The sequence below is a fragment of the Neobacillus niacini genome, assembly GCF_031457145.1.
Classification (GTDB): Bacteria; Bacillota; Bacilli; order Bacillales; family Cytobacillaceae; genus Neobacillus; species Neobacillus niacini_J.
The window spans coordinates 1-57281 of record NZ_JAVDVZ010000016.1 but is presented as its reverse complement, the minus strand read 5'-3'; the positions used below and the strand labels follow the sequence as shown (position 1 = coordinate 57281).

The following is a 57281-nucleotide window of genomic DNA, read 5'->3' as shown; positions in this document are numbered from 1 at the left end:
GTAGGGATATCTATTTTCTCAACATTACTTAAGTGAGAAGGAAGATTATTAATCGGACCTAGCTCTTTGATTTTTCCATTTTCAATAAAAATATAGATAGATTCTGCTACTTCATTTTCTAGAATAGCCTTGCCATGTACCATTAAAAGTAGGCTCAAAATCTTCATCTCCATTTCAAATAAAATACCTCTTTGATTTCATTATAGTCCCCAGTGGAATAGTTGTCTATACCAGCTAGAAGTTGTATTCTTATTTATTTTCCCATTAAATAAAGATTGTAGTATTCGAATAACTTACAAGTTGGTATGGAATATAAATAGTGCTAAAATAAGAAGAAATTGAAACAAACTTTAGATTGATAACTGTTTAGCTGTTAGCGCCTAAGTCGCTTACGCTGTTCAATAAGGAGGAAATCATTTGCCAAAGGTACGCACAAAGGATTTTTATGAGAGATTTCATCTGGAATTAATTAGCGGTGAGGAAGGAATTAATCGTCCGATTACTACAAGTGATATCTCGAGACCGGGAATTGAAATCGCTGGATATTTCAAATATTATCCTGCTGAACGAATCCAGCTATTAGGAAAAACGGAGCTGTCCTTCTTTGCGGAATTGTCCGACCATGAACGTATGTCAAGAATGGAACGGTTATGCACCGACATCACGCCTGCCATTATCATTACAAGGGGATTAGAAGTACCAGAAGAGCTGATTGAAGCCGCAGAGCGTGAATCTGTCCCAGTACTGCGTACGAATATGAAAACCACTCGTTTTTCTAGTCGGCTTACGAACTTTTTAGAGAGTAAGTTAGCCCCAACAACGGCCGTACATGGAGTTTTAGTGGATATTTACGGGATTGGCGTATTAATTACTGGAAAAAGTGGTGTGGGTAAAAGTGAAACAGCTTTGGAGCTTGTAAAACGCGGGCACCGTCTTGTGGCAGATGATTGTGTAGAGATTCGCCAGGAAGACGAAGACACGCTTGTTGGAACTTCTCCAGATTTAATTGAGCATTTATTAGAAATTCGCGGACTAGGCATTATTAATGTCATGACTCTTTTTGGTGCTGGAGCAGTGCGCAGTAATAAACGAATTACCATGGTAATTAACCTAGAAAATTGGGATTCCACCAAGCAATATGACCGTCTTGGTTTAGATGAAGAAAAGATGAAAATCATTGATACGGAAGTTACCAAGATCACAGTTCCAGTCCGTCCAGGACGAAACCTGTCTGTCATCATTGAGGTGGCTGCAATGAACTATCGATTGAAAAAAATGGGTGTTAACGCTGCACAGCAATTTACAGATCGTCTATCTGATGTCATTGAAGAAGGAGACCATGAGGATTAAATAAATACCTACATACATGTGGAAGGAGAAATGGTATGAATTCATCGATACAACCGCTTGATCCAATCGCTTTTGCCTTAGGTCCTATTCAAGTCCACTGGTATGGACTAATTATTGGTTCTGGTTTAGCACTTGCGTTATTTCTAGCTATTAGAGAAGGGGATAAGAGGGGGCTTCCAAAGGATACATTTGCAGATTTAATGCTTTGGGCGATCCCGATTGCGATTCTTTCAGCACGATTATATTATGTTATCTTTGAGTGGGGCTATTATGCTGAGCACCCAGGGCAAATCATTCAAATTTGGAATGGCGGTATTGCCATCCACGGTGCCTTAATTGGTTCGGTCGTAACCGCCTATGTTTTTGCAAAAAAACGTGGAATCTCTTTCTGGAAGATTGCTGATATTGCAGCACCAAGTATTATTTTGGGTCAAGCTATCGGACGCTGGGGAAATTTTATGAATCAGGAGGCTCATGGCGGCGAAGTTACTAGGTCGTTCCTCGAAAACATGCAGCTGCCTGAGTTTATTATTAATCAAATGTATATAAATGGTGCCTACTATCATCCAACCTTTCTGTACGAATCAATCTGGAATATCGTTGGATTTATTCTGTTAATTTTACTGCGCCGTGTAAATTTACGTCGTGGAGAGTTATTCCTGTCCTATGTCATTTGGTATTCAGTAGGACGTTTCTTCATTGAAGGTCTAAGAACGGATAGTTTAATGATCGGCGGTCTACGGATGGCACAAACGATCTCAATCGTTTTGATTATTGGTGCTGTTCTGATTCTGATTTACCGTAGAAAGAAAAACCTTGCGAAAGAACGATACCTAGACAAAAATAATCAAGCATTTACGAATTAATAAAGGAGATCTTGGAGAAATGATTAACTCAATAAAAAAGGGCTTACAGGTGGGGATAAGAACAACATGGACCTTAGGGAAAATTATTTTTCCGGTAACCCTTATTGTGGCTTTGCTCCAGTATACACCCATCTTACCTTGGGTGATTGAGAAAATTGCACCCATGATGAAGCTGATTGGTTTATCTGGAGACGCAGCCATTCCACTCGTCATAGGGAATTTCCTCAATCTTTATGCTGCGATTGGCGCCATTTTAACACTTGATTTTACGGTAAAAGAAGTTTTTATCTTAGCTGTTATGCTCTCATTTTCTCATAATTTAATTGTAGAGTCGGGCGTTGCTATGAAAGTTGGAATTAAGCTTTGGGTTGTCCTCGTTACCCGGCTGGGACTTGCGTTTGCCTCTGCGATTATCATTAATCTTGTTTGGCATGGAGGCGGCGAGAAAGCTCAATATGGTTTGATACAGGCGGGAAGTGAAGAGCAAGTATCAGGAATAGGTGCCATTTTACTCACAGCGCTTGAAAAAGCCGGACTGGGTATCCTGCAGTTAGCAATGATTGTCATCCCGCTGATGATTGTCATCCAAATTTTAAAGGACCTGCAATGGTTAAATAAATTTTCGCAGGGAATGTCTCCTGTTACTAGGAGCCTAGGAATGAATGAAAATACTTCTACCACGATGGCTGCGGGCTTGTTATTTGGTCTTGCCTATGGTGCGGGAGTTGTGATCCAGGCAGTGGAAGAAGATGGAGTAAGCAAAAGGGATATAACCCTGGCTTTTCTTTTTCTAATGTCCTGCCATGCGGTAGTAGAAGATACGCTAATCTTTATTCCGCTTGGAATACCAGTCTGGCCGCTCTTTTTGATCCGGTTGGGAGTCGCCATCGCCGTAACCTTGATTGTCGGATTCTTCTGGAGGCGGTCAGGTATCATGAGTAGAAAAGGAGCAGAACCAAATTATGAAAAGTAATATTAATACAATTTTATTTGATTTAGATGGAACGTTGATTGATACGAATGAGTTAATTATTTCAACCTATTTACACACACTTGAAAAATACTATCCAGGCAATTATGCACGAGAAGATGTCCTGCCATTCTTAGGTCCAACCCTTCATGAGGTTTTTGGTAACATGGATCCCGACCGAGTGGAGGAAATGGTACTAGAATATCGCGCCTACAACATCGCAAACCATGATTTGATGGTGAAGGAATTTGCAGGGGTCGTTGAAACTCTACAAATTCTTAAGGAAAAAGGCTACAAGCTAGGTATTGTTACGACCAAGCGTCACGATGTTGCGCTTAAAGGTATACATTTAATGAAGCTTGATACGTTTTTTGATGTAGTAGTGGCTTACGATCATGTGAAAAACGTAAAGCCAGATCCGGAACCAATTTATTTTGCACTGGAACAGTTAAATTCAAAGCCTGAAGAGGCCATGATGGTAGGAGATAATTACCATGATGTGCTTGCTGGTAAAAATGCAGGGACGAAAACGGCAGGTGTAGCCTGGACCATCAAGGGCAGGGAATATCTTGCAAAATATGAACCAGATTACATGTTAGAGAACATGTCCGACCTATTAACGATTCTTGGAGAGAAATAAGGATGAGGAATACCAGCCGCTACCCTGTTGAAGGCGCAAACTCCTTGTGGCATGTTTACAAAACTGTCCCTTTTTGGAAAGTTGTTAAAAACTTTATTGTCATTCAACTTGCAAGGTACACTCCATTCCTCGGAATGAAAAATTGGCTCTACCGCACTTTCCTAGGACTTAAGGTCGGCGAGCAAACATCCTTTGCCTTAATGGTCATGCCGGATGTGATGTTCCCTGAGAAAATCAGTGTAGGACGTAATACGGTTATTGGCTACAATACAACGCTGCTTGCTCATGAATATTTGATAAAAGAATATCGTCTCGGTCCTGTGAATATTGGAAGTGAAGTGATGATTGGTGCAAATTCAACCGTCCTTCCAGGGGTAACGATTGGTGACGGAGCTATTGTTTCCGCTGGAACACTAGTACATAAAGACGTCCCGGCTGGTGCATTTGTCGGCGGCAACCCAATGCGGATTATCTATACAAAAGAAGAAATGGAAAAACGATGGGCTGAAGATCCGATTTATGGCAGGCAGTTTTCGTAATGATTGTTGTTAAAATCTTAAAGCCGATTTTAACGTGGAAATAGTTATTTGGCGCTTTAGAATTTAGTTTGCAGGCTCTTTTCTTATTAAATTTATTCTATTTTCCTGCGGAAACTTAGCACAATCCTTAAATTTTGTTCCAAAATCAACAAAGTTTAAGAAAAGAGCCTCATGGCAATACAATTAAAAATTAAATGGAAGCCTGGTTTTCGAACCGGGCCTTTTTTTACATAAGTAATGATATTACGGTTGACGAATATTCCGCGAAAAGGTAAACTTTAATTTATTAGCGCATTAGCGAACTAAAGGATTCTGAAAATAAAGGATGATTTGGATGAGCCGTTTATTTATGTTTGAAAAGCCTTTAGGCATGAGAGATACGCTTCCGGAGTTATATGAAAAAAAGCATCGCGTCCGGACCTTGATGGAGGAAGCCATCAAACAGTGGGGATATCAATTTATTGATACACCTACCCTAGAATACTATGAAACAGTGGGAACCGCCTCTGCTATCCTTGATGCGGAGCTTTTCAAATTACTTGATAAAGATGGTCATACCCTCGTGCTTCGTCCGGATATGACTGCGCCGATTGCCAGGGTAGCAGCTTCACGGCTTTTAGAAAATGATCTTCCACTGCGATTGGCGTATTCCGGTAACGTATACCGCGCACAACAGCGGGAGGGAGGACGACCTGCAGAGTTTGAGCAAATCGGTGTGGAGTATATAAATGATGATACTGTTTCAAGTGACGGCGAGGTAATCGCATTGCTTGCATCTTCGTTAAAACAAGCTGGGCTGAGTCAATTTCAAGTATCTGTTGGCCATATCGGCTTCGCACAGGAATTATTTATGCAAATCTTAGGAACCAATGGACGTGCAACCGCACTAAGACGGTTTTTATATGAAAAGAATTATGTTGGCTATCGTGAGCAAGTAAACTCCTATTCTCTATCTTCCATTGATAAACAGCGGCTGCTTCAGCTTTTAGAGTTAAGAGGCGGCGAAGAAATCATTGGGAAAGCACTCGATATCATTGAAAATGGCTATGGAAAAGAATCGCTTATCCAGCTTAAGGAATTGTGGGAGGTTATTACCGACTATGGTCTTAAGGATTATGTGAAATTTGATTTTACGATTATGAGCCATATGAGTTATTACTCAGGAATTTTATTTGAGGCCTATGCAGGGAATGTTGGCTTTCCGATTGGAAATGGCGGCCGTTATGGATTGATAGAAAAATTCGGAAAAAATGCGAGTGCCACTGGTTTTGCTGTTAGGCTCGATAGACTTCTAGAGGCAATGGGCACACAAGAGGTTACCACGCCAGTGGAGTGTATTTTTTTCAGTCAAGAAAGACGCAAGGAAGCCTTTCAATTGGCCGAAACAATGAAAGCCGAGGGAAAAAAGATTGTCCTTCAGGATATTAACGGCGTTAAGAATCTTGATGCCTTTACGAAGAAATTTGCCAATACCACCTTTTTAATTGGGGGGGCTTAATGATGAGTACGAAATTAACGATTGCGATGCCAAAAGGCAGAATTTTTGAAGAGGCTTTAGTTTTACTGCGGAATGCAGGCTACAACCTTCCACCCGAGTTCGATGATTCACGGAAATTAATTCTCGATGTTGAAGAGGAAAACATGCGTTTTATCCTTTCAAAACCAATGGACGTCGCTACTTATGTCGAGCATGGCGTTGCGGATGTCGGGATCGCAGGTAAGGATGTATTACTTGAGGAAGAACGAGATGTATACGAACTCCTGGATTTACAAATCAGTTCCTGTTATTTGGCAGTTGCTGGGCTCCCAGGTACAGCTATGAATGATGTTGCTCCAAAAGTAGCCACCAAATACCCGAATGTTGCTGCAGCCTATTTTCGTGAACAGGGTGAACAAGTAGAAATTATCAAATTAAATGGTTCCATCGAGCTGGCACCATTAATTGGATTAGCTGACCGGATTGTTGACATTGTTTCGACCGGAAGAACACTTGTCGAAAATGGACTTGTTGAATATGAAAGAATTAAAGATGTCACATCAAGGCTGATTGTCAACCCTGTAAGTTACCGAATGAAAGACCAGCGAATTAACGATATGGTTACTAGATTAAGCGGTGTTGTTTCCTTGGAGGGAAAGTAAATGAAAATAGTTAAAGTGAGTGACCTAATTTCAATCAAACGGTCAATTGAATCTGGTACAGCTGAACAGTTAGCCGTTGTTAAAAATATCATTTCGGATATTCGCACTAATGGTGACAAAGCGTTACGAGAGTATACGGAAAAATTTGACCGAGTGAAACTAGAGACTTTCGCGGTAACAGAAAGTGAAATTGAGGAAGCATATGAGAATGTTGATTCTGAGTTTATTTCAATTGTTCAAGAAGCAGCTGGAAATATCAGAAGATTCCATGAAAAACAACTACGCCCTTCGTGGATGACGACCGAAGAAAATGGCAGTATCCTTGGTCAAAAAATAACTCCCCTTGATTCTGTTGGTGTCTATGTCCCGGGGGGGACAGCAGCCTATCCTTCCTCTGTGCTTATGAATGTTATTCCTGCAAAGGTGGCAGGGGTGAAAAGAATCGTAATGGTATCACCGCCAAGTAATGATGGGAAACTTCCAGCAGCCGTGCTTGTTGCAGCGAAAGAAGCAGGTGTGAAAGAAATTTATAAAGTTGGCGGAGCTCAGGCCATTGCTGCACTTGCCTATGGAACAGAGTCGATTGCCCCTGTTGATAAAATTACCGGTCCAGGCAATATCTATGTCGCGTTGGCGAAGCGTGAGGTTTTCGGAGATGTTGATATCGATATGATTGCTGGTCCTAGCGAAATCGCGATTATTGCCGATGATTCCGCACGAGCCGATGAGGTTGCTGCTGATTTGTTATCTCAAGCAGAACACGACCCGCGTGCTTGCAGTGTCCTTATTACTCCTTCAAATTTATTAGCCGAAGCAGTAGCTGTCGAAGTGGAGATACAATTGGCAGAATTGCCACGTAAGGATATTGCCTCTAAATCGATTGCAGATTTTGGTGTCATCTATGTGACTTCATCCATAGAGGAAGCAGTTGAAACGGTTAATCAGCTGGCACCAGAACACCTTGAAATCTTGACTGAAAATGGGATAGAGCTGCTTGGGAAAATCCGTCATGCGGGCGCCATTTTTATCGGCCGGTATAGTTCCGAGCCGGTGGGAGACTATTTTGCTGGACCAAACCATGTCCTGCCAACCAATGGCACGGCTAGATTTTCAAGTCCACTGAATGTCGACGATTTTCAAAAGAAATCAAGTGTAATTATATATAGTGAAAAAGCTTTAAAAGATAATGGAGAAAAAATCGCAAAGTTTGCCCGCATGGAAGGCCTTGAAGCCCATGCGCGTGCAGTCGAATTGAGACTTAAGAATCAATAATTTATATTGCTGGGGGGTCCCTTTTATGGAAAGATACGCAAGCATTGAACGTAAAACAAATGAAACTCAAATCAGTTTGTCATTAGATATTGATGGCGAAGGAAAGTCTGAACTGGAAACAGGAGTTCCATTCATGAGCCATATGCTCGATTTATTCGCGAAACATGGACAATTTAACCTTACCGTGGATGCAAAAGGGGATATTGAGGTAGACGACCATCATACTACAGAGGATATCGGAATTGTTTTAGGACAGGCATTGCGCGAAGCCCTCGGTGATAAAAGAGGGATTAAACGCTATGGGAATGCTTTTGTACCAATGGATGAATCATTAGCACAGGTTGTTGTAGATCTCAGTAATCGACCACACCTTGAAATGAGGGCGGAGTTCCCAAATGCTAAAGTGGGTACCTTCGATACGGAGCTCGTTCATGAATTTTTGTGGAAGCTTGCCCTAGAGGCTCGCATGAACCTTCATGTCATTGTTCATTACGGACAAAATACTCATCACATGATTGAAGCTGTTTTTAAAGCACTTGGTCGAGCGCTTGACGAAGCGACAACAATAGACCCCCGCATCAAAGGAGTTCCGTCAACGAAAGGGATGTTATAAATGATTGGCATTGTCGATTATGGGATGGGCAATCTGTTTAGCGTCAGTAAGGCACTAGAGCGGTTGAATGCAGAATATTTTATCTCAGGGAACAAAGAAGAACTCATGAGTGCTGATGCGTTATTGCTTCCAGGGGTTGGCTCTTTCCGAGACGCGATGAAGGTATTACAAGTAGATACTATTAAGGAGTTTGCAGCAAGTGGGAAACCTCTGCTTGGCATTTGCCTAGGCATGCAGCTTTTGTTTGAAGATAGTGATGAGAATGGTCTGACGAAAGGGCTCGGATTATTACCCGGCAAAGTCCGCCGCTTTCCTGGTAAGACGGCGGTAGGGGAAACATATAAGGTTCCTCATATGGGCTGGAATAAGCTTGAATTTGTAAATGAGTCCCCCTTATTAAAAGGGTTAGAAGAAGACTATGTGTATTTCGTTCATTCTTATTATGTAAGTGTGGAAAATTCCGAAGTACTGCTGGCAAAGGCAGATTATCATGAAGAAGTGTCTGCCGTTGTGGGCAAGGATAATATTTTTGGAATGCAATTCCACCCTGAAAAAAGCAGTAAGTTAGGGATGGCCTTGTTGAATAATTTTCTAAAATTAGTTGAAGAAAGGAAGGCGGTACGATGACACTCACCATTTATCCAGCAATTGATATGCGCGGCGGGAATTGCGTCCGCCTCCTCCAGGGAGATTATGATAAGGAAACCATTTATGGTGACTCTCCTTTTGATATGGCTAAGCGATTTGCGGCTGACGGTGCGGAATGGATTCATATGGTTGACCTTGATGGTGCTAAGGATGGAAAACGGGTGAATGATTCCTTTGTGATTGAAGCCGCCAAGCAGCTAAAGGTAAAAGTCCAAATTGGCGGAGGGATTCGTTCTGAAGCAGATATCCTTCATTATTTGGAAAATGGCATTACTCGAGTGATTATTGGAAGTATTGCTGTTTCGAATCCGCAGTTTGCGATTGAGATGATTCAAAAATATCGGGAGAAAATTGTCGTAGGTATTGACGCGAAAAATGGTTATGTAGCCACCCATGGCTGGCTTACCACTTCAGAAGTAAGAGCAGTAGACCTGAGCAAGCGCTTTGCGGATGCTGGTGCCGATACGTTTATTTTCACGGATATTGCCACTGATGGGACACTTGCTGGTCCTAATATTGCTGCTGTATGCGAAATGGCTGAAGTAACAGGGAAAAATGTCATTGCCTCCGGCGGTGTAAGCAGTTTAGCCGATTTGCGTGCACTTAATGCTGAGGGTGTGAAAGGCGCAATTGTTGGCAAAGCCCTTTATGAGAATCGATTTACATTGAAGGAAGCTCTTGCAATTGGTGAGGTGAGCAAATGACACTGACAAAACGAATCATTCCATGTCTTGATGTAAAAGAAGGAAGAGTAGTGAAGGGTATTCAATTTGTTCAGCTTCGGGATGCCGGAGACCCAGTTGAATTAGCCAGGTTTTATGATGAGCAAGGAGCAGATGAGCTTGTCTTCCTTGATATTTCTGCCTCCGTGGAAGGACGAAAAACAATGGTCGAAGTGGTAAAGGCTGTCGCTTCGGAGCTAGCGATTCCTTTTACGGTTGGAGGCGGCATTAATTCGTTGGAGGATATGAAACGCATTCTCCGTGCGGGTGCGGATAAGGTGTCCTTAAATACGGCTGCTGTTTTGAACCCTGGATTAATTTCTGAGGGAGCTGACTTCTTTGGAACACAATGCATTGTCGTCGCCATTGACGCAAAGTATGACGAAGAACTTGGGACATGGCGTGTTTATACACATGGCGGCCGGACACCAACGGATCGTAAGGTAATTGAATGGGCAAAAGAAGCTGCTGAATTAGGTGCAGGTGAAATTTTGCTGACAAGTATGGATTGTGATGGCGAGAAAAACGGCTTTGATCTCAAGTTGACAAAAGCGGTAAGTGAAGTTGTGACCATTCCGGTGATTGCTTCAGGCGGTGCTGGAAATGCCGGTCATTTTGAAGATGCTTTTGTAAACGGAAAAGCGGATGCCGCTCTAGCAGCTTCTATTTTTCACTATAAAGAAACATCCGTACATGAGGTGAAGAGCTATTTGCAAGAGAAGGGAGTGAGTGTCCGATGAATATTCGTTTTGATGAAAAAGGTCTTGTACCTGCGATCGTTCAGGATGCCGAAACGAAAGAAGTATTAACATTAGCGTATATGAATCAGGAATCTTTGACAAAAACACTTGAAACCGGGGAAACATGGTTTTTCAGCCGCTCACGACAGGAGTTGTGGCATAAAGGTGCTACCAGCGGGAACACTCAGTCTGTCGTAAGTGTGAAATATGACTGTGATCAGGATGCTGTACTTGTGCTCGTAGAGCCAAAAGGTCCAGCTTGCCATACAGGAGCAGTAAGTTGCTTCTCAGAGGGCATTACAGAAAGAAGCTCAAGTCTGGCAGACTATCAAATCTTACAATCCTTAGAGAAGCTTATTATTGAGCGAGAAAAAGAACGTCCAGAAGGGGCCTATACCACCTATCTTTTCGAAAAAGGCGTCGACAAAATCTTGAAAAAGGTCGGTGAAGAGGCCGCGGAAGTCATTATCGCAGCCAAAAACCGCGACAAAGAAGAACTAAAATGGGAAGCCGCCGACCTCCTCTACCACCTGCAGGTATTACTAGTCGAGCAGGGGCTACCGTTAAAAGAAGTCTTGAAAACTTTAGAAGAGAGACATAAACGGTGACAGGCACCATTTATACAAAAAAACGCTGTTATGCAGCGTTTTTTGTATGTCCATTATTTCCATTTCACTCCATACGGTTGATTTTCTTCTCCTACAGGTTGGGATTGTGGTATACTACATAAGTTAGTTTATTGTAAAGATGGAGGTCTCCATGGTTAAAGACGCGAAAGCAAGAATTCAAAAGGGAAAGATTTTGTCCTTTGTCCCGACTGGGGAATATTATTTCACGAAGGGTATTAAGGCATACCATCGCCGTGATTTTAAAAAAGCTAAAAAATATCTTCAACGGGCGATGCAGCTGGAGCCGGGTGAACCGATGATAACCTGTCAGCTTGCCATAGTTTCAACGGAACTTGGTGAGTTTGAAAATTCTAATCGTCTCTTGCATTTAATCCTTGAAGATCTTGATGAAGAAATGGCTGAATGCCATTATTTTTTAGCAAATAATTATGCTCATATGGGTTTGTTTAAAGATTCCTATCATCATGCAAATATGTATTTAGAATTGGAGCCAAACGGTGATTTTATTGAAGATACAGAAGACCTTCTAGAGCTTCTTTCGTTTGAGGCGGAGGGATTAGAAGATGAGCTTTATGAACAGGATGATCTGATCATTAAGCAGGAGCAGGCTCGTGATTTATTGGAATCTGGCTATTTTCCGAAAGCCATTGAGCTGTTAAAGGATGTTGTGGAAGAATACCCTGAATATTGGTCTGCCTATAACAACTTAGCTCTCGCTTATTTTTATTTGGGTAAAGCAAAAAAAGCAGAATCGATTCTCGATGATGTATTAGACAGAAATCCAGGAAATCTACATGCATTGTGTAATCGGTTAGTTTTTGCTCATTACCAGGGCAAAACGAACGCTGTATCACGTTTAATGGATACCTTAAAGAAAATTCAGCCAATGCTCATCGACCACCAATTTAAATTAGGGGCAACCTTTGCTTTAGTTGGTGAATATGATTCTGCATACTTTTGGTTGAAAAAACTATATAAAAATGGATTTGATGGTGACGGTCCATATTATTATTGGCTTTCCTATTCGGCTTATCATACCAAGCATGAAAGCTTTGCGAAAACGATTTGGAAAACAGTACTTGCGCATAACCCTGATAAAGAGGGGTTCGAACCTTGGAATTTGGAAAAACCTATTGCAAATGGATTTGAAGATCACTCTGGTTCAATTTTTCAAAAATTAGAAAGTGATTATATCGAAGAACGTTTATTTGCCATATTCCTGGCATCTGTTTCAGGAAAAGTAGAGGAGATCTTTACTTCTAAACGTTTTTATCAGAATCAAAAGCTTTCGACAATGGAAAAGAATTATGTGTCTCTCCTAAAATCGGGAACTCCTTCAGTAATAAAAGATGCACAGGAAATTGCTGAGGTACTTTATGAAATCCATCAGCCAATCGGAACCGTTGAATCAGGATTATATTTAATGTGGTTTTCGGTATTTGTAGAAATATCCAAGTCTGAGCTGGACTTGAGTAACAAGCGTGCTTGGGCTGGGGCAATGGAATATGTCTGGAATAAGACTAGCAATGAAAAAGTATCACAGCAAGAAATAGCCAATCGCTATGGACTTTCCCCCTCAACATTAGGGAAATATGTAAAACTAGTGAAAAAGTATCTGAAATAAGCAGATAAATGGACTTCAATACAATTGTTTTATACGATTAAGTAGGTAATACTACACTTAATCGTATTTTTTTATATATAGGGAGTGACAAATATGTCTGAGGAAAAAATTTATGATGTGATTATCGCAGGTGCTGGTCCTGCTGGGATGACAGCTGCTGTTTATACTTCTCGTGCCAATCTTTCTACACTTATGATTGAACGAGGAATGCCTGGAGGCCAAATGGCCAACACAGAGGATGTTGAAAACTATCCTGGATTTGAAAGTATCCTAGGTCCGGACTTATCCACAAAAATGTTTGAGCATGCGAAAAAGTTTGGTGCCGAATATGCCTATGGTGATATCAAAGAAATTATCGATAATGGTGAGACTAAAACCGTTGTCGCAGGATCAAAGCAGTATAAAGCCTATTCTGTTATTATTTCGGCTGGAGCTGAATATAAGAAGGTAGGAGTACCGGGCGAAAAGGAACTTAGCGGCCGCGGTGTTTCTTATTGTGCCGTATGTGATGGCGCATTTTTTAAACAAAAGGAATTGTATGTTATCGGTGGCGGAGACTCAGCAGTTGAAGAAGGAGTTTACTTAACTCGTTTCGCATCTAAAGTGACAATCGTTCATCGACGTGAAGAGCTTCGTGCCCAGAAAATTCTTCAAGACCGCGCATTTGCCAATGAAAAAATTGATTTTATTTGGAATCATACCATTAAGTCAATTAATGACAAAGATGGAAAGGTTGGCAGCGTCACTCTAGTTTCAACACAAAATGGAGAAGAACAGGAACTACCAGCAGACGGTGTGTTTATCTATATCGGGATGATTCCCCTTTCTAAACCATTTAGTAACCTTGGAATCACTAATGAAAATGGCTATATTGAAACAAACGAGCGAATGGAAACAAAGGTACCGGGAATATTTGCTGCTGGTGATATACGTGAGAAAACCCTAAGACAAATCGTAACCGCTACCGGTGATGGAAGCATCGCTGCTCAAAGTGCACAACACTTTGTAGAAGAACTAAAAGAAGAATTGAAAATTAAACAGTAGGTTTACAAAATCTTCATAAACGTAATTCTGTTTTAACTTTCCTGTAACAGTGGTGAAATAATAATAAGGTAGAATAAAAATTAAGAATTGACCCCCTTTAAAATATTCACTTGGTGCACAGGCTCAGGGAGCCTGTGCTATTTTTTGTCTAGCACAAGCGGCCCAGCGCCTAGTGTACTTCGCCAACCTTCCTAGGATAAGTCACATCGAATCGCTACGCTTTTTGATTTTACATATTTTTAACATGTTTGTTTCATTGTGACCGCTTACTAAAAGGAGTATAATAAAAAGAATAAATATACGCTATTTTACCATTACATAGCTTGTTATATAGAGGGTGAATGTTGTGCAGCGAGTCACCAATTGTGTATTAATTAGAGATAATCAAGTATTAATGCTAAAGAAACCGCGTCGTGGCTGGTGGGTAGCACCAGGCGGCAAAATGGAGCCTGGTGAATCTGTTAGAGATTCCTGTATCCGTGAGTTCCGGGAAGAAACAGGAATCTATTTAAAAAACCCAAAATTAAAGGGTATTTTTACCTTTATTATGAAAGAAAATGATCAAGTCTTATCCGAATGGATGATGTTTACCTTTTTTGCAACGGATTCTGATGGTATGGGGTTAGACGAATCAGAAGAGGGTAAGCTTGAATGGCAGCAGCTAGATCAAGTCAAAAATCTGCCAATGGCGGCGGGTGACTATCATATTATCGATTATATGATTCATGGAAAAGGAATCATTTACGGTACTTTTACGTATACGAAAGATTTTCAACTAATTAGTTATCGATTAGATCCAAGTTAACTTGAGGGGGAATAATTATGAGTATCGGATCAACGAGTGAAACTCAGATGGTCATTATTACAGGAATGTCTGGAGCTGGAAAAACTGTTGCCATCCAAAGTTTAGAGGATTTAGGTTTTTTCTGCGTGGATAATCTACCTCCAACTTTGCTTCCAAAATTCCTTGAACTTATGAAGGAATCTGGGAATAAGATGAATAAAGTGGCATTGGTAATGGATTTAAGGGGAAGAGAGTTCTTTGACCATTTATTTAAGGCACTTGATGAACTTGCAGAAACTTCATGGGTTAATCCACAAATCTTGTTCTTAGATGCTGATGATGCTACGTTAGTTCGAAGATATAAGGAAACAAGGAGGTTTCATCCTCTTGCACAATCTGGTTTGCCATTAGAAGGAATCAAGCTGGAGAGGGAGCTTCTTGATGAATTAAAAGGTAGAGCTCAGCTTATATATAACACTTCGCAAATGAAGCCACGTGATTTACGTGAAAAAATCATAACTGAATTTACCACTAATAAAAAATCAATTTTTACTGTCAATGTCATGTCATTTGGATTTAAATATGGAATTCCCATTGATGCCGATCTTGTTTTTGATGTACGCTTCCTGCCAAATCCCCATTATATTGATCATATGAGGCCTAAGACAGGTTTAGATGAAGAAGTTTCCAGCTATGTTTTGAAATGGAATGAAACGCATAAATTCTTAGAGAAGGTTACCGATTTGCTTAGCTTTATGCTTCCGCATTACAAGCGGGAAGGAAAAGCTCAGCTTGTCATCGCCATTGGTTGTACCGGAGGGCAGCATCGCTCCGTTACTCTGGCAGAATATCTTGCTAAATTCTTTGATAATGATTACAAGACACTTGTTTCGCACCGTGACATTGAGAGGAGAAAGGATCAGACGATATGAGCGAGTTAGGACAGCCTAGAATCGTCATCATTGGCGGAGGAACAGGATTGCCGGTTTTATTGCGGGGGTTAAAACAATATCCAGTCGATATTACCGCCATCGTGACAGTTGCAGATGATGGCGGCAGTTCGGGAAGGCTCCGCGATGACCTGCAAATTCCACCTCCTGGAGATATCCGAAATGTGTTAGTTGCATTATCAGATGTTGAACCCTTAGTAGAAGAGATGTTTCAACACCGTTTTAAAACTTCCAATGAATTATCGGGTCATTCGCTTGGGAATTTGATTTTAGCAGCAATGACTTCGATAACGGGGAACTTTGTTCATGCTATTCAAGAGATGAGTAAGGTATTAAATGTTCGAGGTAAGGTTCTGCCCGCAGCCAACCAAAGCGTTGTGCTTCATGCAGAAATGGAGGATGGGGCAGTTGTATCGGGGGAGTCAAAGATTCCCTATTCTGGCAAAAAAATTAAAAAAGTTTTTTTAACACCGGTAGTTATTACGCCACTTCCAGAGTCAATACAAGCGATTAGACAAGCGGATTTAATTATTATCGGCCCAGGCAGTTTATATACGAGTATATTGCCTAATTTGCTTGTACCAAAATTAGGGGAAGAAATCTGCCGTTCACATGCTAAAAAGGTGTATATTTGTAATTTAATGACACAAGCAGGTGAAACCCATGGATTCACAGCCAGTGACCATGTAAAAGCCATTTATGACCATATGGCTTGTGCTTTTATGGATACGATGTTGGTTAACGACAAAGAAATTCCTGAAGACATTCAACTCCGCTATAATGAAGAACTTGCGAATCCTGTCCACTATGATTTGGATATTATCAATCGTCTTGGACTTGACGTAGTTCACGCTGACATAGCGGTACAGGAAAATGGGGCGCTTAGGCATGATCCAAAAAAGGTTGCCAAAATTTTATATAATTTGCTTTTAAGTGAAACCAAAAAGCGTCATGAAGCGTAATACTAATACCCGGCTGTAAAGTGGGCAAAGGGGGTGAAGGGATGTCTTTCGCTTCGGAAACGAAAAAAGAATTGACGAATTTGGAAATAAAGCCATGCTGCATTCAAGCAGAACTTTCAGCTCTCATACGCATGAATGGTTCTATGTCCTTTTCCAACCGTAAGTTAATTGTAGATATTCAGACGGAAAATGCAGCGATTGCAAGAAGGATTTACACGTTAATAAAAAAGAGCTATGATGTGCCTGTTGAACTTCTCGTTCGAAAAAAAATGCGTTTAAAAAAGAACAATGTTTACATTGTCCGTCTATCGCAACGGGCTAAGGAAATACTAGAGGATATGAAAATCCTTGGTGAAGGATTTACCTTCATCCATGATATAGCTAGCGAGCTTGTGAAAAAGAAGTGTTGTAAACGTTCTTACTTACGTGGCGCATTTCTTGCTGGAGGTTCCGTTAATAATCCAGAGACTTCTTCTTATCATTTGGAAATTGCTTCGCTTTATAAGGAACATAATGATTCCTTGTGCGAATTAATGAATAAATTTGGTCTAAATAGTAAAACGCTTGAGCGAAAAAAAGGCTATATTACTTACTTAAAAGAGGCGGAAAAAATTACCGAGTGTTTAAATATCATTGGTGCAGTCAATGCTCTTCTCCGCTTTGAAGATGTTCGGATTGTCCGAGATATGCGAAATTCGGTTAATCGACTCGTTAATTGTGAAACTGCGAACTTAAATAAGACCATTGGTGCTTCCATTCGGCAGGTTGAGAATATTCGATATATTAACGAAACGGTTGGGCTCCATATTCTACCTGATAAGTTAAGAGAAATCGCTGAACTCCGTCTCCATTACACAGATGTGACCCTTAAAGAATTAGGGGAGATGGTTACCGGAGGCACAATTAGTAAATCGGGAATTAATCATCGGTTAAGAAAAATAGATGAAATTGCTGAAAAATTACGTATAGGTGAAATGGCTTCAAGAAAATAGAGGAAAAATATGAGGAGGATTTAATAATGGTAGAGAAACAAGTGGAAGTAAAATTGAAAACGGGTCTTCAAGCACGACCTGCCGCATTATTTGTTCAGGAGGCAAACCGTTTTTCATCTGATATATTTTTAGAGAAAGATGGTAAAAAAGTAAATGCGAAAAGCATTATGGGTCTAATGAGCTTAGCAGTTGGTTCAGGAGTGGCCGTCAATATTGTCGCTGAAGGCGATGATGAAGAAAAAGCGGTTGAAGCATTGTCTCATTTTGTTCAAAATGAACATTAAACATAAAAAGAGTTTGACCTAAAAATGGTCAAACTCTTTTTTCTATATTTAGGTAGGTAACTATGAGGGGTTATAGTGAACGAAAGACATTCATAAAACTGGTTTGGGTAACTCCATCAGCCCTGGAGTAACCGAAAGACCTTCGGAAAACCGGTTTGGGTAACTCCATCAGCTCTGGAGTGACCGAAAGTCCTTTGGAAAACCAGTTTGGGTAAATCCAGCAGTTCTGGAGTGACCGAAAGACCTTCGGAAAACCGGTTTGGGTAAATCCAGCAGCTCTGGAGTGACCGAAAGACCTTCGGAAAACCGGTTTGGGTAACTCCAGCACTTCTGGAGTGACCGAAAGACATTCAGAAAACTAGTTTGGGTATATCCAGCAGCTCTGGAGTGACCGAAAGTCCTTTGGAAAACTAGTTTGGGTAACTCCAACACCTTTCCATTGATCCGAAAACACTTCTAAGCAGCATTCACGGTCACTCCACCGCATCCCATAAACAAAAAAAGCAGCCGTTCAACTTCCGGCTGCTCCACTTTTACTTATCTTTCTTTTCTTCTGTAAGGCTTCTAGTGATAATATGATCAACAAGACCGTATTCTTTCGCTCTTTCAGCTGTCATAAAGTTATCGCGGTCTGTATCCTTTTGAAGCACTTCTATAGGCTGACCAGTACGCTCTGCTAAGATTCCATTCAATTTTTCACGAAGGAAAAGAATGCGCTTCGCTGCAATTTCAATCTCGGTAGCTTGACCTTGTGCTCCGCCTAATGGCTGATGAATCATTACTTCAGCATTTGGCAACGCATAACGCTTGCCTTTTGTACCTGCTGCAAGTAAGAAAGCACCCATTGATGCAGCCATACCGATACAGATGGTTTGAACATCTGGCTTAATGAACTGCATAGTGTCATAAATAGCCATACCAGCAGTAATGCTGCCACCAGGGCTGTTAATATAAATGGATATATCCTTCTCAGGGTTTTCAGCTTCTAGGAATAGTAATTGTGCTACAATGCTGTTCGCAACATGATCGTCAATACCACTCCCAAGCATAATAATCCGGTCTTTTAACAGACGAGAATAAATATCATATGCTCTCTCTCCACGGCTTGTTTGTTCAATAACTGTAGGAATCAAATTCATTTTTCTTCCTCCTTTGAGTATGAAAGATTTTATAATATGTATAGTAATCATACACTGATGGTCAATTAAGGTCAAACAATTCGCCTTTAAAATGTTCGACAACTTTCCCTATTTCAGCATAACCATTTGGTGCTTTTTTAAACCTATTTTAGCTTGCAATGTTTCACAAATTGGCATATAATAGACAAGTCGCACATTTGCGCTCGTGGTGCAACGGATAGCACGCAAGCCTCCGAAGCTTGAAATGCAGGTTCGATTCCTGCCGAGCGCGTCATAAAACCTCCTTTTCCACTGGAAAGGGAGTTTTTTTATTTTAACTGTTATTTTTCGTACACGAAAACCCTTTCATCATGTAAAATAGAGCGAGGGGGGAATAGTCAATGGATTTAAAAGCAGGTTTATGGCAACAGCAATCGTTGAAATTGGCAATGACACAGGAACTGACCCAAGCGATTGCACTCTTACAATATTCAGCACAGGAGCTTTCTTCTTTTTTAGAAAACAAGGCACTTGAAAATCCCCTATTACAGGTTGAGAATAATAATATTCAGCCTATTAACCCATTAATAGACCGCAATCGGCGCAAACATACGAAACATACAGAAAACGAGTGGATTGAACAAATTGCAGCAAAGTCATCCATTATGGAAGACCAACTAATTAATCAACTTTCACTTCATAAATACTCTAGTATTCAATTAAAAGTGATCAAATATCTAATTGAGAATCTCGATGTAAACGGATACTTAATCTCTGAACCGGAGGAAATTTCGGAACGGTTAAGAGTCCCGTTAGAACTTGTAGAAGAAAGCATTATTGTAATCCAAACGTTAGAACCGGCTGGTATCGGTGCTCGAACCCTGCAAGAATGCTTATTAATTCAAGTAGAACGGGAAAACTTTGAGGATCATTTAGCGCTAACCATCCTTACTGATTATTTTGTCCCATTTGCAGAAAAGAAATGGAAGCAAATTGCAAAGGAATTACAAGTTCCTATCCAAAAGATTCAAGAGGTATTTGACACCATTCAGCAATTGAATCCACGTCCTGGATCACGTTTGGAACAAGAAAATGCCTCCTACATTATTCCTGATGCTATCGTTGAACGGTTCGGGGATGGATATTCAGTAAGGCTGTGTAATGACAGTATTCCTAAAATCAGTTTTAACGACCATTATTATAAAAAACTGACTACTAGCCAAGATTCTCAGGTAGGTCGTTTTTTACAGGAGAAGGTACAGGATTATCAATGGATCATAAGAAGTATTGAGCAGAGGAAGGAAACGTTAACAAGGGTTGTAAGTAAAATTGTCGAAAAACAAACTCAATTTTTTGAAAAAGGTCGAGAATTCTTAGTGCCGATGACGATGAAGGAAGTAGCAAATGAGCTTGAAATACATGAGTCAACCGTAAGCCGAGCGGTGAAAGAAAAATATGTGCAGACACCAATCGGAACTTTCTCACTTAAATCCTTTTTTACGAGCACTATTCAAACAGTTTCAAACGAAAGTACATCCTCCAGTCAAGTGAAAAATGCAATATCTTCCATGATTGAAACTGAAAATAAACAACGACCGTTTTCAGATCAAGAAATAGTGGAAATACTAAAGACAAAACAAGGAATTGTAGTTTCAAGGAGAACTGTTGCAAAATACCGAGATCAACTTGGAATAGCATCCTCTTCAAAAAGAAAAAGGTTTGATTGAAAGGAAATGAATAATGTCGCAAACTATAATTACCCTATATACAAGAAAACAATGTTCATTATGTGATAAAGCTAAGGCTACGATTTTGGAGTTAAAGGAACGGTGGAACTTTACCCTTGAGGAAATTGATATTGCCCAAAGTGATGACTTAACAGAAAAGTTTGGAATCATGATTCCAGTGGTTCACATCAATGGAGTAGAAGTTGCTTTTGGAATTATTGATAAAAATGACCTGAGTAACCGTTTACAAGAAAAAATAGCAAAATTTTAAGTTGAAATAGATTTTCACTCCTGTTAGAATGATAATTGTTAGCAGGGGTGATTTTTTTTCGACTGAGTGGGACATAATTTGTCTACGGTGGACATTTTACGACCCAGCGACATAGTATAAAGGAGCAAGTTGTTATGCAGTCACTCATCGATATCCAAAAAAGATTATTACCTGATCTACTTCAAGTGTTACATAAACGATATTCTATCCTGAGGCATATTGGTTTTATGCAGCCTGTAGGTAGAAGGAGTCTAGCCGCCAATCTTGGGTATACAGAACGAGTTCTTCGCAGTGAAGTTGATTTCCTAAAGGAACAAAATCTTATTTCGATTAACAATATTGGAATGAGTTTAACCTCTGAAGGGAAAAATCTTTTAGAGGATTTAGAAGGTCTAATCCGTGAATTAATCGGTATTGATGTAATGGAGTTAGAATTAAAACACCGCCTAAAGATTCGTAAGGTAGTGATTGTACCTGGTAACAGTGATGAATCCTTAATGGTTAAAGATGACCTAGGCAAGGCCAGTGCGATTTGCATGAAAAAGTATCTGTCCGGGAAAAATATTATCGCTGTAACTGGCGGTTCAACCATGGCAGCTATCGCAAAAGTACTTACACCAGAGCTTGGCAAAAAGGAATTGCTGTTCGTTCCAGCTCGTGGCGGAATTGGTGAGGATGTTCAGAACCAGGCGAATACGATTAGCTCAATTATGTCAAAAAATACCCAATCAAAGCATCGTGTGTTTTATGTACCCGATCAGGTTAGTAACGAAATTTATCAATCCCTTATTAAAGAACCTGAAATTCATGAAGTTTTACATCTAATAAAATCAGCGAGCATGGTTCTTCATGGTATTGGGGATGCTATCACAATGGCTGAAAGAAGAAGTTCTAAGCCCGAAATCATGCAAAAGCTAGAAGCAAATGCAGCAGTGGGGGAAGCTTTCGGCTATTATTTTAATGAAAAGGGTGAAATCGTCCATAAAGTTTTAACGATTGGACTTCAACTCGAAGATTTAACACAGATTCCTAATGTAATCGCTGTGGCAGGCGGCACTTCAAAGGCGAAAGCCATTAGGGCATATATGAAACAAGCACCAGCCTCGACGATACTAATTACCGATGAGGGTGCAGCAAGAAAGTTATTAAAAGGGTAAATCCTTTTTAAATAAGGCTACTTTTTAAGAAAAGAGCCTAAATAAAAACCTTTTTTCAAAACAAGGAGGAAATTAAAATGACAGTAAAAGTTGGTATTAATGGATTTGGTCGTATCGGCCGTAACGTATTCCGCGCGGCATTAAATAACTCAGAGATGGAAATTGTAGCAATTAACGATTTAACAGATGCAAACATGCTTGCGCATCTTTTAAAATACGATACAGTCCATGGCACTCTTCAAGCAGATGTTAAAGTTGACGGTCAATACCTAGTTGTTGGTAACCAAAAAGTAAAAGTACTAGCTGAACGCGATCCTGCTCAATTAGGTTGGGGAGAGCTTGGAGTTGAGGTAGTAGTTGAATCTACAGGACGTTTCACTAAGCGTGAAGATGCAGCGAAACACCTTGAAGCAGGTGCGAAAAAAGTTATCATCTCTGCTCCAGCATCAAACGAAGATATTACAATTGTTATGGGTGTTAATGAAGATAAATACGACGCGGCTAACCACCATGTATTATCAAATGCTTCATGTACAACTAACTGTCTAGCTCCTTTTGCTAAGGTTTTAAATGATAATTTCGGAATTAAGCGTGGAATGATGACAACTATTCACTCTTATACAAATGACCAACAAATCCTTGACTTGCCACATAAGGACTACCGTCGTGCTCGTGCAGCTGCAGAGAACATGATTCCAACTACAACTGGTGCTGCTAAAGCAGTTGCATTAGTTCTTCCTGAACTTAAAGGGAAATTAAATGGTATGGCAATTCGCGTACCAACTCCAAACGTATCTATCGTTGATTTAGTTGCTGAATTAGATAAGAATGTTACAGCTGAAGAAATTAATGCCGCTATGAAAGCAGCTGCTGAAGGTCCATTAAAAGGAATTTTAGCTTATAGCGAACTACCATTAGTTTCTACTGACTATAATGGTGCAACAGTTTCATCTACAGTTGACGGATTATCAACAATGGTTCTTGAAGACAATATGGTAAAAGTATTATCTTGGTACGATAACGAAGTTGGTTACTCAAGCCGCGTTGTTGACCTTATTGGATATATCGCTCAAAAAGGTCTATAATCCTAATTTTACATTCATAAATTGGCTAAGATTAGTAATTTCTACATCTAAAAGCAATAATGATTTATGGTAATTCAAAGGGGAGCGGGGAACATTCCCCCTTCCCTTTTTTTGTGTAAATTGCTGTCAATACATAAGGAGGCTTTTCGCATGAACAAGAAAACATTAAAAGATGTTGATGTAAAAGGGAAACGCGTTTTCTGCCGAGTTGATTTTAACGTTCCGATGCAGGATGGGGAAATTACAGATGATACAAGAATTCGCGCTGCATTACCAACCATTCAATACTTAATAGATCAGGGTGCTAAAGTTATTTTGGCGAGCCATTTTGGACGACCAAAAGGTAAAGTAGTGGAAGAAATGCGCTTAACTCCAGCAGGTGTAAGATTATCTGAACTTCTTGGCAAAAACGTGCAAAAAGCAGATGAAGCTTATGGTGATTCTGTTAAATCTTTAATCGAGTCCATGAATGAAGGCGATGTTCTTCTTCTTGAAAACGTACGTTTCTACCCTGGTGAAGAAAAGAATGATTCCGAACTTGCGAAATCCTTTGCAGAACTTGCAGATGTGTATGTAAATGACGCATTTGGTGCTGCCCACAGAGCGCATGCTTCTACAGAAGGTATTGCACACCATCTTCCTGCTGTGTCTGGTCTTTTAATGGAGAAAGAGCTAGATGTATTAGGCAAAGCTTTATCCAATCCTGAGCGTCCGTTTACTGCAATTATTGGCGGAGCGAAAGTAAAGGACAAAATCGGTGTTATTGAAAACCTATTAGAAAAAGTTGATAACTTAATTATTGGCGGCGGTCTTGCGTATACCTTTGTTAAAGCACAAGGTCATGAAGTTGGTAAATCACTTCTAGAAGCAGACAAAGTTGACTTAGCAAAATCCTTTATCGAAAAGGCTAAAGAAAAAGGTGTTAACTTCTATATGCCAGTTGATGCGATTGTAGCTGATGATTTCTCAGCAGAAGCAAATTCGAAGGCAGTGGCTATTGAAGAAATTCCATCTGATTGGGAAGCACTCGATATCGGGCCTAAAACAGCTGAAATTTATCGTGACGTGATCCAAAAGTCTAAATTAGTTATTTGGAACGGACCAATGGGTGTTTTCGAAATCGATAAGTTCGCTGGTGGTACAAAGGCAGTTGCGGAAGCACTTGCAGAAGCTGAAGGTACCTATTCAGTGATTGGCGGTGGAGACTCTGCAGCAGCAGTCGAAAAGTTCAATTTAGCAGATAAGATGAGCCATATTTCAACCGGCGGCGGCGCTTCATTAGAATTTATGGAAGGTAAAGCACTTCCAGGAGTAGTTGCATTAAACGACAAATAGAAAAGCGGAAGCGCCTTGCCTAGGGAAAAAAGCAGTTCATTTTTTCCTCGGGGCGACAGGCATAAGACGGGCCGGCATGAAGGTTGCTCTTTAACCTTCTTGACGGATTGGCTTATGACCCCGAGCCCCTAGGCGCTGCAGCTAGACAAGTAAGGAAGGATGTGCCATTATGCGTAAACCGATTATTGCAGGTAACTGGAAAATGAATAAAACTTCTGCTGAGGCAAAAAGCTTTGCGGAGGAAGTAAAAGGTCTTGTACCGAGTTCTCAAAAAATCGATTCAATTATTTGCGCACCTGCTTTATTTTTACAGAATCTTGTAGAAATTACAGAAGGCAGCGATGTGAAAATTGGTGCACAAAACATGCATTTTGAAGAGAGCGGGGCTTTTACTGGGGAAATCAGTCCAAAACCACTTTCTGAAATTGGCGTACAATATGTGATTATTGGTCATTCAGAACGCAGAGAAATGTTCAATGAAACAGATGAATCTGTTAATTTAAAGACCCTTGCAGCTTTTAAATACAACCTAACACCGATTGTTTGCTGTGGTGAAACGCTAGAACAGCGTGAAAATGGCGAAACGATGGATTTCGTAGGCTCACAAGTTCAAAAAGCATTAGCAGGCTTAACTGATGATCAAGTAAAACAAACGGTTATTGCTTATGAACCTATCTGGGCAATCGGAACTGGAAAATCTTCGACTTCACAAGATGCTAATGATGTATGTGCTCACATTCGTCAGGTTGTTGCTGGGCAGTTTAGTGAAGATGTTGCAAATGCGGTTCGAATTCAATATGGCGGCAGTGTGAAGCCTGAGAACATTAAAGAATATATGGCTCAGCCAGATATCGATGGCGCTCTTGTAGGCGGAGCTAGTCTTGAGGCACGCTCATTCTTGCAGCTATTGGAGGCAGGAAGCTATGAGTAAGTCTCCCGTTGCCCTCATCATTCTAGATGGATTTGGATGCAGGGATGAACATAAAGGGAATGCAGTCTATCATGCAAAAAAACCAAATTTCGATCGCTATTGGAGTTCTTTCCCTCATTCTCATTTAACAGCTTCAGGTGAGGCGGTTGGGCTTCCCGAAGGGCAAATGGGTAACTCGGAGGTTGGTCACTTAAATATCGGTGCTGGCCGGATTGTCTACCAAAGCCTAACACGCGTGAATATCGCTATTCGTGAAGGTGAATTTGAAAAAAATGAAACCATCTGCAGTGCGTTGGATCATGTGAAGAAAAGTGGAACGAACTTACATTTATTCGGATTATTATCGGATGGCGGCGTACACAGCCATATTAGTCATATGTTTGCATTGTTAAAGATGGCGAAAGAGGAAGGCGTAGAAAACGTTTATATTCATGGCTTCCTTGATGGACGTGATGTTGGTCAGAAAACTGCTGCTAAATATATTCAGCAGACTTTGGATAAAATTAAGGAGTATGGCGTTGGTGAATTTGCTACCATTTCTGGACGCTATTATTCCATGGACCGGGACAAGCGCTGGGAGCGCGTCGAAAAGTCTTACTGCTCGATGGTTTATGGCGATGGCCCAACTTACACCAATCCATTAGATGTTGTAGAGGATTCCTACCAACATGGAATTTATGATGAATTCGTCATTCCGTCTGTGATTACAAAGGAAGATGGGAAGCCTGTAGCGACCATTCAAGACAATGATGCCGTCATTTTCTATAATTTCCGTCCTGACCGGGCTATCCAAATCTCTAACGTATTTACAAACGAAGATTTTCGTCCGTTTGACCGTGGTGAGAAACATCCTAAGGACTTATTCTTTGTCTGTTTAACACATTTCAGTGAATCCGTTAACGGATATGTTGCGTTTAAGCCTTCTAACTTGGACAACACATTAGGTGAAGTCTTATCGCAAAATGGATTGAAGCAATTAAGAATTGCTGAAACAGAAAAATATCCTCATGTCACTTTCTTTATGAGCGGCGGGCGTGAAGATAAATTCCCTGGAGAGGAACGATTATTAATTAACTCTCCAAAGGTTGCTACTTATGACCTACAGCCAGAAATGAGCGCCTATGAATTAACAGATGCTCTTTTAAAGGAAATCCAGGACGATAAATTTGACGCCATTATCCTAAACTTTGCAAACCCTGATATGGTTGGACATTCAGGAATGCTTGAACCAACTGTTAAGGCAATTGAAACCGTTGATGAATGCTTAGGAAAAATTGTTGATTTAATTCTTGAAAAAGGTGGATCAGCTATTATTACAGCTGACCACGGCAATGCGGATGAGGTTATCACCCCAGAAGGCGATCCAATGACAGCCCATACCACGAATCCAGTTCCTGTCATTGTTACTAAGAATGATGTGGAATTGCGTGACGGTGGAATTTTAGGTGACTTAGCTCCTACGATGTTAAAGCTGCTTGGTGTAGAACAACCTGAAGAAATGACAGGAAAATCATTAATTAAATAATTTTTTTATATAAAAAGGAGAGAAATTAAATGCCATTTATTGTAGACGTATATGCTCGTGAAGTATTAGATTCCCGCGGTAACCCAACAGTTGAGGTTGAAGTTTTTACTGAATCAGGTGCATTTGGCCGTGCATTAGTTCCAAGTGGAGCTTCTACTGGTGAATACGAAGCGGTAGAACTTCGTGATGGAGACAAAGAACGTTACCTTGGTAAAGGTGTTTTGAAAGCAGTAAGCAACGTTAACGAAATTATTGCTCCACACCTTGTTGGTGAAGAATTCAGCGTTTTAGACCAAGTTTCTGTTGACCATGCTTTAATCGAGCTTGATGGAACCGAAAATAAAGGTAAATTAGGTGCCAATGCAATCCTAGGTGTTTCTATGGCTGTAGCTCATGCTGCTGCAAACTACTTAGATATTCCTTTATATCAATACCTTGGCGGTTTCAACTCTAAGCAGCTTCCAGTTCCAATGATGAACATCGTTAACGGTGGAGAGCACGCTGATAACAACGTTGATATTCAAGAATTCATGGTTATGCCTGTAGGTGCTCCTAACTTCAGAGAAGCACTTCGTATGGGTGCAGAAATTTTCCACAGCTTAAAGTCTGTTCTTAAAGAAAAAGGACTTAACACAGCTGTTGGGGATGAAGGCGGATTTGCTCCAAACTTAGGATCTAACGAAGAAGCTCTTCAAACGATTGTTCTAGCTATCGAAAAAGCTGGCTACAAGCCTGGCGAAGAAATATTCTTGGCAATGGATGCTGCGTCTTCAGAGTTTTATAACAAAGAAGATGGAAAATACCATCTTGCAGGTGAAGGCGTTGTTAAAACTTCTGCTGAAATGGTTGATTGGTATGAAGAGCTTTCTAGCAAATACCCAATCATCTCCATTGAAGATGGTTTAGATGAAAACGATTGGGAAGGACACAAGCTTCTAACTGAACGTCTTGGTAAAAAGGTTCAATTAGTTGGGGATGACCTATTCGTTACAAATACGAAGAAACTTTCTGAAGGTATTGAAAAAGGAATTGGTAACTCAATCCTTATCAAAGTTAACCAAATCGGTACATTAACTGAAACATTTGACGCAATTGAAATGGCTAAGCGCGCTGGCTATACAGCAGTTATCTCTCACCGTTCTGGTGAAACTGAAGATAACACAATCGCAGACATCGCGGTTGCAACAAATGCAGGTCAAATCAAAACTGGTGCGCCTTCACGTACTGACCGTGTTGCTAAATACAACCAATTACTTCGTATCGAAGACCAATTAGGTGAAACAGCACAATACAACGGATTAAAATCTTTCTATAACTTAAGTAAATAATCATCTAAGTGAAAGGCACTCATTGACGAATGAGTGTCTTTTTTAGCTGGAGTGACCAAAGCTGGTAGGAAAAGAAATTTGGGTCAATGCAGGAGAGCTGGAATGACCAAAGCTGGTAGGAAAAGAAATTTGGGTCAATGCAGGAGAGCTGGAATGACCTGAGAGCTTGAAGAAAATGCATTTGGGTCCATGCAGAGGTGCTAGAGTGACCGAAGAGCATGAAGAAACTGCATTTGGGTTAATGCAGAGGTGCTGGAGTGACCGAAGAGCATGAAGAAACTGCATTTGGGTTAATGCAGAGGTGCTGGAGTGACCGAAGAACATGAAGAAACTGAATTCGAGTCAATGCAGAGGGTCTGGAGTGACCCAAACATGAAAATAAAAAGGTACTCGGTCACTGTAATTTCCTCAAAGCTGACACAAAGACTGGTATTGTTAAAAGGACAATATTATGGTAAATTAAAAATACTGTGAAATGTACGAACTAACAGGAGGTAGCTACATGCACGCATTGGTTGTAACACTATTAGTAATCGTTAGTATAGGACTTATTCTTGTTGTTTTATTGCAATCAGGTAAAAGTGCTGGATTATCTGGTGCCATTTCAGGTGGTGCTGAAACATTATTCGGTAAGCAAAAAGCAAGAGGACTTGACTTGATTCTACACCGTATTACAGTTGTTTTAGCCGTTCTTTTCATTATCCTTGCAGTCTTAGTTGCATACTTCGAAGTTTAATAAAGAATGCTCAAAAACCTGGCTTAATTGTCAGGTTTTTTTATTACATAAAAATCGGAGGCTTTTTTCTGGAATGTTACCCATTTGTTTGCTTAAACTAAGATAATGGATTTTATTGATTTGAAGGAGTTTTTACTATGAAAATTGCTGCACCAAAGCCTTTTACGTTTATAGGAGGAAAACGCGCGGTTCTATTGCTTCACGGTTTTACAGGTAGTTCTGCAGATGTTCGGATGTTAGGACGGTTTTTAGAAAAAAGGGGATATACCTGTCATGCTCCCCATTATAAAGGACATGGTGTTCCACCAGAGGAGCTTGTCCATACTGGTCCAGAAGATTGGTGGCAGGATGTCATAAATGGCTACAATTTTTTGAAAAATCAAGGATATGAAGAAATAGCAGTTGGCGGACTTTCACTCGGCGGCGTATTTTCTTTGAAATTGGGTTACACTGTACCTATAAAAGGTATTTTCCCTATGTGTGCACCTATGTATATAAAAAGTGAAGAAGTCATGTATCAAGGAATTCTCGAGTATGCCCGTGAATATAAGGTGCGGGAAGGAAAAACCGAAGAGCAAATCGAAATAGAAATGAATGAGTTTGCGAAAACGCCAATGCAGACCTTAAAGGAGCTGCAATCTTTAATTTCAGATGTCCGCAACCATGTAGATATGATTTATGCCCCGTCATTTGTGGTTCAAGCTCGCCGTGACAAAATGATAAATACTGAAAGTGCAAACATTATATACAATGAAGTTGAGTCGGTAGTGAAAGAAATCAAGTGGTACGAGGAATCAGGACATGTTATTACGCTAGATAAAGAACGTGATCAGCTTCATGAAGATGTTTACGCCTTTTTAGAAAAATTAGATTGGCAAAATTAATCCTTTGAGGAGGGATTCTATTGGAAGATAATATTCAACTGCATGTTGATAAGCTTTTACAATATATGAAGGACGAGGCTTACAAACCTTTAACGGTTCAAGAACTGGAAGCGGCATTTGGAATAGCCGATTCGAGCGATTTTAAGGAATTTGTGAAAGCACTCGTTCAAATGGAAGAAAAAGGGCTAGTGGTCCGTACACGCAGCAACCGCTACGGCCTACCGCAAAAAATGAACCTAATCCGTGGTAAATTAACGGGACATGCGAAGGGATTCGCGTTCGTTATTCCTGATGAGCCGGGAATGGATGATATTTTCATCCCGCCTAACGAAACCAATACAGCAATGCATGGAGACACCGTACTTGCCCGGATTTCATCTGAAAGTTCAGGACAGCGCAGGGAAGGCAGTATCATCCGAATCCTTGAGCGCGGAGTTCAGCAGATTGTTGGTACCTATGTAGAAAGCAAAAGCTTTGGTTTTGTAATTCCGGATGATAAAAAGTTTGCTAATGATATTTTTATCCCTAAATCAGCGTCTAAAGGTGCGGTCGAAGGTCATAAAGTTGTCGTCAAGCTAACCACCTATCCAGAAGGCAGGAAAAGTGCTGAAGGAGAAGTTATTACCGTCCTTGGACATAAAAATGATCCAGGTGTGGATATACTATCCGTTATTCATAAGCATGGTCTGCCGATGTCCTTCCCGGATGAGGTATTAAAGCAGGCAAATGAAACACCTGAGACGATTGATGAGAGTGAATTGGCAAATCGCCGCGATTTAAGGAATGAAACGATTGTCACGATCGATGGAGCCGACGCAAAGGACCTTGATGATGCCGTAACTGTTACGAAGCTTAATAATGGAAATTATAAGCTTGGTGTACATATTGCAGATGTCAGCTACTATGTAAAAGAAGGAACGCCAATTGACTTAGAGGCAGAAGAACGGGCAACGAGTGTTTATTTAGTGGATAGGGTTATTCCGATGATTCCACATCGTTTATCGAATGGAATTTGTTCTTTAAACCCAAAGGCTGACCGACTGGTATTATCGTGTAATATGGAAATAAATTCGGAGGGCGTAGTTGTTAATCATGAAATTTTTCAAAGTGTGATAAAAACTACGGAGAGAATGACCTATTTCGATGTTAATAAGATATTAGTTGATAAAGATGAAGAAACACGTAGCAGGTACGAATCCCTTGTTCCAATGTTTGAACAAATGGAAGAACTAGCACAAATATTGCGCGAAAAGAGAATGAAGCGTGGCGCAATTGATTTCGATTTTAAAGAATCAAAGGTCTTGGTAGATGAAGAGAGTAAACCACTAGATGTGGTCCTTCGCGAACGTTCTGTAGCGGAAAAATTAATTGAAGAATTTATGCTCGCCGCCAATGAGACGGTTGCTGAGCACTTTCACTGGATGGAAGTACCGTTTATCTACCGTATCCACGAGGATCCAAAGGAAGACAAGCTGAGAAGGTTTTTTGAATTTATCACCAACTTTGGTTACATTGTCAAAGGGTCGGCCAATGATGTTCATCCAAGAGCACTTCAGGAAATTATTGAGGAAGTTCGAGGGAAGCCAGAAGAGATGGTTATATCAACGGTTATGCTTAGGTCGATGCAGCAGGCGAAATATGATCCTGAAAGCCTTGGACACTTTGGTCTATCGACAGAGTTCTATACCCATTTTACATCGCCAATTCGACGTTATCCGGATACGATTGTCCATCGGTTAATCCGGACATATTTAATTGAAGGAAAACTTGATGAAACGACAAGAGAAAAATGGAATGTAAGGTTGCCTGAAATTGCACAGCATTCATCCAAGATGGAGCGTCGGTCAGTTGATGCAGAACGTGAAACAGATGAACTGAAGAAAGCTGAATACATGGAAGACAAGATTGGCGAAGAGTATGACGGTATTATCAGCTCAGTGACCAATTTTGGAATGTTTGTCGAGCTGCCAAATACGATTGAAGGTCTTGTTCATGTCAGCTATATGACGGATGATTACTATCGTTTTGACGAGCGCCATTTTGCGATGATTGGCGAGCGGACAGGGAATGTATTCCGAATCGGAGATGAAATCACTGTACGCGTGGTAAAAGTCAATAAGGATGAACGTTCTATCGACTTTGAAATTGTCGGAATGAAAGGGACTCGCCGCGAGCGAACAGAGACTACGAAGGTATTTAAAACGGGCAGCGATACGAAAAAACCGCGCCGCAATAAAGCTCAAGAAGGCCGCGGGCAAAAGACCGAAGGAACAGCTGCTCAGGGCTCGGGTACGAGAAAGAAAAAGAAGTTTTACGATAATGTTCCAAAAAACAAAAGCACGAAGCGGAAAAATAAAAAGAGATAATATTTTTTTAATTCAGGTCCTTATAATGCCCGAAACCTTGGATTGATGGGGTTTCGGGCACTATAAGGGCTTTATAATGCCCGTAATCAAGATTCTTCAGGAGTTCGGGTCACTATAGAGGCTTTATAATGCCCGTAATCAAGATTCTTGAGGAGTTCGGGTCACTATAGAGGCTTTATAATGACCGTAATCAAGATTTGTGAGGAGTTTAGGTAACTATAGGGTTTTATAGTGCCCAAAATTCGAATTTGTGAGTATTTACGGTAACTATGAATGTTTTCATGAAAAAGGTATTTTTCCTTGTGCTTGCTTTCAATTGTTATGACTACACTTTTCTGCTAAAATTAACCCATAACGAGGTGAGAGACATGCCAAAAGGTGTAGGGAAAGTGGTTGCGCAAAATAAAAAGGCATACCATGATTACTTTATTGAAGAAACATACGAGGCTGGTATTGTACTACAAGGAACAGAAATCAAATCAATTCGTGCTGGCAAAGTGAATTTAAAGGATTCCTATGCCAGAATTCATAATGGTGAGATGCATTTATTAAACATGCACGTAAGCCCCTATGAGCAAGGGAACCGCTTTAATCATGATCCTTTGAGACAAAGAAAGCTTTTGCTCCATAAACGGGAAATTAATAAGCTTTTTGGAGAAACAAGGGAAGCAGGATACGCACTAATTCCATTGAAAATCTATTTAAAAAATGGATTTGCAAAGGTTTTATTAGGACTTGCAAAGGGTAAAAAGAATTATGATAAACGTGAAGTCCTGAAACAAAAAGAGGCAAGTCGAGATATCGAGCGTGCATTCCGTGAGCGGCAAAAGATGTAATTACAAATCTTTACAATTGAAAAATGCGCTCAGTGTGTTATAATAAGTTTGTCGCTGAGATACGCGATAAAACTTTTGCTCAAACTATTGTTGAGCATCCTACGTCTTTGCTAAAATCTTTAACTAGATTTCAGCACATTTTATTATGGGGGCGCTAAGGATTCGACAGGGGTAGTTCGAGCTTGGGTTGCGAGTCGAGGGGATCGGCCTCGTTAAAACGTCAACGCCTATAACTGGCAAAACTAACAACAACCTAGCTTTCGCAGCTTAATACTGCATAGCTGTTCGCCCCTCCATCGCCTATGTGGTAGGGTAGCGGACTCACTCTAAGTAGGCTACACCGGAGTCCACCGTCTGAGGGCGAAGGAAGAGCACAACCAGACTAGCTGACCGGACGCCTGTCGATAGGCAGAAGGATCAGCGAAGCGCCAATATGTCGACTACACTCGTAGAAGCTTAAGTGCCGATATCTTTGGACGCGGGTTCGATTAGTAACTTAGTCGCCTTATGTGGTAACACATAAGTGAAAATTCGGCTTTATCGGTGAAACCTACGTCGCCAAAATGGCGATAAGGCAATGCCGAGCGGTATGTGGAGTAATCCAACAGCCGTGTATCGACTTATAGGCTGCCATTCTAAATGGTAGTACTAGGATGCGAAATCCTGCCTGCTGGAGGTAAAAATTATATTTCGCATAATACGCCGAAGGACCTGTTAGTATACAGGTTCAAGATATAGTCAGTGCCATGACGAAAGCATGGAAACGCACGTCCCGCCGTCTCCACCATACATAAGGTGGATAACAAGATCAGCTGATGCTGGTCTTTTTTATTTGTAAAAAAAGCTATCCTTCATTATGAATGAATGGATAGCTTTTTGATTTTAATGCGGCAAATTGTTGTTTGGCATTTGCATTTGCCCCATATTTTGTCCCATAGGCATTCCTTGTGCAGGTGCAAATGCATTTGTGTAATGATTCATGTCGGCCTCAGCCAGCTGTGGTACTTGATAGTAATGATGTTTATTTTGATAGATAGAAAGTTCATAGCCCATCTCGATGCAATTTGGTACGGAATCAGCAAGCACACGTCGTACTACAGGATTCGTTGTTTCAAGTGCTGCCATGGTTTTCATAGAAGCGCCTGATTTACAAGCTGCCAGCATACAGCTTGAGATGTATTCATCGTTAATCTCAGATACTGATTGCCAAGGTTTCTTAGGCTGTGCAGGCTTCATACCATAAATAAAGTCGTTGCCCTGATTCATTTCATACCTTGATGTAGGATGGGAAGGATTTTGTCCTGTCCTAAAGCACTCAACGGTGATGTTGTACTCATCCTGCATAAATTTATATTGGCGATTGAGAATATCAAGCAATTCTGGGTCTTTGACATGTTGACGCAACAACATATACTGATTCAGGCTGCCAACTGCTGCCCCAAGTACTTCATTTAAGTCAATGACCTCATGACCACCATGATTAAGCTGTGGAGGTACATTCCCTGTATGCATGTTTTGGTGCATTTGTCCTTGTTGTCCTTGCTGGTTTTGCATCATATATTTTTCCTCCTAGTTGTTTGATAATAGCCATAGTTATTATGTATCAATTGACCAGAGTTATTCTTAAAACCAATATGTTTAAAAGAATGTCATGTAAAGGTTTTAGAAAAGAAATTAAACGTCAATAATGACGGGTAGTATGAATTAGGAGGTGCAGAAAGTGCAGGAAGAATTAAAGATTTTTTATCATATTTTTACAACCACAAAAGACGCGATTGAGAAGTTTATGAATATGCTTGAACCAGTCATTCAAAATGCTGAAGATGAACATGAGCGCCTTTATTATCACCATATTTATGAAGAAGAAGAACAAAGACTATCCCGCTTAGTCGTACTTATACCGCTCATTAGTAAATTTCAACAAGTAAAAGACGAGAAAGATTTTTCTCCCACAAACAATGAATTTAATCGACTTTTGCAGGAATTAAATCTTGAAAAATTCGGTTTACATAATTTCGTCGAACATCTAGATTTAGCACTGTTTCGCTTTACAGATGCAGAGCGAAGCAGCCTATTAAATAGCTTAAGGGAAGTTTCATATAAGGATTACCAGCAGGTAAAACAAATGCTGATCGAAATTAATAGTCGATTTGATACCAATTATGTAGATCCTCATGCGTATCACGACGAGGACCATGACCATTTAGACCGGACATCTGATCCAACAGTGGGCACACATTTCACTTCACCTAAACAGAAAAAGGGTTTTACGGTTGGAAGCCTAATTTAAGAAAAGAGAGGATAGACAAATGAACAAAACACAATTATACCCGGACGCCCCGTTAACAAATCAAGAATTTGCACAATTGGATCAAACCGTCATTGATAACGCACGGAGGCAATTGGTAGGACGGCGCTTTATTGAATTGTATGGTCCGCTGGGAAGAGGCGTACAAAGTATCTTTAATGACATTTTCTCCGAAAACCTAGAAGCAAAAATGGATTTTCAGGGATCATTTGATTACGATATTGAATCAAGTAAACGGGTAAACTATACGATTCCATTACTTTATAAAGACTTTGTATTATATTGGCGGGACCTAGAGCAGGCCAAGGTATTGGATATATCTATTGATTTTTCACCGGCAGCTAATGCTGCAAGAGATGTGGCGATTCTAGAGGACCAGATGATATTTCATGGTGCCAAGGAATTTGACATTCCTGGTTTAATGAATGTGCCAGGCAGGATTACGCACTTGACCGGGGAATGGTATGAATCAGGGAACGCCTTTCAGGACATTGTCGATGCAAGAAATAAGCTGCTTGAAATGAATCACAATGGACCTTTTGCACTTGTGCTATCACCGCAGCTTTATTCACTCGTTCATCGAGTTCATCGCGATACAAATGTATTAGAAATTGAACATATTCGTGAATTGGTTACCGATGGAGTATTTCAGTCTCCTGTTTTAAAAGGGAAGTCAGGTGTGTTGGTTAATACAGGGCGAAACAATTTAGATTTGGCGGTTTCAGAGGATTTTGAAACAGCTTACTTAGGAGAGGAAGGATTGAATCATCCTTTCCGTGTTTTTGAGACAGTTGTTTTACGAATAAAGCGTCCTTCTGCCATATGCACCCTGGAATCTATGGGGGAGTAATGAATAACCGTGTATTTACAGTCGGCTCACTCATTCCAGGAAGGCTGATGGTAAAACCAGCTTCGGCACCTATTTTGACCGAAAAATCACAACAAGTAGTGAGAGAAAAATCTCATCAAGTTGAGATTATTATTGAGCAAAATGGCAGCAGATTCGAAATTCATCCCGTAAAGGGAAAGCTTCTTGATGCTGCCCTTAGTCAAGGAATGGCAATCCAGTATAAATGTCGCAAAGGAACATGTGGGCAATGTGCAGTCACGGTATTACAAGGTCCGGGATTATCTAAGCCAAACGAGAGAGAGTTTGAAAAGTTGAAGAATAAAATTTCAAATGGATACCGCTTGGCATGTCAGGCAGAGATTGTTTGATTTAGAAAGGTAAAACGGCAAAAAAAAACGAGGTCCCCCACCGAATGGGACCTCGTTTTTTATTAGGCTAACTTAACAATTTTTTCTTCAACCGGGAATGGGAGTGAAATATTGTGCTTTTGTAATTCATTCACACTGATATCCTGAACAAGTCTTAGTGCTTCTTTTTTGAAAGTTTTAGTCACGAAGCCAGCATTCACTTCACAAAGCTTTTGTAAGTATTGCAATGTGTCACGAACCAACATTTGTTTAATATAAGTGTTATTAAGCTGACAAATTAATTTATGCTCTAAACCTTTTATAACAGCGATTTGATCGACATGGGCGATGATATTTTGTCCCTCTTCATCGATAAAACCAACAGAGACATATTGACCTTTTGAGAAATCAACATTTGTAAACACAGGGTTCAGGTAGGTTTCACCAGAAGAAAGGCGTATTGAATCTGCCTCTGCAGCACCGCCAATTTTCCGTTGATTAGTAATAACCGTATGAATATCCTTTAACCCAAATAGCATGTTAAACATATGATGATCCCCCATTTCCGAAGATGTTTATATTAGTTATTCTAAAGGATAATGAGAATCATTGTCAATGGGATTTTATGACCAAATATGTCGGTTCATTGAAATCAAATTATGGAAAATCGATCGATCAAGAGACTTGAGGACAAATCGTATGAGTGACGAGAAAGATTTGTCTTTAAAAGAGGGTCTTGAGGACAAATCGCATGAGTACGAGAAAGATTTGTCTTTAATCAAGGGTCTTGAGAACAAATCGCATGAGTGATCACAAAGATTTGTTTTTAATAAAGGGTCTTGAGGACAAATCGCATGAGTGATCACAAAGATTTGTCTTTAAAAGAGGGTCTTGGGGACAAATCGCATGAGTAATCACAAAGATTTGTCTTTAATCGAGGGTCTTGAGGACAAATCGCATGAGTAAACACAAAGATTTGTCTTTAATCGAGGGTCTTGAGGACAAATCACATAGATGACCAGAAAGATTTGTCTTTAATCAAGGGTCTTGATGCTCAATGTAAGCTGTTTAGTATAAAAAGTAACAAATTTTACAAAAGAGCCAATAAGGAACTAGAAGTTGTCATACGGGCCATCCTTGCACAAAGAAGGAGTGGAGGGAACTTGGCTGACTTGCTTGAGACTATGGAAGATACAATTAGGGGAAGAGTTCGAATCTTAGAAGAATTGCACACATTAACAGCACAGGGCAGGATGTCATCTTGGATTATTACCTTATTGCCAGTAGGGCTTGGTTTATATTTAGCACTAGTAAACAGTGAATATTTTGCACCCATGCTTGAGCATCCGTTAGGATGGGCGTTGCTGTTCGTGGGCTCAGTTTCAATTATCATTGGCTGGGTGATCATTCAAAAAATCATCCGAATTGAGGTGTAGGAAATGCTGGATATGCTTCTCCTTTTCTTGTTAGCTGGGTTTGCAACAACCTTAATAGCAGGAATACTGTTAACGTTCTTCAGAAAGCAAATTGCTTTTAATGAACGAGTGAATAAGTATTTTGCTGAACCGATAAAAAAGCAAAAAGAGGATTTAATAAAGGATGATAATAAAAAAAGTATAAAAATGTCTATAGACCCCTACTGGAATAAAGGAACCGAAATGTTGAATAAAAGGGTTTCAGCAACAGAGAGGAAAAAATTAGACATACTCCTTAGGGATGCTGGCTATCCTTTTAAATCAGCAATTGATTTCAGATTGTTCCAAATTGTACTAAGTGCAGGGATAAGTTTACCGTTCTTGTTTTTCATTCTCCCTAGTTCAGATAACAAAATGTTAACTTGGGTGATAACATTTACTTTGGCACTTCTTGGGTTTCGTCTCCCGGTATTTTATCTTGGCAAGAAAAAGACGGCAAGGATTAAAGCCATTAATGTCTCGATGCCAGATTTCTTTGATACCGTAAATCTATTACTAGAGGCAGGAATGGGATTAGATTTAGCACTAGTAGAAGTTTCAAAAAAAATCAAAGGGCCATTGGCTAATGAGTTTTTTCAAACATTAGAGGATATGAAGCTAGGTAAATCAAGAAGAGAGGCCTTTTATGCTCTCCGGAAACGTGTTCCTTCAGATTCTTTTCAGAGTGTTATTACCTCGCTAATTCAGGCAGATCAGTTGGGGATTGGGATGGCAAAAGTGTTAGGAAACCTAACCGTACGTGTTCGTGAACAGCGACGTGAAGCAGCTCGCGAGCAGGCCATGAAGGCCCCAGTAAAAATGCTTTTTCCAATGGTTTTTTTCATCTTCCCTTCGTTATTTATTGTGATATTAGGGCCATTGGCCATCACGCTGATTACAAAGGGGTTGGGTGGTTAGGATGAAATCACATCTAGGAGGGGTTCGATGGACGGTAGTAAACTCAAAATTTTGAGGACTGAAAAAGGGATGTCTTTAGGTAAGCTAAGTGAACGGACAGGCATTTCAAAGTCATATTTAAGCTTAATAGAACGAAATATTCAAAAGAACCCAAGCTTAGTTATACTTGAGAAATTAGCAAAGACGTTTGAAATAGCAGTTGAGGAGTTAGTTCGGAGGGAACAAGAAGACCCGCCATTATTTTGTAAAGGGGTACCCCAAGTAAAAAGTAAAATTAAAGTGGAGATAGAATTGTCTGAGGACCAATTAACTCCTGAAAAAATAAAACGAATAAAAGAATTAATTGATGCACTTAATTCAGAATAAGAATCCGCTCCAATACAGGGAGCGGATTTTTTATTGAGTGAAGGACAGCATCCATTCATGTACCATAGATAGTATTGAAAGAAAAGTTAAACTGACCATAAAGGAAAGAACCCACTTAAAACCAATTCTAAGAATAAACGGAAATAGAAAAGAAGCTAAAAGACTAAACCAACCAATGACTGAAAAAATAATAAAACTATCCAGAACTAAATGAGATGGTTGTCCTAAATAAAATAATCCACCCAATAAACCACTTAACAGTATTGGAATCAATAAATCCATACTCTTGCTTAGTACTGGCACACTCCTATGGTCAAGGGATCCTTTCGAAAGTAGTGGATATATAAAATAAGGCAGGACGAAACCAAAGGCAAGGCCGGTCATTAAACGCCTCGGATTACTTGATTCAAACAGATGTGTATAGGACCCCAACCCATCGACTATTAATGGTACAAGAAATAATAGGAGAAAAAAGCTTGTTTTTATAGAAGGTATCGTAATGCTTTGTCTCCGTTTGAAAAAATGCAAATAAATGAGTGTAGAAAAAATACCAATATAAATTCCAGTATCTCTTGCACATACAGCGAGTGCCTCCCCGGAAACCAGGAGTGAACGTTCTTCTAATTGATGACAAATAGCTCTCCCAAAAAAATGAAAAATTTCATGCGACAACCAAATCACTCCCATTACTTAGAACCCAATTCAATTTGGTGAATTGGGTTCTAATCACTGTTAAAACGTCATAAAAGCAGGGACAATTGACAGTGCAGAAGCAGCAAACCAACAGATACAACTAAGAACAATTGAAACAATACCGACAATTAAACATGTTTTCCCAACGGTTTTCTTGTCGATATCCTGATCGTTCATCCAAACAATCCCTAAAATGATCCCGACAACGGGTATGATAAAAGACAAAATATATAAAAGTGCTCGTTGACCTCCCGACAAATCAATCCCCTCCGTTTGGGTAAAAATCATTAATTAAGTAAATTCCACACTCTTTGAATATGTATGAAAAGAAGTAGGATTTTTTGCCTGTCTATCGTTTAGAAATTTCCTTAAAGATTGAATGAATCTTTTTAAAAAAGATTCAGACTTAAAAGTAACATTCAGGGACTTATTTGTTATAATAAAGTTAATACATAGTCATAAGACAAATAATGGGGTTTGGTAAATAAATATGATAAATAAACTACTTCAAAGCAGCGGTTTTAAGAGAATATCAATCTTTGTTTTACTTGCATTAGTTCTATATGGACTAAAAGATATGATTAACTTAATTTTATTTACGTTCATTTTTACTTTTTTAATGGACCGATTGGTCATCTTCTTGTCTCATAAAATTCCAATTAACCGGAAGATTCTTGTTATTGCTTCCTATTCCACCATTGTAGGTCTTCTCTCCTACGGTCTTGTTAAATATCTACCAATGATTGTTGGTGAAATAGCTGCATTAATTAAGCAAATAACTGCCTTCTATACAAAAAAACATGACAATATCATATTAAATTACTTAGTTAGCCGTCTTGAGGAAATACAAGTATCAAGTTATTTGGAAAGAGGTTTTACCTTTGTAATTTCCTATTTCACAAATATTAGTTCATTTAGCTTGCAAATACTTATTGCACTTCTAATGAGCCTGTTCTTCTTATTAGAAAAACCTCGTTTAATTGAATTTACGAGAAAATTCAAAACGAGTAAGATTGCATCTATTTACGCAGAAATAGAGTTTTTCTCAGCAAAATTTGCGGGTACATTCGGGAAAGTAATTGAAGCACAATTAATTATCGCTGTCGTAAACTGTTTACTTACAACCATCGCCCTTTGGATATTTGGATTTCCACAGCTTGGCGGACTTTCCATTATGATCTTTTTCTTAGGATTGATACCAGTTGCGGGTGTAATTATTTCTCTTATTCCACTTGTCATTATAGGTTATAGTATTGGTGGAGCCATGACTGTACTTTATGTATTTATCGCCATCATGATTATCCATGCAATCGAAGCCTATATTTTAAATCCAAATTTGATGTCTTCCAAAACAAATTTACCTGTTTTCTATACATTCCTAGTATTAATTTTTTCTGAACACTTTTTTGGAGTTTGGGGTTTAATCATTGGTATTCCAGTGTTTGTTTTCATCTTGGATGTATTAGAAGTAACAGATCAAAAAAAAGTATAAACAGCAGCCCATTCTATTAAAAGAATGGGTTTGTTTGTACTGTTAATACTAATGATATCCTGTTATTCTTAAACTAAAATAGTGGAAGGTGATTGTTATGAGCGAATGCAAATTGGACCATTCACAGGAAGATGTTAGAAATAAATATGATTCACAAGCAGCTTTTCTTCCCGAGGATATGAAGCCCTTATTTGAACAATTCTTAGCGAAAGACCATACGCAAGATCTATTAAATGAAGTATTTCATCTTTTAAAGAAATATGATTTAGCTACAGAAGAAGAAAAAAATGAGAGAAATAATCGGTTATTTTTAGTATTGAAAAACGTATAAAGTAGAGCTAACCCCCAGAATTGGGGGTTTTTCTTTGTTCTAAATGCATGATGTGCTGTTTTTTATTCCCTACTATTTTCATGAAACTTGCCTTTTTAGAAAATAGTAAGGATAAGTAAAAATGCTGAGAGAAAGAAGGGTTATAATGGGAGAACTATTTCGTTTGTTAAAAAAAGGTAATAAATCAGCGATGATCGCAGCCATTGTCAATACCATCATTGCCATCGCAAAAGGTGTTGCCTATACGTATACAGGAAATGTCGCAATGTTTGCAGAAACCATGCATAGTCTTGGTGATGCGGCAAACCAGTTTTTTGTATTTATTGGATCTGCCTTAAGCAAAAAGTCACCCACTAATCGTTTTCCTAATGGTTTTGGAAGATTGGTTAACTTAGTCTTACTAGGTGCTGTGTTGATAGTAGGAATTATGGCCTTTGAAACCATTCAAGAGGGTTATCATCACATTCTTCACCCATCTGAATCAGAAGGATTTTTAATAAATATTGGTGTACTTGCCTTTGCACTTATCCTAGAATTGTATGTCCTTTTTAAAGCAATGAAAGAGGTATTGCATGAAGTGGGGGCCGAAGCAAGGGGTATGAATGTCTTTTTCAAAAGTTTTGCAAACCTAGGCAGAGCAAAGCCGGCGACCAAGCTAGTTTTTATGGAGGATATGGTAGCAACTAGCGGAGGGTTACTGGCAATTATCGCTGTAGTGATTTCTCATTTTGCACATATCGGCTGGATTGAGGGCGCTGCGTCCATTCTAATCGGCTTAATGATGTTTTTTGTTGTCGGCAGGGTATTTTTAGATAATGCTGCAGGTGTTCTCGGGATAGCTGATGAGGAGATGGAAGAGAAAATCGGTCAATTAGTGATGGCAGACCCTGATGTAAAAGATATCCAAGACCTGGCTGTGATAAAAGAGGGAGAGGACCTGCATGTTGAATTGGAGATTGAAATCGATCCAAGCCTAACGATCGCAGCGGCAGATGATATAAAGGACCGCTTGCAGGAAAAAATAATGGCCGAAAAAGGTGTAGTGGATGTAACGATTGAATTTGATGAAGAGGACGGAATCAGCACGTGGAAGCCAGGGGAGCCTAAAGAATCGACCAATAAATAAAGGCAGGCTGCATAGCAGTCTGCCTTCATTCCCAAGGTTTATTAGTTGTAAAATAACTTGCTAGTTCCTTGCTGTTTTTTCGATGTTCCTTACGTTTATCAGCTCTTATTTTTCCTGTTTCAAAGAGCTTTTTTTCCTCTTCTGTTTCAGGGATAATCGATGGAACTTTTGTTGGCTTTCCGTGCTCATCTAGAGCAACAAAGGTTAAGAACGCAGTTGCGGCTATTTTTCGATTGCCTGTTATTAGGTTCTCCGCAATCACTTTGACAAAAACCTCTATTGAACTCGTCCCTGTCCAGGTGACAAAGGATTCAAAGCATACGGAGTCATTCGGGGTAATGGGGCTAAGAAAGTCAACGGAGTCAGTGGAGGCAGTTACACACTCCCTTCTTGAAAGGCGAACTGCCGAAATGGAAGCAAGCATATCCATATCGCTCATTAATCTTCCCCCGAATAGAGTATTGTGGTTGTTAACATCATTTGGGAAAATTCTGCTCGTTCTTACAACTCTAGTTTCATTACACGTTTTTGAGTCCATACGTCTCCTCCAAAAGTAAAGATGAATTATTTTTTGCTCCAATCGTATTCTATACTCATTTTATTGAAATAAAAAGTGTCCCGAATGGAAGCTAATGTTTTTCAATTATGATAAATTACTTATAAGAATACATAGAATGGAGGTTCAAAGGCAATGATGCAAAATGAAATTCAACAAAGATTAAATGTAAAATCTGAAATAAATCCTAATGCAGAAATAAGAAATCGAATTGATTTCCTAAAAAGATACTTGTTAAAAACGAAAACAAAAGGATACGTCCTTGGGATTAGCGGGGGTCAAGACTCATCGCTGGCTGGCCGCCTTACTCAGCTCGCTGTAGAAGAGTTGAGAGCGGAAGGACACGAGGCATTATTTTTAGCTGTCCGACTCCCATATGGAGTCCAACAGGATGAATCAGATGCTCAGCTTGCTTTAGACTTCATCCAAGCAGACCGAGAGTTTAGTTTTAACATCAAAGCTGCTGTTGATGCTGTTCAAACAGAATATAATACAGTTTCGAAAAAAGAACCATTAAGTGATTATCATAAAGGAAATGTAAAAGCACGGATGAGGATGATTGCTCAATATGCATTTGGCGGGATGGAAGGACTGCTCGTCATTGGTACCGATCATGCAGCAGAAGCTGTTACAGGCTTTTATACGAAGTATGGCGATGGCGGAGCAGATGTTTTACCATTAACTGGCCTATCAAAACGGCAAGGGAAGGCTTTGTTAAAAGAACTTGGTGCAGATGAAAAGCTTTATTTAAAGGTCCCGACCGCAGACCTTCTTGATGTCAAACCAGGTCAGGCAGACGAAACAGAATTAGGCATATCCTATGATGAACTTGATGACTACTTAGAAGGAAAACCGGTGGCACGTGAAATAGCAGAAAAAATCGAACAGCGTTTTTTGGTTACTGAACACAAACGTCAGCTTCCAGCATCGATGTTTGACACTTGGTGGAGGTAAAGGAGAGAAGATTTTCCCTCCTTTTTATTTTGAAAAATTCATAAAAATGATAAATCTTACCCCGATAAACTTCGTCCCTTCGTTTTATAATAAACTTAGGAAAAAAAAGGAAGTGGGGCTATGAAATCATCGATAACAGAAACAAAATTTCTACTGTATACGGTTAGTGCCATCTTTCTTTTGATGATGGTACGTGTATTCCTATCTCAGATTAATAACATTTATAACCCTATTAACTATGTAGGCATACACTCCTTTTTAGAAATTATCTGTATTGCCATTTCCATTACCATATTTCTTTATGGAATAAAAAAATTTAGCACAATAAAATCCCTCCGTTTGCTACTATTGGCTTTTACTTTTTTTACAGTAGGGATGATTGATATATTCCATACGCTTTCGTACAAGGGAATGCCTTTTTTTATTACACCTAGTTCTGTCCAAAAAGCAACTTGGTTTTGGGTAATAGCGAGGATTATTCAGTCGATACTAATGCTGGCTTTAGTACTTTTGCCTGATCGAAAAGTAAGAAGAGATTATCGCTTTTTGTCAGTGGCTCTAGGGTTGCTGCTAACAGGTACCATCGGATTTATTATTATTTCCTTTGAAAAAAGCCTTCCATTACTTGTAGTTGAAGGGAAAGGCACTACATTATTAAAAAATAGTATCGAGTACGGCGTAAGCTTTATTTTATTTATTTCTCTGATGGTTTCGTTATACCAATATTATATGGATAAAAGGGAAGACAAATTATTATTCGCCTTGGCATTTGTTTTTTTGCTGCTAACTGAATTAATCTTTACTATCTATCAAAGTGTTTTTGACCTTGATAACTTTCTTGGCCATGTTTATAAAGTATTTGGTTTTTACTTTATTTTAAAAGGATTTTATTTTACTGAATTCTTAGATGAATCTTCACAATTGAACAAGGGAAAATCCATGCTCGACCATCCAGGATTATTTTTTGGATTGAAGAGGCAGGGTAACCACTTTATTTGTACAAATATAGAGGGGGAATTGTTAAAAGATATTCATTATGGTCAGAAGGAAATTGTAGGGAGACCCATTTCGGAAATACTTCATATACACCATGCATCCATGAATGATTATTGTTATTTAACCAACAACCTTCAAGAATGTGTGACCTTTGAAATGGAATTTCTGGATAAATTTTTGTTAATTTCCATTAAACCTTCGGTTGATGAATATGGCGGAGATGTTATACTAGGAACGGCGATGGACATGACAGGAATGTTTCCTGGAAGGTTCAATCCAAAGTCATTTAGAAATGAAGAAAATAAAAATGCCAAAGTAGTAAGCCACTGTTGAAAGCACGTACAAAAGAACATGCAAATAAAGAACTATTATCTGCATAATAATAAAGTATTAACACCTGCTGGGCATCTGGCAGGTGTTTTACATTTTAGTTGAAAAGATTGGGAATGATAAGTTTAAATGTAGAAAACTTTAGTATTTGGAGGTAATCATAATGAAGAAATTAACCGTATTTATTGTACTTTTACTAAGTTTTATCTTAATTTTGTCGGCTTGTGGAAAGGATGATAAGGCAAAAGAAGATAAAAAAGAAGATAAAAAGACTGCTGAAAAGGCTGAAAATCAAGATCTATTAGCAAAGATTAAAGATGACGGAAAGTTACTTATTGGTACAGAGGGTACATATGCACCGTTTACATTTCATGATGAAAGCGGCAATCTTACCGGATTTGATGTGGAGATTGCTACAGAAGTTGCAAAACGTTTAGGGGTGAAACCTGAGTTTAAGGAAACACAATGGGATGCCATCTTTGCAGGACTTGATGCAAAGCGTTTTGATATGATTGCCAACCAGGTTGGTATTCGCCCTGACCGTCAGGAAAAGTACGATTTTTCTGATCCCTATATTACTTCTGCCGCTGTTCTGATTACCCATAAGGATAATAACGAGGTCAAGGCATTTGAAGACATTAAAGGGTTAAATTCTGCACAGTCATTGACTAGTAACTATGGCGACATGGCCAAAAAGTATGGTGCGAATCTTGTTGGGGTAGAAGGTTTTTCACAAGCAGTAGAGCTGCTTGCTTCTAAACGTGTTGATGTAACGATTAATGATCGGATTACGGTCTTAGATTATACAAAGCAAAAACCTGATGCACCCATTAAAATTGTCGATACAAGTAAAGAAGCTTCTGTCAGCGGCTTAATGTTCAGGAAAAACAGTGATACTCTTGTTGACGAGGTTAATAAGTCTTTGACTGAAATGATAAAGGACGGCACTTATACAAAAATTTCAGAGAAATGGTTTGGTGAAGATGTACTTAAATAGTATTTTTGCTGACCCAGAGAGAACTGCCCGGTTAATTGATATTGCTCAAAGTTCCTTTCTGCCCCTTCTGAAAGGGGCTATTTTTTATACGATACCCTTAACCATCATTACTTTTATCATTGGGATTATCTTAGCTATCCTCACTGCCTTAGCTCGAATTTCCCAAGTAAAGGTCTTTCAAATCATTGCACGGGTTTATGTTTCAGTGATACGGGGAACTCCTTTATTGGTTCAGTTATTTATCATTTTTTATGGTTTGCCAACCGTAGGCATTATTATCAATTCGTATATTTCAGCTGTAATCGGTTTTTCCCTAAGTGTTGGTGCTTATGCTTCTGAAATTATTCGAGCTGCCATCCTATCAACCCCAAAGGGACAGTGGGAAGCAGGTTATTCGATTGGAATGAGTTATACACAGGTGTTAAAAAGAATTATTCTTCCTCAAGCAGCTCGCGTTTCTGTTCCACCGTTATCTAATTCGTTTATCAGTCTCGTAAAAGATACATCGCTTGCCTCTCTTGTGTTAGTAACCGAAATGTTTCGAAAGGCCCAAGAAATTGCTGCGAGTAATTATGAATTCTTATTGGTGTATTCTGAAGCTGCCCTCATTTATTGGGTCATTTGCTTTTTCCTCTCTGTCATTCAACAAATGATGGAAAAGAGACTGGAACGGTACGTGTAATAGATAGGAGGGGATGTTACATGATATCCATTAAAGGATTGTATAAGCAATTTGGAACATTAGAGGTTTTAAAAGGTATTGACCTAGAAGTGAAGAAGGGAAAAGTGGTGGTTGTCATTGGACCATCAGGTTCAGGGAAAACGACAATGCTCCGCTGCTTGAATGTTTTGGAAACACCTACAAAAGGTGTTATTTCCATTGAGGATCATACCTTAGATTTTTCGCACACTGTAGCGAAAAAAGACATTGCAGCTTTTCGTCGATTAACAGGTATGGTGTTTCAAAGTTATAATTTATTCCCACATAAAACGGCCCTTGAAAATGTGATGGAAGGTCCGGTGGTGGTGAAGAATGAGAATAAAGATTCAGCGAAAAAGAAGGCTCAGGGATTGCTAGAAAAGGTGGGTCTGGGTGATAAAATGGATTATTATCCCGCACAGCTATCCGGGGGGCAGCAGCAAAGGGTTGGTATTGCCAGAGCATTGGCAATGGAACCAAAGGTAATGCTTTTTGACGAACCAACTTCTGCCCTAGACCCTGAACTTGTTGGTGAGGTACTAAAGGTTATGAAGGACCTTGCCAATGAAGGGATGACCATGATTGTCGTCACACACGAAATGCGGTTCGCGAGAGAGGCTGCCGATGAGGTTATTTTTATGGATCAAGGTGTAGTTATTGAAAGAAACAAACCAGAAGAAATCTTCACCTATCCAAAAGAAGAACGGACAAAAAAGTTTTTAAATATGATTCAATAAGTGCTATGTCAAAAGTCATAGCACTTTTTTTATTATTTAGGTAAAATATTATTGTAAAATGTGAAACTTTTCCATTATTGAATCGTATTAAAGTTACATACATAACGAAGGGTGTGGTGCCAATGGAAGTATTCAACCTGCCATTAGAAACAATCTATTTGTATGGGTTAATCGGTTCAGGTATTTTGACGATTTTGTACATGTTTTTTGCAGATGTTGCTCATTTTGACGGACCAGATTATCTGAATCCGGTAATCATTTTAGCGTTTGTAACGATTTTTTCAGCAAGCGGCTATTTATTGGAAAAACTCACCTCGATTCAATATTTACTAATCATTGGAATTTCAGTTTTAATCGCTATTATCCTTGTTACTTTTTTAAATGTATTTATACTAATCCCATTATCGAATGCCGAAGAGTCATTGGTTTATAAAGAATCTGATTTACGCGGCAGAATTGGTGCAGTAATTACAGCGATTCCGGCAGATGGATATGGTGAGGTAATGATTGAAAGCATTAGCGGCAGAATTGCAAAACCAGCGACAAGCTTTGATCGTGTCCCGATTGATAATGGCACGAAGGTGCTTGTGGTTGATATCAAAGATGGGGTACTTCAAGTGTCATCCCATCAAGAAATAGAGACATATTTATTATAGTGGGAGGTTGGCTAGATGGAATTAGGTTTTTGGATTGTCATAGGGATTGTTGCATTTATTTTAATCGCGTTAATTGGTGTTTTTGTTACGAAGTACCGGACTGCAGGACCAGATGAGGCGTTAATTGTTACCGGCAGTTTCTTAGGAAACGGTAGTGTACATGTCGATGAATCAGGCAATAAAATCAAAATCATTCGCGGTGGCGGCAGCTTCATATTACCCGTGTTTCAACAAGCAAAGCCGCTTAGCTTGCTATCTAGTAAACTAGAGGTCACTACACCAGAAGTATATACTGAGCAGGGTGTACCTGTTATGGCAGATGGTGTCGCAATCATAAAAATTGGCGGCTCGATTAGTGAAATTGCCACGGCTGCGGAACAATTCCTGGGTAAGGCTAAGGAAGATCGAGAAAATGAAGCAAAGGAAGTTCTTGAAGGGCATTTACGCTCCATCCTCGGTTCGATGACGGTGGAGGAGATTTATAAAAACCGCGATAAATTCTCGCAAGAGGTTCAACGAGTGGCTTCACAGGATTTAGCGAAAATGGGATTAGTTATCGTTTCCTTTACGATTAGGGATGTTCGCGATAAAAATGGATATCTCGATTCCCTTGGTAAACCAAGAATTGCCCAAGTTAAACGTGATGCTGATATTGCAACTGCTGAAGCTGATAAAGAAACTAGGATTAAAAGAGCAGAAGCTGCAAAGGAAGCAAAGCGTTCTGAATTAGAGCGTGCTACTGAAATTGCTGAGGCAGAAAAAATTAATCAGTTAAAAGTTGCAGAGTTCCGCCGTGAACAAGATAGTGCTAAAGCACGGGCTGACATGGCATACGAATTGGAAAGTGCAAGGTCGAAACAGGAAGTAACAGAGCAGGAAATGCAAGTTAAAATTATCGAAAGACAAAAGCAAATTGAATTAGAAGAAAAAGAAATTCTGCGCCGTGAGCGTCAGTATGATTCTGAAGTAAAGAAAAAAGCCGATGCGGACCGATATTCTGTTGAGCAAGCAGCTGCAGCGAATAAGGCAAAACAAATCGCAGAAGCAGAAGCGAACAAATACCGTATTGAAGCAATGGCGAAAGCAGAAGCAGAACGAGTTCGCTTAGATGGTTTGTCCAAAGCGGAAGCCCAAAAGGCACAAGGTTCTGCAGAGGCGGAAATCATTCGTCTGAAAGGTTTAGCAGAAGCAGAAGCAAAGGAAAAGATAGCAGAAGCATTCGAACAATTCGGTCAAGCAGCTATCTTAGATATGATTATTAAAATGCTTCCGGAATACGCGAAGCAAGTGGCAAGCCCGCTAGCGAATATTGATAAAATCACAGTGGTTGATACCGGCGGTTCCGGAGAAAATGGCGGTGCCAATAAAATCACTGGATATGCTACAAATCTAATGGCCACTCTGCAGGAGTCATTAAAGGCTTCTAGTGGAATTGATGTCAAAGAATTAATCGAAAACTACTCAGGAAAAGGTAATGTGAAGCGAAGCATTGAAGAACTGACATCAACTATTAAAAAAACTGAAGAATAAGCACGAAAAGAATCCTTATCAAAAATGGTAAGGATTTTTTGTGCAAAAAAATAGGGCTCCCACGTTGGGATACCCGTATGTAAAAAAAGAGAGATTAAAATTGGGAGAGCAAGTGGTTAATATCATAATAACCTAAAGAGGTGAAAGCCTCTTTCATTGCTACAGGTTCATCTTATCGGGAAATATTGTAGATGTTATGAAGAAGTTGTGATGAATTTGTGAAGATGAAAAAAGCAATTCCCCGACATGATATATTATATTTAAGGGGAGTGTTACCAATGAAAATACTGCTTGTTGATGATGAAAAAAGAATCATAGAAGTTCTCGAAGCTTACCTGGAAAGAGAAGGATATGAAATTCATTGTGCCGATAACGGAATAGATGCGTTGAAAAAAGCGAAAACCGTAAATCCCGATTTAATAATATTAGATTTAATGCTTCCGGATATTTCCGGTGAAGAGGTATGCCGCTTAGTGAGAAAAGAATCGGATGTACCGATTCTGATGCTGACTGCTAAGTCTGCGGAAGATGACCGCATTAATGGCATTGTAATGGGGGCAGATGACTATTTAACAAAGCCGTTTAGTCCGCGTGAAGTCGTTGTGCGCGTACAAGCAATCCTAAGAAGAGTAAAGAAAATAGAGAAAGTAGAACGAATTGAATTCAATAACAAGCAGTTAGCGATAGACCTTAGTAAAAAAGAAGTAATCGTTAAAGGGCAGGATGTTATTTTGACACCTATTGAATATAAGCTGCTCACGAATATGGCATTAAATCCAGGAAGAGTATACAGTCGAATGGATCTACTCGAAAAAATCCAGGATGAAGGGATGTATTACGAAGGATACGAGCGCAGTGTCGATACGCATATTAAAAACCTTCGCAAAAAAATTGAGCTGGATTCTAGACAGCCAACGTTAATCCTGACTGTATTTGGAATGGGGTATAAATTTGGAGGGGTGTTAGATGTTTCAAACACTGCGGTCTAAAATCCTCTTTTATTTACTACTCAGCTCGATGATTGGGATTCTCTTTGTCAGCTTTTTTATGCAGTGGGGATTTGAAGAAAGCTTTAAGAATTATTTAGACCGAAACCGTGATAAGCAGATTAATAGAATCATCACTGAAATTGAAAAAGATTTTAAAAAAAATGGGCACTTCACAGCTGATCCTGTATTTGGGCTCCTTCATGAACACGCGATGACTGACCAGCTCTATTTTCAATTGTACGATCGTGTTGGACAGCTGCAAATGGATTCATCCAATATCAGAGGGATGTTGAATAGTTTAGGCCTTGCAGAGCCCGAACCGAATGGGGAAAAGTGGAATTCTGCTTCCTATACACTTAGAGTAGATGACCAAATTATTGGACAGCTCGTTGCGATTTATCCAGTGGGCTTGATTGATGATGAATACAATTTTTTAAAAACCATTCAGTTATACATTTATGCGGCAGTATGCTTAACGATCCTATTATCGATTCTATTTAGTATGTTATTTTCGAAAAAACTAACCACTGGTTTAAATAAGGTTTCCTTTGCAGCGAACGAACTACAGCAGCATAATCTATCAATCCGGATTCCATTATCTGGATTACCTACAGAGGTAAAACAGCTAGCAATATCTTTTAACAATTTAGCAGAATCATTGGCAAAAGGTGAAATGTTAAGAAAACAATTCACTGGGGATCTAGCCCATGAACTCCGGACACCACTTGCCACGTTAAGAAGTCAAATTGAGGCATACCAGGATGGAATTTGGGATCCTACTCCAGCACGCTTACAATCCAGCCATGAAGAGCTAATGCGATTAGTAAGGCTAGTGAATGAACTTGAAAAACTGCTTGCAGCGGAAAATCCCCAAATTCGATTGGAAAAAGTAGAGGTAGAAGCTGGCAGTGTTCTTGCAGCACTATGGGAAATGTTTGTACCATTGTTTAAGCAAAAGGGTGTCCATCTTCATATAGAAGAGCCGGAAAAAGAACTTACTTTTTCTGCAGATAAGGACCGTTTAATGCAAATACTCTCTAACGTATTAAACAATGCTCTAAAGTATACACCGGGAGGAAAGAATGTAACCATCTCCGTATTGACCGAAAAGGAAGGCTATGTTGGTTTCAAGGTAACGGATGAAGGATCTGGTATGGCTGAGGATGATATTCCACATATATTTGAGCGTTTTTATCGCGGTGATAAATCCCGTGATCGAAAAACAGGCGGTGCAGGAATTGGTCTTTCAATTGTGAAGGCGTTAATGGAAGCACATCAGGGGTTTATTAAAGTAAAAAGCAGAATCAATAAAGGGACAAGCGTTATATTATGGTTTCCAGAAGATGATGAATAATAAGGTTATTTTCGTAAAGATTGTTGTTAAAATCTTAAAGCCGATTTTAACGTGAAATAGTTATTTTGCGCTTATGAAATTAGTTTGCAAGCTCTTTTCTTAAACTTTGTTCCAAAAAACAACAAAGTTTAAGAAAAGAGCCATAAAAAAGGCCGCTATCTACATGGATAGCGGCTTTTCAATGCGGGAGTTCACTTGATAGAATTTCTTCCATTCATTGAGAAACGGAGAAGTAGCGGAATTGGGGTGTTCCAGGACCCTCTGGGTAGGTCCATGCTGCTTAACTTCTCCATTTACCATGATGGCAAGGGAATTCGTTAAATAATTGATTTCCATCAGGTCATGACTCACAAAGGCAGTCGTCGTGCCCGAACGTTCGACAATTCCCTTAAAATCATCCATTAACTTAATTTTTGTGGGAAAATCCAAAGCCGAAAAGGGCTCATCAAGAAATAGAATTTCAGGATCAACAATCATCGCCCTTGCAAGGTTAACTCGTTGTGCCTCACCGCCTGAAAGGTAATGGGAATTTTTCTTAGCTAAGTGACTGATTTGAAACTGCTCCATCCATAAAGCTACCTTTTCTTTGATAACTGATTTGGGAACCTTCCTAAGCCTTAATCCAATTGCGATATTTTGAAAAACGGAGCCTTCTAAAAGTAATGATTGCTGCAAGGCAACGGAGAATTTCCTTCGCAGTTCAAGTGAGGGAGTTCCATTTGGAATCACTTGCCCGCGGTAGAGAATCTCACCACTGCTCATTCTGTCAAGCAAAGCCATTACTTTAAGCAAGGTACTTTTTCCAGCGCCATTGGGTCCCATAATTCCAAGGAATTCACCAGTTTGGATCTGGAAGTGAGGGATGGTTAAAATACCTTTATTATTCGCTTCATAGGTAATGTTTTTAAGCTCAATTAATGGAATTATGATAATCGCTTCCTTTGCTGTAACAGTGTTAATGAGGCTGTGATGAGTAAAGCCACCGTTAATAGAATGAAGGAAATGGCAAGGGCAACATCAAAGTTACCTTTTGATACTTCCATCACAATAGAAGTGGTTAAAATACGTGTATCTCCTTGGATGTTTCCTCCTACCATCTGTGCAGCACCAACCTCAGCGATTACACGGCCCAAGCCAGCCATGATTGCCGCCACGATGGCAATTTTTGTTTGCTTAAGAAGGATTCCAAAGGTTTGGATTTTTGTAGCACCCAGTGCTTTTATTTGTAACAGCATTTTTTCATTAATTTGTTGAAAAGCAGAGCTGGTCAAACCGGTAATGATCGGCAAGGAAACGAGTACTTGTGCCATCACGATTGCCGTAGGAGAATAGAGCAATTGTAAATGGCCAAGGGGGCCGGAACGCCATAGCAACATGGTAATCCATAACCCCGCAACAACAGGCGGTAAGCCCATGCCGATATTAATAAGGACTAAGATAATTTTTCTTCCTCTAAATCTTGTCAAACCAAGAAACATGCCAAGCGGCAAGCCTATAATGGAACTAATCAAGGTGGCCAAAAAGCAGACTCTTAGAGTTAACCAGGTGATCTCAAAAATTTCTCGATCACCGGTAAGAATCATTTCTATCGCTTTCTTTAGCCCATTGATAATAAGTTCCATCCTGTTTGCCGCCTTTCACTTGTGCCTAATGCTATTCAGTATATTTAATAAATAAAGACTGACCGAATTCCTTTTTACCAAAGCTTTCAATAACATCTTGTGTTTCCGGATTAACCATGAACTCGACAAACTTTTCTGCATCCTTGCTATTAACCATATCGTGTTTCTTTGGATTCACCTGCATAACGTGGTAAATATTCATTAAATCTTTGCCGCCCTCAACAACAATGGTAAGGTTGGTTAAGTTTTTCTCTTGTGCAAGCCATGTAGCACGGTCTGTTAAAATATATCCATTTTTCTCATTGGCAATTTGTAAAGAAGCACCCATGCCTTGACCCGTTGAGATATATGTGTCACCGGTTGGTTGGATATTGGCAGCTGTCCAGATACCAAGTTCTTTTTTATGTGTACCAGAGTCATCGCCGCGAGTAATAAAGTTTGCTTTTACTTCAGTAATTTTTTGGAATGCTGCTTTTACATCATCACCGCTTACACCTGCTGGATTATCTTTAGGTCCTATTAAAATAAAATCGTTGTACATTACGCGTTTACGATTCACAGCATCTCCACTAGTAACAAGTTCTTCCTCTGACTTTGGAGCATGAACAAGAAGGACATCAGCTTCACCTTTTGTTCCCATTTCTAATGCTTGTCCTGTACCGACCGCAATTGTTTTCACTTTAACATTGTTTTCTTTTTCAAAGATTGGCAGCAATTCATCTAATAAACCGCTGTCTTGTGTACTAGTTGTTGTAGCAAGGATTAGTTCGGTTGGTTCTGCTTTTGGTTCTGGCTTTTTCTCTGTTGCTCCTTCTTTTTCGGTGGCAGTGTTTCCACAAGCTGATAAAATAAGAAGCATGAATACGAATAGTGTAGCAAAAAAGCGATTCTTTAACATTAGAATGTTTCCTCCATTTTAGCTGTTGTGTAAATTACTTTTCCTAATTCGGAAATATCATAGCCATCTAAGTCAGTCAGACTGTTTTTAAAACTATCAGACTGCAGGTAATGAATTAATTCGTTTAGATTTTTTTTATTTTCGTCTGTAAACCGGAATACCAAGTCAAATTGTTCCTTTGCAATCGGAATAAAGTCTAATCCCAAATGGCTTGCAGCAGATTGGATTCCAAACGCCACATCGGCCATACCTCTGCTAATATAGGAAGCCGTAGATAGGTGATTCCATTCTTCATTCAGATAACCATTTATTTCAGCAGGATTGATTCCATGGGTTGAGAGCATGGAATCGAAAAGAAATCTTGTCCCCGCGCCTTTTTGACGGTTAACAAATTGAACATCTTTTCTAGCGAGGTCCTTAAAGGTAGATATACCTTTTGGATTTCCTTTTGCTACGATAAAGCCTTGTTCTCTTGAAACGAATCGCTGTACTAAAATAGATTCGTAGACAAAGAGTTGATGTATAAAAGGTAAATTATATTCCTGAGAAGCAGGATCTAATAGGTGCATGGCTGCAATATCGGATTGGCCGCGATAAAGCATCATTAATCCTTCAAGGCTGCCTATGTAGGTCGGCTGGATTTGCAAGTGTAAATCTTTTGATGTTTGTTTTACAAAGTGTTCTACAAGAAAGTCATGACTTCCGGATAGTCGTATTGGAAAGGATGTATAGAGATCAGGCTGCTCCGATTGAATTCTTTTCGTTGGTGCTTTTGTATTTTCTTTATATCTTTCGATTTCTGTGTGTTCGATTCTCATTTTGTTGCCTACTTTAAATGCCTGTAATTCACCTCGCTTAATCAGTTCATAGACGGTATGTTTGGAGATTTGGAACAGTTGAGCTACCTCATCAGGGGTATATGCTTTTCCTTCCATCCTTAATGCCTCCTTCCTTTTACCTATTTAATATAGGGTTATTATACAATCTTAACTGTGACTTTTGTTAAGTTTCGTTAAGTTTCGTTTGTTTTTATGAAGGATTGTCATCTTTTGTTCAATATTCATTGAAATCGTTCACACTATTTTCATAAACGTCACTTATTGTTCATCAGTGAACAAGGAAGTTTGTTGTACTATATGGATAGACGATAATTTATTTGAGAAGGGATGGGGATTAGATGACAAAACTTTTATATATTACTGTTAACCCGAAGAATGATATTAAACTTTCAAAGGGAATGCAGCTTGGTGAGGCGTTTTTAGAAGAGTTTAAAACACAGAGACCCGAAGTAGAAATAGAACATATGCACTTATATGATATGGATATCCCGCAAATTGATATGGACTTGTTATATGCTCGTGCTAAGCTATCCTTCATGGGCAAGACTTTTGATGAGCTAACAGAGGGAGAACAAAAACAAATCACTTCTATGCATGCACTTGCTGACCGGTTTATTGCAGCTGATTATTATGTGTTTGTTACACCAATTTGGAACTTTGGCTCTCCGGCTATTTTAAAAGCATTCCTTGATAATCTATTTATTGTTAATAAGACTTTTATCAATACACATGAAGGTGCAAAAGGGCTGCTCACAAACCGCAAAGCACTTCATATTCAAACGCGCGGCGGCATTTACTCCACTGGTCCGATGGTTGACTTTGAATTTGGCGACCGTTTCTTAACAAAAGTGCTAGGCTTCCTAGGAATGGAAGTTATGCCAACAGTATTTGCTGAAGGTATGGACCATTTTCCAAAACAAATACCTGAAATTATGGCAAAAGCAAAAGAACAAGTGATCGAAGCAGCAAGAGAAATGGCAAAAGAAACGGTTACAGTTTAATAAACAAAAAATGCGACTCGAAAATCGAGCCGCATTTTTTATGTATTCTTATATACCTAACTAGTATAAAGCGCATCTTGAGGACAAATCACCAGGTGTGGCAAGAAGATTAGTCCTCAATCAAGGGTCTTGAGGACAAATCACCAGGTGTGGCAAGAAGATTAGTCCTC

Annotated in this window: 62 protein-coding genes, 1 tRNA gene and 1 other RNA gene (1 of these 64 running past the window's edge); 53 read left to right on the top strand and 11 right to left on the bottom strand. The window is 39.5% G+C overall.

What is annotated here, in order from left to right; translation table 11 throughout:
* Window positions 1–167 carry the beginning of an N-acetylglucosamine-6-phosphate deacetylase gene (gene nagA, locus J2Y03_RS25010; protein WP_310199631.1) on the bottom strand. 1021 nt of this gene lie to the left of the window's left edge, so the window shows 167 of its 1188 coding nt (coding positions 1–167); it begins with the start codon at window positions 165–167; its stop codon lies off the left edge, out of view.
* 250 nt (window positions 168–417) lie between these two features.
* On the opposite strand from nagA, the gene hprK reads away from it, so the two are divergent.
* From hprK to J2Y03_RS24910, 20 genes are all read left to right on the top strand, one after another.
* On the top strand, window positions 418–1350 hold the full coding sequence (gene hprK / locus J2Y03_RS25005; RefSeq protein WP_132092884.1) for an HPr(Ser) kinase/phosphatase: 933 nt from the start codon (window positions 418–420) through the stop codon (window positions 1348–1350).
* A gap of 35 nt (window positions 1351–1385) precedes the next feature.
* The gene (gene lgt, locus J2Y03_RS25000) at window positions 1386–2216 is read left to right on the top strand and encodes a prolipoprotein diacylglyceryl transferase (protein WP_310199531.1); all 831 of its coding nucleotides are present in this window, start codon (window positions 1386–1388) and stop codon (window positions 2214–2216) included.
* A gap of 19 nt (window positions 2217–2235) precedes the next feature.
* On the top strand, window positions 2236–3189 hold the full coding sequence (locus J2Y03_RS24995; protein WP_310199529.1) for a nucleoside recognition domain-containing protein: 954 nt from the start codon (window positions 2236–2238) through the stop codon (window positions 3187–3189).
* Window positions 3179–3826, top strand: coding sequence for a pyrophosphatase PpaX (gene ppaX / locus J2Y03_RS24990; protein ID WP_310199527.1), 648 nt, complete (start codon window positions 3179–3181; stop codon window positions 3824–3826). Before J2Y03_RS24995 ends, ppaX begins: the two co-directional genes overlap by 11 nt.
* 2 nt (window positions 3827–3828) lie before the next feature.
* On the top strand, window positions 3829–4365 hold the full coding sequence (locus J2Y03_RS24985) for an acyltransferase (RefSeq protein ID WP_310199525.1): 537 nt from the start codon (window positions 3829–3831) through the stop codon (window positions 4363–4365).
* A gap of 334 nt (window positions 4366–4699) precedes the next feature.
* A complete protein-coding gene (locus tag J2Y03_RS24980; protein ID WP_310199524.1) occupies window positions 4700–5863 on the top strand; it encodes an ATP phosphoribosyltransferase regulatory subunit in 1164 nt (387 codons plus the stop codon).
* Between the two features lie 2 nt (window positions 5864–5865).
* A complete protein-coding gene (gene hisG, locus J2Y03_RS24975; RefSeq protein WP_310199523.1) occupies window positions 5866–6504 on the top strand; it encodes an ATP phosphoribosyltransferase in 639 nt (212 codons plus the stop codon).
* Complete coding sequence (hisD, locus tag J2Y03_RS24970; RefSeq protein ID WP_310199522.1) at window positions 6505–7776, top strand: histidinol dehydrogenase; 1272 nt, start codon at window positions 6505–6507, stop codon at window positions 7774–7776.
* 25 nt (window positions 7777–7801) lie between these two features.
* Window positions 7802–8389: an imidazoleglycerol-phosphate dehydratase HisB gene (hisB, locus tag J2Y03_RS24965; protein ID WP_132092860.1), complete on the top strand. Its 588-nt coding sequence runs from the start codon at window positions 7802–7804 to the stop codon at window positions 8387–8389.
* Window positions 8390–9016, top strand: coding sequence for an imidazole glycerol phosphate synthase subunit HisH (gene hisH / locus J2Y03_RS24960; protein WP_310199521.1), 627 nt, complete (start codon window positions 8390–8392; stop codon window positions 9014–9016). It abuts the gene before it with no gap.
* Complete coding sequence (gene hisA, locus J2Y03_RS24955; protein ID WP_310199520.1) at window positions 9013–9741, top strand: 1-(5-phosphoribosyl)-5-[(5-phosphoribosylamino)methylideneamino]imidazole-4-carboxamide isomerase; 729 nt, start codon at window positions 9013–9015, stop codon at window positions 9739–9741. The genes hisH and hisA overlap by 4 nt, the downstream gene beginning before the upstream one ends.
* Window positions 9738–10499: an imidazole glycerol phosphate synthase subunit HisF gene (gene hisF, locus J2Y03_RS24950; RefSeq protein WP_310199517.1), complete on the top strand. Its 762-nt coding sequence runs from the start codon at window positions 9738–9740 to the stop codon at window positions 10497–10499. Before hisA ends, hisF begins: the two co-directional genes overlap by 4 nt.
* Entirely contained in the window at window positions 10496–11107 is a 612-nt protein-coding gene (gene hisIE / locus J2Y03_RS24945) for a bifunctional phosphoribosyl-AMP cyclohydrolase/phosphoribosyl-ATP diphosphatase HisIE (protein ID WP_310199515.1), read from the top strand. Before hisF ends, hisIE begins: the two co-directional genes overlap by 4 nt.
* Window positions 11108–11258: 151 nt before the next feature.
* Window positions 11259–12752 carry a tetratricopeptide repeat protein gene (locus J2Y03_RS24940; RefSeq protein ID WP_310199514.1) on the top strand — a complete coding sequence of 498 codons (1494 nt, stop codon included), beginning with the start codon at window positions 11259–11261 and terminating at the stop codon, window positions 12750–12752.
* Between the two features lie 93 nt (window positions 12753–12845).
* Window positions 12846–13796 carry a thioredoxin-disulfide reductase gene (trxB, locus tag J2Y03_RS24935; RefSeq protein WP_310199512.1) on the top strand — a complete coding sequence of 317 codons (951 nt, stop codon included), beginning with the start codon at window positions 12846–12848 and terminating at the stop codon, window positions 13794–13796.
* Between the two features lie 346 nt (window positions 13797–14142).
* On the top strand, window positions 14143–14601 hold the full coding sequence (locus tag J2Y03_RS24930) for an NUDIX hydrolase (RefSeq protein ID WP_310199510.1): 459 nt from the start codon (window positions 14143–14145) through the stop codon (window positions 14599–14601).
* 17 nt (window positions 14602–14618) lie between these two features.
* On the top strand, window positions 14619–15512 hold the full coding sequence (gene rapZ, locus J2Y03_RS24925) for an RNase adapter RapZ (protein WP_132092836.1): 894 nt from the start codon (window positions 14619–14621) through the stop codon (window positions 15510–15512).
* Window positions 15509–16492 (top strand): gluconeogenesis factor YvcK family protein, encoded by a 984-nt coding sequence (locus tag J2Y03_RS24920; RefSeq protein ID WP_310199508.1) that lies wholly within the window; start codon window positions 15509–15511, stop codon window positions 16490–16492. The genes rapZ and J2Y03_RS24920 overlap by 4 nt, the downstream gene beginning before the upstream one ends.
* Window positions 16493–16533: 41 nt before the next feature.
* On the top strand, window positions 16534–17484 hold the full coding sequence (gene whiA, locus J2Y03_RS24915) for a DNA-binding protein WhiA (protein WP_132092830.1): 951 nt from the start codon (window positions 16534–16536) through the stop codon (window positions 17482–17484).
* A 26-nt stretch (window positions 17485–17510) separates the two neighbouring features.
* Window positions 17511–17768 carry an HPr family phosphocarrier protein gene (locus J2Y03_RS24910; protein WP_132092827.1) on the top strand — a complete coding sequence of 86 codons (258 nt, stop codon included), beginning with the start codon at window positions 17511–17513 and terminating at the stop codon, window positions 17766–17768.
* 533 nt (window positions 17769–18301) lie between these two features.
* On the opposite strand, the gene clpP is transcribed toward J2Y03_RS24910, so the two are convergent.
* Entirely contained in the window at window positions 18302–18907 is a 606-nt protein-coding gene (gene clpP / locus J2Y03_RS24905) for an ATP-dependent Clp endopeptidase proteolytic subunit ClpP (RefSeq protein ID WP_310199504.1), read from the bottom strand.
* A gap of 199 nt (window positions 18908–19106) precedes the next feature.
* Between clpP and J2Y03_RS24900 the strand changes: the two genes are divergently transcribed.
* The 14 genes from J2Y03_RS24900 to ssrA all read left to right on the top strand — a co-directional run bounded on the left by J2Y03_RS24900 (window position 19107) and on the right by ssrA (window position 33558).
* Window positions 19107–19178, top strand: a tRNA-Arg gene (locus J2Y03_RS24900).
* 109 nt (window positions 19179–19287) lie between these two features.
* The gene (gene rpoN, locus J2Y03_RS24895) at window positions 19288–20613 is read left to right on the top strand and encodes an RNA polymerase factor sigma-54 (protein WP_310199502.1); all 1326 of its coding nucleotides are present in this window, start codon (window positions 19288–19290) and stop codon (window positions 20611–20613) included.
* A gap of 13 nt (window positions 20614–20626) precedes the next feature.
* A complete protein-coding gene (locus J2Y03_RS24890; RefSeq protein WP_310199501.1) occupies window positions 20627–20884 on the top strand; it encodes a glutaredoxin family protein in 258 nt (85 codons plus the stop codon).
* 134 nt (window positions 20885–21018) lie between these two features.
* Window positions 21019–22041 carry a sugar-binding transcriptional regulator gene (locus J2Y03_RS24885; RefSeq protein ID WP_132092741.1) on the top strand — a complete coding sequence of 341 codons (1023 nt, stop codon included), beginning with the start codon at window positions 21019–21021 and terminating at the stop codon, window positions 22039–22041.
* 77 nt (window positions 22042–22118) lie between these two features.
* Window positions 22119–23126: a type I glyceraldehyde-3-phosphate dehydrogenase gene (gene gap, locus J2Y03_RS24880; protein WP_310199497.1), complete on the top strand. Its 1008-nt coding sequence runs from the start codon at window positions 22119–22121 to the stop codon at window positions 23124–23126.
* 150 nt (window positions 23127–23276) lie between these two features.
* Window positions 23277–24461, top strand: a complete 1185-nt coding sequence (locus tag J2Y03_RS24875; protein ID WP_310199495.1) for a phosphoglycerate kinase — start codon at window positions 23277–23279, stop codon at window positions 24459–24461.
* Between the two features lie 169 nt (window positions 24462–24630).
* A complete protein-coding gene (tpiA, locus tag J2Y03_RS24870) occupies window positions 24631–25392 on the top strand; it encodes a triose-phosphate isomerase (RefSeq protein WP_310199493.1) in 762 nt (253 codons plus the stop codon).
* On the top strand, window positions 25385–26917 hold the full coding sequence (gene gpmI, locus J2Y03_RS24865; protein ID WP_310199491.1) for a 2,3-bisphosphoglycerate-independent phosphoglycerate mutase: 1533 nt from the start codon (window positions 25385–25387) through the stop codon (window positions 26915–26917). The genes tpiA and gpmI overlap by 8 nt, the downstream gene beginning before the upstream one ends.
* Window positions 26918–26946: 29 nt before the next feature.
* Window positions 26947–28245: a phosphopyruvate hydratase gene (gene eno / locus J2Y03_RS24860; protein ID WP_310199489.1), complete on the top strand. Its 1299-nt coding sequence runs from the start codon at window positions 26947–26949 to the stop codon at window positions 28243–28245.
* Window positions 28246–28747: 502 nt separating this feature from the next.
* Window positions 28748–28981: a preprotein translocase subunit SecG gene (secG, locus tag J2Y03_RS24855; RefSeq protein ID WP_063252070.1), complete on the top strand. Its 234-nt coding sequence runs from the start codon at window positions 28748–28750 to the stop codon at window positions 28979–28981.
* A gap of 137 nt (window positions 28982–29118) precedes the next feature.
* Complete coding sequence (locus J2Y03_RS24850) at window positions 29119–29865, top strand: alpha/beta hydrolase (protein WP_310199487.1); 747 nt, start codon at window positions 29119–29121, stop codon at window positions 29863–29865.
* A gap of 20 nt (window positions 29866–29885) precedes the next feature.
* On the top strand, window positions 29886–32231 hold the full coding sequence (gene rnr, locus J2Y03_RS24845; protein WP_310199486.1) for a ribonuclease R: 2346 nt from the start codon (window positions 29886–29888) through the stop codon (window positions 32229–32231).
* A gap of 368 nt (window positions 32232–32599) precedes the next feature.
* Complete coding sequence (smpB, locus tag J2Y03_RS24840; protein WP_310199485.1) at window positions 32600–33067, top strand: SsrA-binding protein SmpB; 468 nt, start codon at window positions 32600–32602, stop codon at window positions 33065–33067.
* A 155-nt stretch (window positions 33068–33222) separates the two neighbouring features.
* Window positions 33223–33558: a transfer-messenger RNA gene (gene ssrA / locus J2Y03_RS24835) on the top strand.
* A gap of 391 nt (window positions 33559–33949) precedes the next feature.
* On the opposite strand, the gene J2Y03_RS24830 is transcribed toward ssrA, so the two are convergent.
* Window positions 33950–34624 (bottom strand): spore coat protein, encoded by a 675-nt coding sequence (locus J2Y03_RS24830; RefSeq protein ID WP_310199484.1) that lies wholly within the window; start codon window positions 34622–34624, stop codon window positions 33950–33952.
* Between the two features lie 163 nt (window positions 34625–34787).
* Between J2Y03_RS24830 and J2Y03_RS24825 the strand changes: the two genes are divergently transcribed.
* From J2Y03_RS24825 to J2Y03_RS24815, 3 genes are read left to right on the top strand one after another with little or no spacing between them, the layout of a single operon-like run.
* Entirely contained in the window at window positions 34788–35357 is a 570-nt protein-coding gene (locus tag J2Y03_RS24825) for an IMEF encapsulin system ferritin-like cargo protein (protein ID WP_310199483.1), read from the top strand.
* Window positions 35358–35376: 19 nt separating this feature from the next.
* Window positions 35377–36225: a family 1 encapsulin nanocompartment shell protein gene (locus tag J2Y03_RS24820; RefSeq protein WP_310199482.1), complete on the top strand. Its 849-nt coding sequence runs from the start codon at window positions 35377–35379 to the stop codon at window positions 36223–36225.
* Window positions 36225–36593, top strand: a complete 369-nt coding sequence (locus J2Y03_RS24815) for a 2Fe-2S iron-sulfur cluster-binding protein (protein ID WP_310199481.1) — start codon at window positions 36225–36227, stop codon at window positions 36591–36593. Before J2Y03_RS24820 ends, J2Y03_RS24815 begins: the two co-directional genes overlap by 1 nt.
* Window positions 36594–36655: 62 nt before the next feature.
* Here J2Y03_RS24815 and J2Y03_RS24810 read toward each other — a convergent pair whose 3' ends face one another.
* Window positions 36656–37120 (bottom strand): hypothetical protein, encoded by a 465-nt coding sequence (locus J2Y03_RS24810; RefSeq protein WP_310199479.1) that lies wholly within the window; start codon window positions 37118–37120, stop codon window positions 36656–36658.
* 447 nt (window positions 37121–37567) lie between these two features.
* Here J2Y03_RS24810 and J2Y03_RS29060 point away from each other — a divergent pair, with 447 nt between their 5' ends.
* The 3 genes from J2Y03_RS29060 to J2Y03_RS24795 are packed head-to-tail and all read left to right on the top strand — an operon-like array spanning window position 37568 to window position 39310.
* Window positions 37568–38008 (top strand): type II secretion system F family protein, encoded by a 441-nt coding sequence (locus tag J2Y03_RS29060; protein ID WP_396954263.1) that lies wholly within the window; start codon window positions 37568–37570, stop codon window positions 38006–38008.
* Between the two features lie 3 nt (window positions 38009–38011).
* Window positions 38012–38944: a type II secretion system F family protein gene (locus tag J2Y03_RS24800; protein WP_310199475.1), complete on the top strand. Its 933-nt coding sequence runs from the start codon at window positions 38012–38014 to the stop codon at window positions 38942–38944.
* 27 nt (window positions 38945–38971) lie between these two features.
* Entirely contained in the window at window positions 38972–39310 is a 339-nt protein-coding gene (locus J2Y03_RS24795; protein WP_310199473.1) for a helix-turn-helix domain-containing protein, read from the top strand.
* Window positions 39311–39340: 30 nt separating this feature from the next.
* Here the strand turns inward: J2Y03_RS24795 and J2Y03_RS24790 are convergent, their stop codons facing one another.
* Window positions 39341–39982: a DUF2085 domain-containing protein gene (locus tag J2Y03_RS24790; RefSeq protein ID WP_310199471.1), complete on the bottom strand. Its 642-nt coding sequence runs from the start codon at window positions 39980–39982 to the stop codon at window positions 39341–39343.
* 60 nt (window positions 39983–40042) lie between these two features.
* Complete coding sequence (locus tag J2Y03_RS24785; RefSeq protein WP_310199469.1) at window positions 40043–40261, bottom strand: hypothetical protein; 219 nt, start codon at window positions 40259–40261, stop codon at window positions 40043–40045.
* A gap of 226 nt (window positions 40262–40487) precedes the next feature.
* Here J2Y03_RS24785 and J2Y03_RS24780 point away from each other — a divergent pair, with 226 nt between their 5' ends.
* From J2Y03_RS24780 to J2Y03_RS24770, 3 genes are all read left to right on the top strand, one after another.
* Entirely contained in the window at window positions 40488–41495 is a 1008-nt protein-coding gene (locus J2Y03_RS24780) for an AI-2E family transporter (protein ID WP_396954268.1), read from the top strand.
* A 97-nt stretch (window positions 41496–41592) separates the two neighbouring features.
* The gene (locus J2Y03_RS24775; RefSeq protein ID WP_310199465.1) at window positions 41593–41826 is read left to right on the top strand and encodes a hypothetical protein; all 234 of its coding nucleotides are present in this window, start codon (window positions 41593–41595) and stop codon (window positions 41824–41826) included.
* Between the two features lie 145 nt (window positions 41827–41971).
* Window positions 41972–42952 (top strand): cation diffusion facilitator family transporter, encoded by a 981-nt coding sequence (locus J2Y03_RS24770; RefSeq protein WP_310199463.1) that lies wholly within the window; start codon window positions 41972–41974, stop codon window positions 42950–42952.
* A 25-nt stretch (window positions 42953–42977) separates the two neighbouring features.
* Here J2Y03_RS24770 and J2Y03_RS24765 read toward each other — a convergent pair whose 3' ends face one another.
* Window positions 42978–43490 carry an acyl-CoA thioesterase gene (locus J2Y03_RS24765; RefSeq protein WP_310199462.1) on the bottom strand — a complete coding sequence of 171 codons (513 nt, stop codon included), beginning with the start codon at window positions 43488–43490 and terminating at the stop codon, window positions 42978–42980.
* 153 nt (window positions 43491–43643) lie between these two features.
* Between J2Y03_RS24765 and nadE the strand changes: the two genes are divergently transcribed.
* From nadE to J2Y03_RS24720, 9 genes are all read left to right on the top strand, one after another.
* Window positions 43644–44462, top strand: coding sequence for an ammonia-dependent NAD(+) synthetase (nadE, locus tag J2Y03_RS24760; protein WP_310199461.1), 819 nt, complete (start codon window positions 43644–43646; stop codon window positions 44460–44462).
* A 120-nt stretch (window positions 44463–44582) separates the two neighbouring features.
* Window positions 44583–45791, top strand: a complete 1209-nt coding sequence (locus J2Y03_RS24755) for an MASE3 domain-containing protein (protein ID WP_310199460.1) — start codon at window positions 44583–44585, stop codon at window positions 45789–45791.
* A gap of 160 nt (window positions 45792–45951) precedes the next feature.
* Window positions 45952–46785: an amino acid ABC transporter substrate-binding protein gene (locus J2Y03_RS24750; protein WP_310199458.1), complete on the top strand. Its 834-nt coding sequence runs from the start codon at window positions 45952–45954 to the stop codon at window positions 46783–46785.
* Window positions 46772–47467: an amino acid ABC transporter permease gene (locus J2Y03_RS24745; protein WP_132092635.1), complete on the top strand. Its 696-nt coding sequence runs from the start codon at window positions 46772–46774 to the stop codon at window positions 47465–47467. The genes J2Y03_RS24750 and J2Y03_RS24745 overlap by 14 nt, the downstream gene beginning before the upstream one ends.
* 20 nt (window positions 47468–47487) lie before the next feature.
* Entirely contained in the window at window positions 47488–48222 is a 735-nt protein-coding gene (locus J2Y03_RS24740) for an amino acid ABC transporter ATP-binding protein (protein ID WP_132092632.1), read from the top strand.
* A gap of 122 nt (window positions 48223–48344) precedes the next feature.
* Window positions 48345–48878 carry a hypothetical protein gene (locus J2Y03_RS24735; protein WP_310199628.1) on the top strand — a complete coding sequence of 178 codons (534 nt, stop codon included), beginning with the start codon at window positions 48345–48347 and terminating at the stop codon, window positions 48876–48878.
* 15 nt (window positions 48879–48893) lie between these two features.
* A complete protein-coding gene (locus J2Y03_RS24730) occupies window positions 48894–50408 on the top strand; it encodes a flotillin family protein (protein WP_310199456.1) in 1515 nt (504 codons plus the stop codon).
* Between the two features lie 278 nt (window positions 50409–50686).
* On the top strand, window positions 50687–51397 hold the full coding sequence (locus tag J2Y03_RS24725; protein ID WP_310199454.1) for a response regulator transcription factor: 711 nt from the start codon (window positions 50687–50689) through the stop codon (window positions 51395–51397).
* Window positions 51375–52751 (top strand): ATP-binding protein, encoded by a 1377-nt coding sequence (locus tag J2Y03_RS24720; RefSeq protein ID WP_310199453.1) that lies wholly within the window; start codon window positions 51375–51377, stop codon window positions 52749–52751. The genes J2Y03_RS24725 and J2Y03_RS24720 overlap by 23 nt, the downstream gene beginning before the upstream one ends.
* 159 nt (window positions 52752–52910) lie before the next feature.
* Here J2Y03_RS24720 and J2Y03_RS24715 read toward each other — a convergent pair whose 3' ends face one another.
* Genes J2Y03_RS24715 through J2Y03_RS24700 form a run of 4 tightly spaced genes read right to left on the bottom strand, consistent with a single transcriptional unit; the run spans window position 52911 to window position 56206 of the window.
* Window positions 52911–53615, bottom strand: a complete 705-nt coding sequence (locus J2Y03_RS24715) for an ABC transporter ATP-binding protein (protein ID WP_310199626.1) — start codon at window positions 53613–53615, stop codon at window positions 52911–52913.
* 59 nt (window positions 53616–53674) lie between these two features.
* The gene (locus J2Y03_RS24710; protein WP_310199451.1) at window positions 53675–54373 is read right to left on the bottom strand and encodes an ABC transporter permease; all 699 of its coding nucleotides are present in this window, start codon (window positions 54371–54373) and stop codon (window positions 53675–53677) included.
* Between the two features lie 31 nt (window positions 54374–54404).
* The gene (locus tag J2Y03_RS24705) at window positions 54405–55271 is read right to left on the bottom strand and encodes an ABC transporter substrate-binding protein (RefSeq protein WP_310199449.1); all 867 of its coding nucleotides are present in this window, start codon (window positions 55269–55271) and stop codon (window positions 54405–54407) included.
* Window positions 55271–56206, bottom strand: coding sequence for a helix-turn-helix transcriptional regulator (locus tag J2Y03_RS24700; protein ID WP_310199447.1), 936 nt, complete (start codon window positions 56204–56206; stop codon window positions 55271–55273). The genes J2Y03_RS24705 and J2Y03_RS24700 overlap by 1 nt, the downstream gene beginning before the upstream one ends.
* Window positions 56207–56448: 242 nt before the next feature.
* Here J2Y03_RS24700 and J2Y03_RS24695 point away from each other — a divergent pair, with 242 nt between their 5' ends.
* Window positions 56449–57111: an FMN-dependent NADH-azoreductase gene (locus tag J2Y03_RS24695; protein ID WP_310199445.1), complete on the top strand. Its 663-nt coding sequence runs from the start codon at window positions 56449–56451 to the stop codon at window positions 57109–57111.
* Window positions 57112–57281: the final 170 nt, after the last annotated feature.

What these genes read in the sequence shown, in the direction of transcription:
- hisB (WP_132092860.1), top strand. Translation starts at nt 7,802, where the DNA reads ATGGAAAGATACGCAAGCATTGAACGTAAAACAAATGAAACTCAAATC.
- J2Y03_RS24830 (WP_310199484.1), bottom strand. Translation starts at nt 34,624, where the DNA reads ATGATGCAAAACCAGCAAGGACAACAAGGACAAATGCACCAAAACATG.
- secG (WP_063252070.1), top strand. Translation starts at nt 28,748, where the DNA reads ATGCACGCATTGGTTGTAACACTATTAGTAATCGTTAGTATAGGACTT.
- J2Y03_RS24920 (WP_310199508.1), top strand. Translation starts at nt 15,509, where the DNA reads ATGAGCGAGTTAGGACAGCCTAGAATCGTCATCATTGGCGGAGGAACA.
- eno (WP_310199489.1), top strand. Translation starts at nt 26,947, where the DNA reads ATGCCATTTATTGTAGACGTATATGCTCGTGAAGTATTAGATTCCCGC.
- trxB (WP_310199512.1), top strand. Translation starts at nt 12,846, where the DNA reads ATGTCTGAGGAAAAAATTTATGATGTGATTATCGCAGGTGCTGGTCCT.
- hisD (WP_310199522.1), top strand. Translation starts at nt 6,505, where the DNA reads ATGAAAATAGTTAAAGTGAGTGACCTAATTTCAATCAAACGGTCAATT.
- hisIE (WP_310199515.1), top strand. Translation starts at nt 10,496, where the DNA reads ATGAATATTCGTTTTGATGAAAAAGGTCTTGTACCTGCGATCGTTCAG.
- J2Y03_RS24980 (WP_310199524.1), top strand. Translation starts at nt 4,700, where the DNA reads ATGAGCCGTTTATTTATGTTTGAAAAGCCTTTAGGCATGAGAGATACG.
- J2Y03_RS24695 (WP_310199445.1), top strand. Translation starts at nt 56,449, where the DNA reads ATGACAAAACTTTTATATATTACTGTTAACCCGAAGAATGATATTAAA.
- hisF (WP_310199517.1), top strand. Translation starts at nt 9,738, where the DNA reads ATGACACTGACAAAACGAATCATTCCATGTCTTGATGTAAAAGAAGGA.
- J2Y03_RS24770 (WP_310199463.1), top strand. Translation starts at nt 41,972, where the DNA reads ATGGGAGAACTATTTCGTTTGTTAAAAAAAGGTAATAAATCAGCGATG.
- clpP (WP_310199504.1), bottom strand. Translation starts at nt 18,907, where the DNA reads ATGAATTTGATTCCTACAGTTATTGAACAAACAAGCCGTGGAGAGAGA.
- J2Y03_RS24730 (WP_310199456.1), top strand. Translation starts at nt 48,894, where the DNA reads ATGGAATTAGGTTTTTGGATTGTCATAGGGATTGTTGCATTTATTTTA.
- lgt (WP_310199531.1), top strand. Translation starts at nt 1,386, where the DNA reads ATGAATTCATCGATACAACCGCTTGATCCAATCGCTTTTGCCTTAGGT.
- J2Y03_RS24745 (WP_132092635.1), top strand. Translation starts at nt 46,772, where the DNA reads ATGTACTTAAATAGTATTTTTGCTGACCCAGAGAGAACTGCCCGGTTA.
- J2Y03_RS24795 (WP_310199473.1), top strand. Translation starts at nt 38,972, where the DNA reads ATGGACGGTAGTAAACTCAAAATTTTGAGGACTGAAAAAGGGATGTCT.
- gpmI (WP_310199491.1), top strand. Translation starts at nt 25,385, where the DNA reads ATGAGTAAGTCTCCCGTTGCCCTCATCATTCTAGATGGATTTGGATGC.
- J2Y03_RS24850 (WP_310199487.1), top strand. Translation starts at nt 29,119, where the DNA reads ATGAAAATTGCTGCACCAAAGCCTTTTACGTTTATAGGAGGAAAACGC.
- J2Y03_RS24875 (WP_310199495.1), top strand. Translation starts at nt 23,277, where the DNA reads ATGAACAAGAAAACATTAAAAGATGTTGATGTAAAAGGGAAACGCGTT.
- hisH (WP_310199521.1), top strand. Translation starts at nt 8,390, where the DNA reads ATGATTGGCATTGTCGATTATGGGATGGGCAATCTGTTTAGCGTCAGT.
- J2Y03_RS24750 (WP_310199458.1), top strand. Translation starts at nt 45,952, where the DNA reads ATGAAGAAATTAACCGTATTTATTGTACTTTTACTAAGTTTTATCTTA.
- J2Y03_RS24810 (WP_310199479.1), bottom strand. Translation starts at nt 37,120, where the DNA reads ATGTTTAACATGCTATTTGGGTTAAAGGATATTCATACGGTTATTACT.
- J2Y03_RS24885 (WP_132092741.1), top strand. Translation starts at nt 21,019, where the DNA reads ATGCAGTCACTCATCGATATCCAAAAAAGATTATTACCTGATCTACTT.
- tpiA (WP_310199493.1), top strand. Translation starts at nt 24,631, where the DNA reads ATGCGTAAACCGATTATTGCAGGTAACTGGAAAATGAATAAAACTTCT.
- J2Y03_RS24910 (WP_132092827.1), top strand. Translation starts at nt 17,511, where the DNA reads ATGGTAGAGAAACAAGTGGAAGTAAAATTGAAAACGGGTCTTCAAGCA.
- rpoN (WP_310199502.1), top strand. Translation starts at nt 19,288, where the DNA reads ATGGATTTAAAAGCAGGTTTATGGCAACAGCAATCGTTGAAATTGGCA.
- J2Y03_RS24755 (WP_310199460.1), top strand. Translation starts at nt 44,583, where the DNA reads ATGAAATCATCGATAACAGAAACAAAATTTCTACTGTATACGGTTAGT.
- J2Y03_RS24985 (WP_310199525.1), top strand. Translation starts at nt 3,829, where the DNA reads ATGAGGAATACCAGCCGCTACCCTGTTGAAGGCGCAAACTCCTTGTGG.
- J2Y03_RS24700 (WP_310199447.1), bottom strand. Translation starts at nt 56,206, where the DNA reads ATGGAAGGAAAAGCATATACCCCTGATGAGGTAGCTCAACTGTTCCAA.
- J2Y03_RS24720 (WP_310199453.1), top strand. Translation starts at nt 51,375, where the DNA reads ATGTTTCAAACACTGCGGTCTAAAATCCTCTTTTATTTACTACTCAGC.
- J2Y03_RS24725 (WP_310199454.1), top strand. Translation starts at nt 50,687, where the DNA reads ATGAAAATACTGCTTGTTGATGATGAAAAAAGAATCATAGAAGTTCTC.
- J2Y03_RS24710 (WP_310199451.1), bottom strand. Translation starts at nt 54,373, where the DNA reads ATGGAACTTATTATCAATGGGCTAAAGAAAGCGATAGAAATGATTCTT.
- gap (WP_310199497.1), top strand. Translation starts at nt 22,119, where the DNA reads ATGACAGTAAAAGTTGGTATTAATGGATTTGGTCGTATCGGCCGTAAC.
- J2Y03_RS24775 (WP_310199465.1), top strand. Translation starts at nt 41,593, where the DNA reads ATGAGCGAATGCAAATTGGACCATTCACAGGAAGATGTTAGAAATAAA.
- J2Y03_RS24815 (WP_310199481.1), top strand. Translation starts at nt 36,225, where the DNA reads ATGAATAACCGTGTATTTACAGTCGGCTCACTCATTCCAGGAAGGCTG.
- J2Y03_RS24820 (WP_310199482.1), top strand. Translation starts at nt 35,377, where the DNA reads ATGAACAAAACACAATTATACCCGGACGCCCCGTTAACAAATCAAGAA.
- J2Y03_RS24705 (WP_310199449.1), bottom strand. Translation starts at nt 55,271, where the DNA reads ATGTTAAAGAATCGCTTTTTTGCTACACTATTCGTATTCATGCTTCTT.
- J2Y03_RS24800 (WP_310199475.1), top strand. Translation starts at nt 38,012, where the DNA reads ATGCTGGATATGCTTCTCCTTTTCTTGTTAGCTGGGTTTGCAACAACC.
- J2Y03_RS24740 (WP_132092632.1), top strand. Translation starts at nt 47,488, where the DNA reads ATGATATCCATTAAAGGATTGTATAAGCAATTTGGAACATTAGAGGTT.
- J2Y03_RS24940 (WP_310199514.1), top strand. Translation starts at nt 11,259, where the DNA reads ATGGTTAAAGACGCGAAAGCAAGAATTCAAAAGGGAAAGATTTTGTCC.
- rapZ (WP_132092836.1), top strand. Translation starts at nt 14,619, where the DNA reads ATGAGTATCGGATCAACGAGTGAAACTCAGATGGTCATTATTACAGGA.
- hisG (WP_310199523.1), top strand. Translation starts at nt 5,866, where the DNA reads ATGAGTACGAAATTAACGATTGCGATGCCAAAAGGCAGAATTTTTGAA.
- hisA (WP_310199520.1), top strand. Translation starts at nt 9,013, where the DNA reads ATGACACTCACCATTTATCCAGCAATTGATATGCGCGGCGGGAATTGC.
- J2Y03_RS24995 (WP_310199529.1), top strand. Translation starts at nt 2,236, where the DNA reads ATGATTAACTCAATAAAAAAGGGCTTACAGGTGGGGATAAGAACAACA.
- ppaX (WP_310199527.1), top strand. Translation starts at nt 3,179, where the DNA reads ATGAAAAGTAATATTAATACAATTTTATTTGATTTAGATGGAACGTTG.
- J2Y03_RS24765 (WP_310199462.1), bottom strand. Translation starts at nt 43,490, where the DNA reads ATGGACTCAAAAACGTGTAATGAAACTAGAGTTGTAAGAACGAGCAGA.
- nadE (WP_310199461.1), top strand. Translation starts at nt 43,644, where the DNA reads ATGATGCAAAATGAAATTCAACAAAGATTAAATGTAAAATCTGAAATA.
- whiA (WP_132092830.1), top strand. Translation starts at nt 16,534, where the DNA reads ATGTCTTTCGCTTCGGAAACGAAAAAAGAATTGACGAATTTGGAAATA.
- smpB (WP_310199485.1), top strand. Translation starts at nt 32,600, where the DNA reads ATGCCAAAAGGTGTAGGGAAAGTGGTTGCGCAAAATAAAAAGGCATAC.
- J2Y03_RS24735 (WP_310199628.1), top strand. Translation starts at nt 48,345, where the DNA reads ATGGAAGTATTCAACCTGCCATTAGAAACAATCTATTTGTATGGGTTA.
- J2Y03_RS24890 (WP_310199501.1), top strand. Translation starts at nt 20,627, where the DNA reads ATGTCGCAAACTATAATTACCCTATATACAAGAAAACAATGTTCATTA.